Source organism: Flavobacterium sp. WV_118_3 (genome assembly GCF_039778605.1).
GTDB lineage: Bacteria > Bacteroidota > Bacteroidia > Flavobacteriales > Flavobacteriaceae > Flavobacterium.
The window spans coordinates 2635552-2693222 of sequence record NZ_CP156060.1 but is presented as its reverse complement, the minus strand read 5'-3'; the positions used below and the strand labels follow the sequence as shown (position 1 = coordinate 2693222).

The following is a 57671-nucleotide window of genomic DNA, read 5'->3' as shown; positions in this document are numbered from 1 at the left end:
CATACCGCCGTCAAGGATATAAATTACCGGATATTTGGCATTAGGATCGTCATTATATCCTTCCGGAAGCGTGATATTGATATTTCGGTTTTCATTTAAAATTTTAGAAAATAAAACGTCCGATTTTCCAATGATCAATGATTTGTCCTGGGTTTGTGCAACCATAGTAGTAGCGAGTAGAAGAAAGCAGGCTAGTAGCAGATTTTTTAAGGAGTGTATCATATAATGGTATTTATTTTTTAGTTTGAGTGATTTTTGACGGGTTTCCAAATATCAGGCTTTATTTTTTATTTCAATGCCCAGTAATCGGACAAAAATATCCGAAATAAAAAAGAAAAACATTTATAGCTGTTGAGGCCGGATTATGGTTTTGGCTTGATACGACTCAGCTGAGTGGGTGTAATGCCAAGAAAGGAAGCGATATGATGTTGTTTGAGCCGTGGCAACAGGGCAGCATAGGAATCCAGAAAGATGTTATAACGAATTGTAGCATCATCGGACTTGGTAGAAATTTCCAGCATCTCTTTTTCGATAATCCAGTTTTTTTCCAGATAATTGATGTAAAACAGTGCGATGTCGTGTCGTTCTGCTACTAATGCTTTAAAACGATCGGCCGGAATACTCAGTACAACACTGTCTTCTAAAGCTTCAATCGAAAAATGACCGGGCGTTTGTGTTAGCAATGCCGATGCTGATGCGATAAATGTATTTTCGGGAAAGAATTTTTTAATAACCTTTTCGCCGTTATCCGTCAGGAAATAATAAGCAAAAAGACCTTTTACTACATAGTAGTAGTGTTTGGGAATACTACCTGCGGTTAAAAGCGAACTATTTTTTGGAATGCTGCTTTCGTGGCAAAGTGCTTCCAGTAATGCAATACTTTCGGGTATTAGAATAGCGGTACTTTCAAGATTGGAGCGGAAGGAACTTACAGGCATACGATTTGGGATGTTTTCCATTTTGATAGCACTAAATTACAAAAACAGGAACCAGTATTTTTAAAAAAGTAATTGATTTTAGACCGCCAATTTTTATTTTTTGGTCTTTTTCAGACTATTTTTTGATACAACCGAATAGGGAATTGATGTTGTTAGGAATGCCTTTTCTAAATAGTGACGGACTTAAATAATTGAAAATTAGAAAGCTGCGGTTGGGTGCGGAGCCTTATTTTGTCGGGCCTTTTAAATGGTCGGCACACGGTCGGAAAACGACTATTGGCTATTTTAATTTTTTTTAGAAAAAAATTGCAGGGGAGTAAAATTATTAATTATATTTGCACTCACAAAAGCGGAAGTAGCTCAGTTGGTAGAGCTCCAGCCTTCCAAGCTGGTTGTCGCGAGTTCGAGCCTCGTCTTCCGCTCTGCTAAAAACCTGATGGGGTTTTAAAATCCATTGCATGCGGAAGTAGCTCAGTTGGTAGAGCTCCAGCCTTCCAAGCTGGTTGTCGCGAGTTCGAGCCTCGTCTTCCGCTCTGAAAAAACCTGATGGGGTTTTAAAATCCATTACATGCGGAAGTAGCTCAGTTGGTAGAGCTCCAGCCTTCCAAGCTGGTTGTCGCGAGTTCGAGCCTCGTCTTCCGCTCCATAAAAAAACCGAAACATTTGTTTCGGTTTTTTTGTTTTATACTGGTGCTATTTCAGATTACTTAAATCGCTTTCAGGGGCAATTTCTTCCGGTTCCTGATGCTGACGGAACAAACGCGCATGTAACGCTCCTTTAAGTATGATGGTATTTCCGCTTACTTCCAACCAGCTTCCTTCGCGTAATCCCAATACCGGCTGCGGATTAAAATGATGGAATTCGTTAATGCGGGTCTCTCGGGTTTCGCCCATATGGGTTGAATTAACATCCGGATCCAGATAATGCGGATTGATGTTAAATGATACAAATCCCAGTGTTTTAAAACTCGGTGGATATACAATTGGCATATCGTTCGTCGTTCCCATCGTTAAGCCACAAATATTACTTCCGGCTGAGGTGCCCAGATAAGGTGTTCCGTTTTTTACAGCGGCTTCCAGAGCGTCGATCACTTTGGTTTGATACAATTGTGTTACTAATAAAAATGTATTTCCGCCACCGGTAAAAATACCTTCCGCGGCAGCTATAGCCTCAATCGGATTTTCATATTCGTGAATTCCCTTTACCGCAATATTGATTTTAGAAAATGCCTCGCGTACTTTATCGGTATAAGTGTCATGCGAAATCCCTCCGGGACGGGCATACGGAATAAATAACAGGTTTTTTACATTTTCGAAATGTATAGCCAAAGTCGGTAAAAGATAGTCCAGGTAACTTCCGTTGTGAAGGGTGGAAGTACTGGCAATTATAAGTTTTTTCATGTTGTTGGGTTCGGTTTGGGTCAAAGATACATTTAATTACAAAAAGAAAGTCAAATGTGAAATTCTCGCTTTTAACAAATTTTTACAATGTTGTTGGCAATAAATTTGGAGAATAAGCAAATATTTTTACCCAATATATTCGAATTTATTACGAACTCACCTTTTTGCATGAAACAAAAACTACTATTTTTTTTATTGATGTGTACCACGCTGCTTACAGCGCAAAATGAAAAACCGCTAAAAGGGAAGCTAATAGCTGAAAACAACAGCGATATAGAAGGAATTTCAATTGTAAATCTAACTACGGAAAAGCAAGTGTTGTCTCGTAAAGACGGATCGTTTTTGATCAATGCTGCGGCCGGAGACGTCGTGCAATTTTCGTCTATTCAATATGAAGAAAAAAAGATAACCGTCAAAGAAATTGATTTTGAAGATGGAGAACTATTACTAAAAATGGTAGCCAAAGTGAACAAATTAAACGAAGTCTATATTGAAAAGAGTGGCATTACTTCCGAAAAACTGGGGATTGTACCGATGGGACAAAAACAATATACGGCAGCCGAACGGAAGTTAAAAACGGCGGGTGATTTTAAACCGATTCAGTTGCTGAATATATTAGGAGGCGGTGTGTCGGTAGATGCGATCGTTAATAAGATATCCGGAAAAACCGCGCAACTTAAAAAAGAGCTGGTGGTAGAGCGCCGCGAAATGTTAATGGATCGCTTAAAAGGCTGGTTTCAGGAACCTTTTGTGACGGATGAACTTAAAATTCCGCAGGAAAATACCGATGGGTTTTGGTTGTATGCGATGGAGGATGCCGGTTTTAAAAAAGCGGTTAATGAAAAGAATAAGACTTTGGCGACTTTTTTACTAACGGAGCTGGCTGTAAAATATAAAAAATTAATTTCCGAATAAATGTCCGGTAAAAAAGCATATTGCGAAAAGGCGCAGCAAATGAATAAGATTTTTCCTTTGATTTTATTGGTAATTTCTGTAACTTCATACGCACAGAATATAAAAGTCCTGAAAGGGAAAGTTATGGCGGCTACATCGGAGTTGGACGGGATTCACGTGATCAATAAACGAACGGAAAAAGCGGTAGTGACAGAAAAAGGCGGCTTTTTTTCAATAATGGCACAACCGAATGACACGCTTATTTTTTCGGCGGTTCAGTTTAAAGGACGGCAAATCCGACTGGAGGAAAAGGATTTTAACGAAGAGTTGTTCTATGTCAAATTAGACGTGATGGTACGCCAGTTAAAAGAGGTGGTGATCAATGAATATGGAAATATCAATTCGGAAAGTTTGGGATTGGTTCCGAGAGGACAGAAAAGATACACACCGGCCGAAAGAAAATTAAAAACAGCCACCGGAACCGACGCACAAATAGGTACGAATACGGTTGTAGGTCTTGATCCATTGTTAAACTGGTTTTCCGGTCGGACATCGATGCTGAAAAAAGAAGTTGAAATTGAGAAAAAAGAACTGTTCCGACAGAAGTTGGAAGGGATGTATGACGAAGAGTATTTTGTGAATACCTTAAAAATTCCACAGGAATATGTACAGGGATTTATCTTTTATGCTGTCGAAAACGAACGATTTACTGCAGCGATAAAAGCGAAAAATAAAACGCTGGCTACATTTTATCTGAATGAACTGGCCGTTCAATACCGAAAAATAATTACAGATGAAAAATAAACTGTTGCTTATCCTGTTGTTACTGACTTTTCAGGCGTTTTCACAAACCACTACCCGGGAACTGCTAAAAGGTCAGATACAAATCGATAGTCTTGATGCCGAAAATATTACGATTCTGAACACGGCAACCCGCATTAAAACGAATACCGGTAAAATGGGTGAATTCGAAATTTATGCCCGGGCAAAAGATACACTGGTTTTTTCGAGCCTATCGTTTAGTCCGCTGATGGTCGTATTGGAAAAAAGAGATTTCGACATGCAAATTCTTCGGATCCGACTTACCGTCGAGGTAAACCAGCTAAACGAAGTAATTGTAAAACGACTTTCCGGTGATTTGGAACGGGATACCCGAAAATTAAAAGATCGAAGCCAGCGGATAGCCGTATCGGAGAATACCTTATTTCAGACCGATTTTAAAACCGATTACCTGACCAGACCAACCACACCGCCGGTAATCCCTAATATGAGTCCGTTAATGGGCGTCGACTTTATTAAGGTGGGAGAAATGATGGGACGCCTCTTCAAATCCAAACGCAAAACCGATACCGGAACTGCAACTTTTGTAACCGATAAGATTTTTGCTGATGCGGTACGAGAAAGAGTTTCAACGCCGTTTTTTACCGATGTTTTAAAACTTAAAAAAGACAATATCGGTCCATTTTTAACCTATTGCGATCAGGGCGCACTTACTCGCGAATTATTGGAGCCGCAACACGAATTTGAACTGATCGATTATCTGATCAGTAAAAGTAAAACGTATCAACAGGCGAAAAAGAAATAATACTATCTTTGGAGGATGACAAAGTTGTTGCGATACGGTTTTTTATTCCTGTTATTGTTGAGTCTTAGTGCGGCGGGATTTCATAAATTCTATGTCTCTATTTATCAGGTCAACTATGTGACGGAAAAAAAAGCCCTGCAGATAACCGCGCGGATTTTTACGGACGATTTGGAAAAAGCCCTGGAACGAAAAGTAAAGAAAAAGATTTATCTGGCCACTACAAAAGAAGCACCGGAAGCAGAAGAACTTTTAAAAAAATACCTGACCGATAAACTGCATATCCGCATTAATAATACGGAAAAGGCGATCCGGTTTCTAGGGCGGGAAATCGAAGACGATGTTGTGATTTGTTATCTGACGGTACCGGTAACCGAAAAAATTACATCGGTAGAAGTATACAATACGGCATTGACGGAAATATATCCGGACCAGCAAAATATCATTCATACGAATATAAATAGTAACAAAAAGAGTCTTTTGCTGACCAATAGTAATCCAAAAGAAAAAATTGAATATTAGACTGTTATAATCATGAAAAAATCGGCATCTGTTTTTTCAATACTGGCTTTGGCAATTCCCTTGATGACCATGGGCCAGGATACAAAAAATTCGGGTAAAAGAGAACCCGGACATTACGACACGAACAAGTTTAGCCAGATGTATACCCAGATGGCAACTCCAAACATGTTCCGTACCGCATCCGGTGCACCCGGCCCGGCCTACTATCAGCAACAGGCAGATTATAAAATAAAAGTTGAACTCGACGATAAAAATACCCGTCTGAGCGGCGAAGAAACCATTACCTATTATAACAATTCACCTGATCCGTTGGATTATTTATGGGTGCAATTGGATCAGAACGAAAAGAAACCTGATTCCAAATCGCCATTGGTAGAAAACCAGCGAATGGATGGCGCGATGACGCCCGACGGATTCACGAAGAAATTCATGCAACAACCGTTTCAAGGTGGTTATAACATCGAATTTGTAAAAGACGCCAAAGGGAATCCGATGAAATATACGATCAATCAAACCATGATGCGTATTGATCTGGATAAAACCCTTAAAAAAGGTGAAAAAATCTCGTTTTCGATAAAATGGTGGTACAACATCAATAATTATAGAGTGGACGGAGGTCGTTCGGGATACGAACATTTTGATAAAGATGGAAACAACCTGTATGTAATTGCGCAGTTTTATCCGCGTATGGCCGTTTATAACGACGTAGAAGGATGGCAAAACATGCAGTTTTGGGGCGAAGGAGAATTTGCCTTGCCGTTTGGTAACTTTGAAGTAAGTATAACCGTTCCGGCCGATCACGTAATGGAAGCCACCGGTGAACTGCAAAATCGCAAAGAGGTTTTTACAACCGAACAGCTAAAACGCTATCAACAGGCCGAAAGCTCCTATGACAACCCGGTTGTCGTAGTGACGCAGGCCGAAGCCGAACAACGCTCCAAAACCGTTTCGGATCAGAAAAAGACATGGAAATTTAAAGCGACCAATGTACGGGACTTTGCTTTTTCGACGTCGCGAAAATTTATTTACGATGCGATGGCGGTAAAAATTGGCGGTAAAAATGTTATGGCCATTTCCTTATATCCACCGGAAGCGAATCCGCTATGGGAACAGTATTCTACTCGTGTAGTAGCGCATACGCTAAAAAGTTATTCCAGCTATACCTTTGATTATCCGTATCCGAAAGCCGTTTCCATTTCGGCCGAAGATCAGGGAATGGAATACCCGATGATCTGTTGGAATTATGGGCGTCCCGATGAAAAAGGCTTTGTGAGCGACCGATTAAAATACGGAATGATGGGCGTAATTATCCACGAAGTAGGACATAACTTTTTCCCGATGATCGTTAATTCCGACGAACGCCAGTGGACCTGGATGGACGAAGGTTTAAACACCTTTCTGGAATACCTTACCGAACAAAGTTGGGATAAAAACTTCCCGTCAAGCAGAGGGCCGGCAGCTAAAATCGTACCGTATATGAGTGGTGATCAACGATTTTTGGAGCCGATTATGTCCAATTCGGAAACCATCCATCAGTTTGGTGCCAATGCCTACGCGAAACCAGCTACCGGATTAAATATACTACGCGAAACCATTATGGGACATGAGTTGTTTGATCATGCATTTAGAACCTATGCCAACCGTTGGAAATTCAAGCATCCGACACCGGAAGATTTTTTCCGTACGATGGAAGACGCTTCGGCTGTTGATCTGGATTGGTTCTGGAAAGGGTGGTTTTACTCGACCGATTATGTCGATATTGGAATCAAAAATGTAAAACAATTCTATGTGTCGGAAGAGCCAACCAAAGAAATGAAAGATTTTGCGGCCAAAAGAGGACGTTTTCTAAAAGACAATGGACCATTTGTGTATTTGGTATCCGATAGTAGTGAAGATTTTAAACCGGGCATGAAAAAACCGTTTGTCATTCAGGATGTAAAACTACTGAATGACTATGTGGAAACCTTGTCACCGGAAGATCGAAAAAGTCTGAAAACACCGAAATATTTTTATGAAGTCGAATTCGAAAAACCAGGAGGAATGATGATGCCGATCCTTGTGGATTTGGAATTTGAAGACGGAACGATCGAAAATCACGTATTTCCGGTACAAATCTGGCGCAAAGGAAACGAAGTGGTAAAACGCGTTTTTGCGACCGAAAAACCGGTTAAAAAAATACAATTGGATCCGAAACTACAAACTGCCGATATCGATGTAACCAACAACGTATGGCCGAAAGAAGCACCAAAATCGAAGTTTGATCAGTTTGAAAAAAACTAATAGAAGCACTCGAAAGAGTGCTTTTGTGTTAATAAAAGTCAAAAACCCGGAAATAAAACCGGAACTTCGTAAATTTGCTACTTATAACTTTCAAACTTATAGACCATGTTTGGTATCGGAGGCGGAGAAATATTCCTTATTATATTAGTCGTTTTAATGTTATTTGGTTCGGATAAAGTGCCGGAAATCGCAAGAACCCTTGGGAAAGGGATGGCGCAGATTAAGCACGCAACCAACGACATTAAAAACGAAATTCAGAAAAGTGCCGAAGAAAATGGCCTGACCAAAGACTTGGATTTTACCAAAGACTTGGACATGGATCTGACCGGAGGTATTCGAAAAGAAATCGACAAAGCTAAAGAGGACATTGAAGATATTTCCGGACCGATAAAACGACAAATGTAATTTTGGAGCATTTAATTCAACTTGATAAACAACTACTGGTTTTTTTAAATAGTCTGGGTTCCGAACGTTTTGACGGACTCTGGCTGATCATTACCAAACAAGCCTATTGGACACCAATATTTCTGTATGTATTCTACCTGTTGTACAAAAAACTGGGTTGGAAACATATGCTATTGGTGATTTTTTCACTAGCTTTATTGATTGCATTTACCGATCAGATGACAAATCTGGTAAAAAACAGCGTACAGCGTTTGCGTCCGTGTAACGATCCGGAAACCAAAGACATTATCCGTCTGGTTAAACAAAGTTCGTCGTTTAGTTATTTTTCGGGACATGCAGCCAACTCACTGGCATCGACTACGTTTATCGTATTGATTCTACGGAAATACTATAAATATGCGTTTTTGTTTTTCCTCTTCCCGTTGATTTTTGCGTATAGCCGTATTTACCTTGGATTGCATTTCCCGGGTGACATTCTTTCCGGTTATATTTTCGGAATGGGAACCGGTTATTTGTTTTCAAAAATATATGAAGTCTATCGGAAAAAATACTTTCCGGATAGTATATAAAATCAGACCTGACAGGTTTTTTGCAAACCGCTGAGAAACCTGTCAGGTCTAGAGTATATAAAAAGAAAGGGATAACATTGAACTGCCCCCAAAAAGTTAGACACTATTTGGGGGCATTTTTTATGGAAAGAAAAGTCAAGTACAATTATGAATTTAAACTTCATTGTGTAGAAGAAGTATTAAATAAAAACCGCTCAAAGGGCTCAGTTGCTCAGGAGCAAGAAATTAGTAAAACTAATCTTGGAAGATGGATAAACTTCTATCTTAAGTATGGAAAAGAAGGTCTGTTATCCCGTAAGAATCAGAATTACAGTTCCGATTTTAAGCTAAAAGTTATACGTACCATTGATCAGAAGTGTTTATCTTTGAGTCAGGCCTGTTTATTTTTCAACATTCCCAATGATGGGATAATCTTGGCCTGGCAGCGTCAATTTAAAAACCATGGCGCACCAGGTTTAGTACAAAAACCAAAAGGAAAACCCATATCGATGACTTACAAAAGAGCTAAAAAGAAATCCGATAAACCTTTGACCAGAGAAGAAGAGCTTTTACTGGAAAATGAATCTTTACGTGCTCAAGTAGCCTATTTAAAAAAGTTACAAGCCTTAATTCAAGCAGAAGAAGCCGAGCAAAACAAAAGGCACAAACCATAGAGGAATTAAGGCATAACCATGATCTATCTCTTTTATTGGATCATGCAAATATGGCACGGATTAGTTATTATTATCATCAAAAGAGAAACGCTGTTATTGACAAATATACAGAGCTTAAAGAGTTGATTAAATCGATCTATCATTCTCATAAAGGTCGTCTGGGCTATCGCCGTATCACTCTTGAGATAAGGAATAAAGGTTTTGTAATTAATCACAAGACTGTATTGAAACTAATGAAAGTTTTAGGGCTTAAGAGTTTAATAAGAGTTAAGAAATATAAATCGTATAAAGGAGAACATGGCAAGATAGCACCTAATATATTACAACGGAATTTTAAAGCAGAACAACCCAATCAAAAATGGGCAACTGATATAACCGAATTCAATGTAAAGGGAAAGAAGCTATACTTGTCTCCTGTCATTGATCTATTTAATGGAGAAATAATAAGCTATGAATTATCAGAAAGGCCAAATTTTGAACAGGTCACTAATATGCTTAAAAAGTCATTTAGGAAAATAGCAGATAATACTGGGCTTATATTGCACTCTGATCAAGGATGGCAATACCAAATGAAACAATATCAAAGATTATTGAAGGACAAGGGAGTTACTCAAAGTATGTCAAGAAAAGGGAATTGCTTAGACAATGCTGTTATAGAAAACTTTTTTGGTATTATTAAATCAGAGTTGTTTTATCTTCAAAAGTTTAAATCAACAGAACATTTAAAACAAGAGCTTAAAAAGTACATAAGCTATTACAATAACAATAGAATTAAACTTAATTTAAATGGAATGAGCCCGGTGAAATACCGAGCTCATTATTGTCAAATTTAATTATAAATTTGTCTAACTTTTTGGGAGCACTCTACATTGTTATCCCTTTTATTTTTTAAAGAACTCGGCTCACGGTAAGTCCGTCGCGAATTGGTAATAAAACCGTTTCGACTCTTGGATCGTCTTTTAGCAGCTGGTTGTACTCCAGTAATATTTTGGTACTCTTATCATTGGCTTTTACCGTTTCCAGAATTTTACCGGACCACAATACATTGTCCGATAAAATCACCCCGCCTTTATTCATCAACGGAACGATCATCTGGAAATAGTTGATATAGTTTTCTTTATCGGCATCAATAAAAACCAGATCAAATTTTTTATTTAACGTCGGAATAATCTCCAAAGCATTCCCCAAATGTTGGTAAATCTGGTCTTTCCATTCCGATTGATCAAAATATTTGCGTTGGAAATCGAATAACTCCTCGTTGATATCGATAGTATCCAAAGTACCGTTTTCAACCAACCCTTCGGCCAGACATAACGCGGCATAACCGGTATAGGTTCCGATTTCCAGAATAGCCTTCGGGCGAATCAATTTGGAAAGTATACTCAAAACGCGCCCTTGAAAATGGCCGCTCAACATACGGGGTTGCAGGATTTTCTGATGGGTTTCCTTATTTAAGGCGGCCAGCAAAGCCGGTTCGTTTTCGGAATGTGCCGCTACATAATCTTCTAAAGTCTCGGAGATAAAATGCATAACGTAAATTTTTTACAAAATTACAAATTACCAAAAGCAGAAACGGCCAATTATACAAATAGTTACTAACTTTGTGCCATGCAAACGGAAAAGAAAGATATTAGAGCGTTAAGTAAAGAGCAGTTACGCGATTTTTTTGTAGCTCAGGGCGATAAAGCATTTCGCGGGAACCAGGTATACGAATGGCTATGGAATAAAGGCGCGCATAAATTTGACGATATGACCAATGTCGCCAAAGCAACGCGGCAGATGTTGGAGGATAATTTTGTGATCAATCATATTAAGGTTGATCAGATGCAACGTAGTGAAGACGGTACGGTAAAAAATGCGGTTCGTTTACACGATGGATTGATAGTGGAAAGTGTTCTGATTCCGACGGAAACGCGAACAACAGCTTGCGTATCCAGTCAGGTGGGATGTAGTCTGGATTGTAACTTCTGTGCTACAGCGCGTTTAAAACGAATGCGAAACCTGAATCCGGATGAGATTTACGATCAGGTTGTGGCAATCGACAACGAAAGCAAACTTTATTTCGACCGTCCGTTGTCGAATATTGTATTTATGGGAATGGGAGAACCCTTGATGAACTACAATAATGTAATGAAAGCGATCGACATGATCACTTCTCCGGAAGGTCTGGGAATGTCGCCAAAACGAATTACCGTTTCGACGTCTGGGATTCCGAAGATGATCAAAAAACTGGCGGATGATGAAGTAAAATTCAAACTGGCTGTTTCATTACACTCGGCCGTCGATGAAATCCGTTCGCAGATCATGCCTTTTTCTGAAAATTTCCCGTTAAAAGATCTACGCGAAAGTCTGGAATACTGGTATTCCAAAACCAAAAGTCGTGTAACCTACGAGTATGTGGTGTGGAAAGGGATCAATGACGATAAAAAATCGATCGATGCGTTGGTTAAATTTTGTAAATACGTACCGTGTAAAGTAAACCTGATTGAATACAACCCAATCGATGATGGTGAATTTCAACAGGCTCCGGCAGCGGCAATCGAAGCCTATATTAGCGCGTTGGAACGAAACGATATTGTAGCAAAAGTACGACGAAGCCGTGGAAAAGATATCGATGCGGCTTGCGGTCAGTTGGCCAACAAAGAAGCAGAAGCATAAAAAAAGCCCCTTTAAGGGGCTTTTTCAATGGTAATAACCATGTAATCTAAAGTGATAATCGAAGTTTCTTTTCCGGGATAAAGCTGTTACGCTCTATATATTGATCAACATAAAATCATTTCAACAACCGTATCAATCAGGTTGTTTTTCCTGTAAAAAAGAGGAAATGATTTATTGGTAATTATATAGTAACGTAAAAAAATAAAGTTTAGTATAAAAATTATCATTTTTTACTTTCCGCCCAAATTGGTATATTTGAAACCGATGAAAATTGTAGAGCAAATAAAACAACCGATTGGTACGGAAATGGAACTTTTTGAAAAGAAGTTTCATGAATCGATGTCTTCAAAGGTTGCTTTGCTTAACAGAATTACGTATTATATTGTAAACCGAAAAGGAAAACAAATGCGACCGATGTTTGTTTTCTTAACGGCAAAAATGGTTTCCGGCGGAACCGTTAACGAACGGACCTATCGCGGTGCGTCGGTTATCGAATTAATCCATACCGCCACTTTGGTTCATGACGATGTCGTTGACGACAGTAACCGTCGTCGTGGCTTTTTTTCGATCAATGCTTTGTGGAAAAACAAAATCGCCGTTTTGGTGGGCGATTACCTGTTGTCCAAAGGATTGTTGCTTTCGATCGACAACAATGACTTCGATTTGTTAAAAATCATATCTGTTGCGGTTCGTGAAATGAGTGAAGGCGAATTGCTTCAGATCGAAAAAGCAAGACGACTGGATATTACGGAAGCGGTTTATTACGAAATCATCCGACAAAAAACAGCGACGCTTATTGCGGCTTGTTGCGCCTTGGGAGCCTGTGCGGTAAAACCCGAAGATGCGGAAGTGGTGGAGCGGATGCGGAAATTCGGAGAATTGATCGGAATGGCATTCCAGATCAAAGATGATCTTTTCGATTATACCGATGATGCTATTGGTAAACCGACGGGAATCGATATCAAAGAACAAAAAATGACACTTCCGTTGATTTATGCACTTAACAATTGTACGACCAAAGAAAAAAACTGGTGCATTAATTCCATCAAGAACCATAATAAAGACAAAAAACGCGTTCGCGAAGTCATTGCTTTTGTAAAAGAACGGAACGGACTAATCTACGCCGAACAAAAAATGGTGCAATTCCAACAGGAAGCACTTTCATTACTGCAAAATTTCCCGGATTCACCTTATAAAAACGCACTAACGTTAATGGTGAACTACGTGATCGAAAGAAAAAAATAATTTTTTTTAAAATAATAGCACTGTAAAATATTGTTTTTCAGTGTTTTTCAAAAATTTTTAAACTTTTTTGTATATCCCATACAACCATTTACAGATTAAGCCCGTCTATAGTAATAGAAACATCTGATAATAATTTTGAAAGTAATCAACCTACATCAGGAAGAAAAGGAACTAATCGCGTTGGCAGTCGAAAACAATCGACATGCACAGCACAAGATTTATTCGCTTTTTGCTCCGAAGATGCTAAGTGTTTGCCGACAGTATTTAAAAGATGTTCATCTGGCGGAAGATGTGATGATCACTGCTTTTATGAAAGTGTTTACCAATTTAAAAGCATTCGAACATAAAGGCAGTTTTGAAGGATGGATCCGACGGATTATGGTTAACGAATGTATCTCACACATCCGGGTACAAAAACCGGTAAAATTTACCGAAGACGAAAGTTATTTTGAAGAGCGTTTTAACGATATCGAAAGCCAATTGTCGGTAGACGATATTCAATTTCTGATCGATAATTTGCCCGATGGTTACCGTATGGTTTTTAACCTTTATGCAATTGAAGGCTATAAACACCACGAAATCGGGAAAATGTTGGGAATTAGCGAAGGAACATCGAAATCTCAACTTTCGCACGCCCGTAAAATGTTGCAGGATCAAATTAACAAACTAAAAAATTATCAAAATGGAACCGAATAAATTAGAAGAGGATTTCAGAGATAAGTTGAATTCGAGAATGATTCAACCCTCCGAAATGGCATGGGACAGATTGGATGCGATGCTTTCGGTTTCCGAAAAGAAAAAGCCGAAACGCAACTATAAAAAATGGTTGTCTATGGCCGCTGTTTTTGTCGGAATGTTGCTTGTGGGAACCTTATTCATGGAACAACAAAAAGAAGACCTGAAAATAAAAGACACTATAAAGACAATTTCGACACAAGATTCGGACGTATCGGAAACGGAAAACACTACGGAAACAGAAATAGTTGAGGCGGTTACTCCAGAGTCAGTTCAAGCGGAACAAAAAGAAATGGCAGCAGTTGTAAAAACGAATGTAAAAGCAGCTGTGAAAGTACAATCCGGCGCCGATATCGGACAACAAACAGCAACCGCTCCGGAAACACAAATTGTTGAAGTAGCACCGTCAAAAGAAATCAAAAAGATAACTACTACAGTAGATGTGGAAAGTTTACTGGCATCGGTGGATAAAAATGCTCCAACAAAAAGTACGATTAAAAAAGGGAATGTTAAAGTCGACGCCAATTCCCTGTTAAGTACTGTTGAAGGAGAAATCACTACCGACTACCGCGAAGGTGTATTTCAAACGATCAATCGGAATTTTAAAACCGTAAAATCGGCTGTAGCGAATCGCAATACTGAATAAATCAATCAATCGAATAGTTAAAATTTAGAATTATGCAGAAAATTATTTTTTATGTAGTGGCTTTCGTATGCCTGGTGGTGACGAAAATCCACGCTCAGGAAAACTTTGAAAACCGTGCTAAAGTAATTGCAGCCAATATCGAAAGAATCACCAAAGAGGAAAAAGCAATCCTAAAAAACAAGGTAGACAGTATTAACGCACGTTGGGAGCAAAATCAGATTACCCGTGAAGAAGCCGATACGCAAAAATTAGAAGCGGCCAATTACCATGCCAAACGAATCGAAGAACGTGTAGCCGTAGAGGAAGCGAACTTAAATCTTTTGGTAAAAGAACAGGTAGATGGTAAAATTAAAGAGCGTGACACAACGAAAACCGATGAAGAAGGTTATTTCGTGTTAAAGTATAAAAAAGGGAAAAATAAATTTAAGTCCGGCGAAAAAAGAACAACAACACAGTTGGTTGTTGCCGGTGGAGTTAATAACGTAGTAACCGACGGCGCTTTGGCAAATTCAAAATTCAGATATTGGGGTTCCCATTTTTATGAAGTCGGATTAACGTTGAATACGCGTTTGGCAAAAAATGATAACCTGTTACATTTAAAATACGGATTTTCGGCGGTGTATAACAATCTGAGACCTTTTGATAATCAGTACTTTGTAAAAAACTACGATCAAACGGATCTTGCGCCTTCATCAGTATGGTTAAAAGAATCCAGATTGCGCAACGTACAACTAATCTTTCCGGTGCATTTGGAATTTGATTTTACACCGGTTAAGACCAACGACAAAGGCGAAAAAGTTTTTAGGACACATCAAAATTTTCGTGCCGGAATTGGAGGATATATCGGTGCCAATCTGAATACCAAACAGTTTTTGGAATACGAACGCGAAGGTTATGATATTGAAGAAACCCAGAATAGCGGTTTTAATACCAATGGTTTTATATATGGTTTGAGTACTTATGTAGGCTATCGTTCGATGTCGTTATACCTAAAATACGATCTGAATCCGTTGTTTAAAGATAATGTTACCAATCAAAACAACATTTCATTGGGATTGCGTTTTGACTTCAATTAAAGTTTAGGTTAGTTATACTTTTTTATCAGGTGCTCATAACGGGCACCTTTTGTTTTTTAACCGATACAAATTTGTAAAAAATAACTCCCGTATCGTATCTTTGTCGGACTATGATTGCACAGAATACTATAGATACCGTTTTCGAAACAGCCCGGGTTGAGGAAGTAATTGGCGATTTTGTCCAGTTAAAACGAGCGGGAAGTAACCTCAAAGGGTTGAGCCCGTTTGTAGACGAAAAATCTCCGTCTTTTATGGTCTCACCGGTTAAGCAGATCTGGAAAGATTTTAGTTCTGGAAAAGGCGGGAATGTAGTGACGTTTCTAATGGAGCACGAACATTTTTCCTATCCGGAAGCCATTCGTTACCTCGCAAGAAAATACAATATTGAGATCGAAGAAACGGAGCAATCCAATGAAGAAAAGGAAGAAGCCAATGAAAAAGAAAGTATGTATCTGGTTTCCGAATTTGCGCAACAATATTTTCACAATATACTGACGCTTTCAGAAGAAGGAAAAGCCATTGGTTATTCATATTTTAAAGAAAGAGGATTTACGGACGAAACAATCAAAAAATTTGGATTGGGATATTCGCCCGAAACCTGGGACGCGTTTACCAAAGAAGCACTTGGCAAAGGATATCGTCTGGAATACCTGGACAAAACCGGACTTACAATCGTAAAAGACGACAAACAATTCGACCGTTTTAAAGGTCGGGTGATGTTTCCGATACAGAGCATGTCCGGACGCGTATTGGGATTTGGTGGTCGTATATTGACCAATGATAAAAAAGCGGCCAAATACCTCAACTCACCCGAAAGTGATATCTATCATAAAAGTAAAGTACTATACGGAATCTTCCATGCCAAACAGGCCATTGCCAAACAGGATAACTGTTATTTGGTGGAAGGGTATACCGATGTGATTCAGTTTAACCAGGCCGGAATTGAAAACGTAGTGGCTTCGTCCGGTACGGCTTTAACACCCGATCAGATTCGACTGGTCAACCGTCTGACCAAAAATATTACAGTCCTTTTTGATGGTGACGCGGCCGGTTTACGTGCCTCTGTTCGCGGGGTAGATCTTATTCTGGAAGCCGGAATGAACGTAAAAGTATGTTCGTTTCCCGATGGAGAAGACCCGGATAGTTTTGCTAAAAAAACGCCATATGACGAATTAGTGCGTTATCTGGACGAAAACGCGAAGGATTTTATCCAGTTTAAGGCTTCCCTTTTAATGCGGGAAGCCAATAACGATCCGATTAAAAAAGCCGAGCTGATTCGCGACATGGTTACGAGTATTTCCAAAATTCCGGATCGTATCAAACGCGAAGTATATATACAGGAGTGTTCCCGAATTATGGATATTTCCGAACAGGTTTTGGTTGATACGCTGGCGCAAATGGTGCAAAAAGATGTGGCCGATGCCGGAAAAAAACTAAAACAGGAGCAAAAAGAAAAAGTTTTCGAAGTAGTTAAAAATCAGGAGGGAATAGCGGCGTCCAAAGTGGATGTGCAGTACGAACTGGAGCGAAAACTGATTGAAATTCTCTTGCTATATGGAAATGCTGTAGAAGAATTCGAAGACGTCATGTTGAAAACGAATGAAGAAGGTGAGATGACGGAAGTAAGTGAAATGAATAATTATAAAGTGTACCACCGAATTTATCTGAGTTTACAGGAAGATGAGGTTGAATTGGCTAACGAATCGTTCCGGGCGATTTATAATCACCTGATCAATTATTACCATCAGAATGAAACCTTCGAAATAGAGCAATATTTGATGCGACTGGAGCCGGAACTGGCACGTGAAGTGACCAATATTTTAATGGAAGAAGAGCGGGAATCCTTACACAATTGGGAAGTACAGCAGATCATTGTAAAACAGAAAAACCAAACGATAAGTCAATACGTTTCAGAAACTATACTGACTTTACGTTGGTTTTTAGTAGACAGGATCATTAACGACCTTAAAAATTCCCTTAATAGGGAAGTCACGGCAGATAATTCGGAAATCCTGATGATGGCAGTAGACTACCAAAAATTAATCAATACTTTTTCGAAAAAACTGGGACGCGTCATGTCGCGTTACAGTTAGACGATTTCTAATGTTTTGGCCTTATTGACCAGATCAACCAGATTCGTTACATGTAATTTAGTCAGTAAACGAAGCTTGTAGGTACTAATTGTTTTCTCGTTTAAATTCAACAGTTTGGCAATCTCCTTGTTTTTCTTTCCATCGCTTAAATAGCGTAATACTTCGATTTCCCGGGATGATAATTTGCGGTAAAGTCTGTCAGTTTTACGTCCTTTGTTTAGAAGTGCAAGGTTTTTACGAACGGCCTCACTAAAGATAATGTTCCCGACAAAGACGCTTTTTATGGCAAACTCTAATTCTTCCAATTTCGAGTTTTTATGCATATAGGCCGAAACGCCGGCTTTTAATGCATTGGGTGCGTAAATTTGTTCAGCTAAATTTGTAAAAATAACAATCTTAGTGTTCGGGTACTCTTTGGTTAAGGTTTTTACGGTGCTAATGCTGGTTAAACCGTCCAATTCCAAATCTAAAACAACGACATCTACGTTTTTTTTCCGTAGTAATTCCTCAAGGCCATATAAATTACTAACAACTCCGACAAAATTGATCTCCGAATTATCCTTGAAAAAGGATTTCACCCCATACTGAACGACGGGATGATTATCTGCTAAACAAACTTTTATCATCTTCAATAGGTTTTAATAGTAATTATCTGTAAAGTTACTAAAAAAAATATAAACGATTGATAATCAGTGAAAGAAAATTATTTCAAATCTTCGGGGATGTTACAAACCGGTATTGGGTTCATTTTGTGTTGATTAGCAGTGTTAAGTCTACGGTAAATTCTCATAACTTCGTGTTCTCTTCCTACAAAATCGTTTTCAGTCTTATCATTTTTGTATGCTAGCATAGCAAATTCCAATTCATCGTAGCTCGCGCCCAACTGATCTTCGTCACTTCGATCGTCTCCAAACAATCCGTCTGTAGGTTTTGCCTGAATAATGCTCTCGGGTACATTTAGGTATTGTGCCAGTAAACGAACTTCCGATTTCATCAGGTCGGCAATCGGACTTAAATCGACACCGCCATCTCCGTATTTGGTAAAAAAGCCTACACCGAAATCTTCGATCTTATTTCCGGTTCCGGCAACCAAAGCACTGTGCAATCCGGCAAAATAGTACAGCGTGGTCATGCGCAATCGGGCGCGTGTATTGGCCAGGGTAAGGTTTAAAATGGCTTCGCTATCCGAAGAGGGTACCTGTTGTTTGAAATTTTCGAAAACCGGAGTCAGATCAGAAATCACACTGGAAACATTCTCAAAGCGTTTTTTAAGCTGATCAATATGTTCCTGACCTCTTGAAACCTGACTGGCGGCCTGGTGGATTGGCATTTCCACACATAAGGTCGGTAAACCGGTCTGTGCACATAGTGTAGAGGTCACGGCCGAATCGATCCCACCGGATATGCCCACAACAAAACCTTTAACGCGGGCTTTAGTGGCATAATCTTTTAACCAGTTTACAATATGCAGGTTGATTTTTTCAGCTTGGAAGGAGTTTGTTGGAACCATAGAAATATTATGAAGATTTTATAAAACGGTAATGTTATATTTGCAAAAAAATAATTGCGATAAAAATAACAAAAAATTAGCCGTGATTATCCGAGTGATGCAATCAAATAGGAATAGGGCTAAAACGTAAATATAAATTCACAGAGACATGAAAAAATATTTGACAGGGGTTTTTATGGTTTTGGTGCTGATCGCCTGTAAAAAGGAAGATAAAGTGGCAAAGGAAGTGGATAAGATCCCGGTGAAGGTTGAAATCGAACGATTCGATAAGGTTTTTTACGAATCTCCGGTTTCCGATTTCCCAAAAATCAAGCGGGAATTCTATTATTTTTTTCCGGCAGGAAACCCCGATTCGGTTTGGACCAATAAAATGCAAAACCCGTTATACCGCGAATTATATGCCGAGGTAAAGAAAAAATATCCAAACAACAATGCCTTTGAAGGTGACCTGGTGGATTTGTTTAAGCACATTCAGTACTACTTCCCGCAATATAAAACGCCAAAAGTAGTCACATTGGTATCGGAAATGGATTATGAGAACAAAGCTATTTTTGCAGATAGTTTAGTGATCATCTCATTGGATATGTATTTGGGGAAAGACAACCGTTTGTATGAATTTCCACAGTATTATAAACAAAACTTCGAACCGTCGCAAATGATGCCGGATATCGTGGCAAGCTTGGCAACTAAAGAAATAAAGACAACAGACGATCGTTCCTTATTGGCGCAAATGATCTATTTTGGAAAAGAGTTGTACATGAAAGATCTGCTGCTGCCGGATATGTCGGATGCGGATAAAATTGCCTATACCGAAGAACAGCTAAAATGGTGTCAGGAAAACGAATCGGAAATGTGGAAATACCTGGTAAACGAAAAATTGTTGTACGATACCAATCCAAAACTAACACAACGTTTTATATCGACGGCGCCTTTTTCCAAATTCTATCTGGAAATCGATGCTGAATCGCCGGGAAGAGTAGGAACCTGGTTGGGATGGCAAATTGTGCGCTCGTATATGAAAAACAATCCGGACGTAAGCCTACAGCAATTACTGGTAAAAGAGGCAAAAGAAATATTTGATAACTCAAAATACAAACCTAAAAAATAATGGCAAAGAATATTAAATCCGAAATAAAAATACAAATCGAACTGGACGAAAACCGCGTTCCGGAAAAACTAAAATGGAAAGCAGCAGACGGTGGTGTAGAATCGGCCGAAGCCAAAGCAATGTTGTTGGCCATGTGGGATAGTAAAGTACAGGAGACTTTACAGATTAACTTGTGGACAAAAGACATGCCGGTAGATGAAATGAAAGTATTTTTCCATCAGACTTTAGTGGCTATGGCGGATACCTATCACCGTGCTACCGACGATGAGAAAATGACGGATACCATGCGGGACTTCTGCGATTATTTTGCAGAAAAACTCGAATTGGGTAAAAAATAAAAAAAAGCGGTTGAAAAACCGCTTTTTTTATAGATCATTATTTTTAAAAATACCATCGTTCACGCCATCGATAAAATCCAATAGCGGTTCGCGGCCAACAACGTCCAGTGAGGACGTGATAAAATGTTGTGGCATTTCTTCCCAGTTGTTTGCTAATAACGCTTTGCGGTATGCGGCAACATTTTGTTCCACTTTTCCTTTACTGATTTTGTCGGATTTGGTAAAAATGATACAAAACGGAACTTCAATTTCACCAAGATAGTTGATAAATTCCAAATCGATTTTCTGGGCTTCCAGTCGGATGTCAATTAAAACAAAAGCACAAACCAATTGTTCTCTTTTCTCGAAATAATCGGTGATAAATTGCTGGAACGTTTCTTTTGCTTTTTTTGAAACACGTGCATAGCCATAACCCGGTAAATCGACCAAAAACCAGTTATTATTGATTTTAAAATGGTTGATCAATTGTGTTTTTCCGGGTCTTCCCGAAGTTTTCGCCAGATTCTTATGGTTGGTTATCATATTGATCAACGAAGATTTTCCCACGTTGGATCGTCCGATAAAAGCGTATTCCGGTAAAGGTTCTTTCGGGCATTTGCTTACTTCGGAATTACTGATCACAAATTCGGCAGTATTAATTTTCATGGTTTCCGGATTTCAGATTTGTATTAAAAAAGCATTCGGTACTTTTTTGGAGTACCGAATGAAAGTATATTATAAGTTGGCTTTTTTGAGCCACTCCAGCATTAGTCGGTTAAATTCGTCCGGATGTTCCATCATCGCGGCATGTCCGCATTTATCAATCCAGTATAAATCGGAATTTGGTAAAAGTCGGTTAAACTCTTCGGCTACATCCGGCGGCGTTACTTTATCGTTTCGTCCCCAGATAATTCCGGTTGGTGTATCCATTTTTGGAAGATCTTTAGCCATATTGTGGCGAATCGCACTTTTGGCAATCGCCAGTGTTTTTAAAAGCTTCATTCGGTCGTTAACGGTCGCATACACGTCGTCAACAATTTCTTTAGTAGCAACTTTCGGATCGTAAAAAACATCCTCGGCTTTTTTTCGGATATACTCATAATCGCCGCGTTTCGGATAGCTTTCGCCCATAGCGCTTTCATAAAGTCCGGAACTTCCGGTAATCACCAGTCCGGCCATTTTTTCCGGATACATTTTAGTATGATATAAGGCGATATGACCGCCAAGAGAATTCCCTAGAAGGATTACTTTTTCATAACCTTTATACGTAATAAAGTCTTTTACAAACTTAGAAAAAGCCTTTACATTGGTTTTTAAAATACTATTGGTGTAAAGTGGTAACTCGGGAATAACAACTTTGTAACCTTGTTTTGGAAAAAAATCAGCGACTCCGTCAAAGTTACTCAATCCACCCATTAGTCCGTGTAAAATAATGATGGGCGTGCCTTCTCCTGCTTCAAAATAACGGTATTTGCCCTCTTTTTTTAACGTATGCTCCATGTATTTATGATACGGTTTCAAATTCTCACAAATATAGGACTTTCTAAAGAAATAAGAAGTTTTGAAAGGTAAAATCGAAAATACTTTGCCTTTAAGAAATTGTAACGCTTTTTTCTAACAGTAAAGTGCTAATTATCAGCTGCTTTTTGTGGGTAAAAATCAGAAAAGGGCGATTTATTTCGGGTTTTGGACGATTATTAAAAATGTGTATAAAAATCGTTCTTTTTTTAAGGATAATGATAGGATTGGAGAAAAACAATGCAATATTCTTAATGATTAGAAATGAGAACATTAGTGAAATTTCCTATATTTTAGGTTTTAAGTGTAAAAACTTATCAACAAAGTGGGAATATGTGGTAAAAAGTGGTAAAAAAAACTGTACTTTTGCTATAAATCAAATCAAAAAGAGCGAATCTTGACCAACATAATCGGGACATATGAGTGTAAAATTGATTCAAAAGGAAGGCTAATGGTGCCGGCTCCTTTGAAGAAACAATTGCCTGCTCCAACCGATGGTTTTGTGTTAAAACGCTCCATTTTTGATCAGTGTGTGGAGTTGTGGCCTAAAGCGGAGTGGGATATCATGATGTTGAAAATCAACAAACTGAACCGCTTTGTGAAAAAGAATAACGACTTTATTCGAAAGTTTATGGCTGGTGTGAAAATGGTGGAGATCGACGATGCCGGACGACTATTGATAACAAAAGATCTGATTGAATATGCGGGAATTTCCAAGGATTTGGTTTTGACCTCAAAGGTAAATATCATCGAGATCTGGGACAAGGATTTGTATGAAAAATCAATATCGGGAGATGATATGGATTTTGCAGACCTGGCCGAAGAAGTAATGGGTAATTTAAATGACGACGAAAATGGAATATCATAATCCGGTATTATTAAAAGAAACGGTTGGTGGGTTGAATATAAAACCGGATGGTATTTATGTGGATGTAACCTTCGGTGGAGGTGGTCATTCACGAGAAATCATGCGTCATCTTGGGCCAAACGGAAAATTGTTTGCCTTTGATCAGGATGCCGATGCTTTGGCAAATGTGATCGATGACGAACGATTTACACTGATCAATGAAAACTTTCGCTATATCAAACGGTTTTTGCGTTTTCACGGCGTAAAACAAGTCGACGGGATTTTAGGTGATTTAGGGGTTTCGTCCCATCAGTTTGATGTTCCGGAAAGAGGATTTTCAACCCGATTTGATGCCGAACTGGATATGCGAATGAATCAAAAAGGGGAATTGAGTGCTTTCCATGTCGTAAACGAATACGATGAATCGGATTTAAAACGGATGTTCTTTGATTATGGAGAATTGAAAAATGCCGGAGCACTTGCCAATACTATTGTAATAGCACGTAAAGAAAATCCGATCCGCAATACCGAACAATTAAAAAAAGTGTTAGGCCGTTTTTTACCGGCACACAAAAGCAATAAAATTCTGGCACAAATCTATCAGGCGATACGTATAGAAGTAAACCAGGAAATGGATGTGCTAAAAGAGTTTTTGGAGCAGTCGCTGGAACTATTAAAACCGGAAGGGCGTTTGAGTGTGATATCGTATCATTCGCTGGAAGACCGACTGGTAAAACGTTTTATGCGAAACGGAATGTTTGAAGGAGAACCGGAACGCGATTTCTTTGGAAGATTTGAAGTTCCGTTCCAGTTAATAGGAAAACTGATCGTGCCTTCGGAAGAAGAAATTGCAGTAAACAACCGGGCGCGGAGTGCTAAATTAAGGATCGCTGAAAAACGCTGAAACAAACGAAAATACGAAGAGTCATGATGAAAGAAGGCGTTTATAGTTTGTTAAAAGCAAAGTTCCTGATTAGCGATGATGCGTTGAAAAATTGGCGCTTTATCGTTTTTCTGATTTTATTGGCTATGATAATGATTGCCAATTCGCACCGATACGAACAGAAAACATTCCGAATTACGGAACTGACAAACGAGGTAAAAGAATTGCGATCGGAGTTTGTAGATCGCAGATCGGAATTGATGGAGCTCAAAATGGAATCCACCATATCAGCCGAAATGGAAGAGAAAGGAATTCAGCCGTCATCGGTTCCGCCAAAAAAGATAAAAGTTAAAGAAGAAGAAAAGAATATTCTAAAAAAAATATGGCAGTAGAAGATAAAAATATCTCTTATCGAATCTATCTGGTGGCCTTCGCGATTTTCGCGATGGCTATTTTCGTTGCTATAAAGCTAACGAATATCCAGTGGGTGGAAGGAGAATATTATCGGAAACTGGCCAAAGAGCGCACGGTAAAAAACTTTGTTATTCCTGCGAATAAAGGAAATGTATATTCAGCTGACGGAAGTTTACTGGCGACATCGATTCCGAATTATACCATCCGTTTTGATGCGGTAGCGCCGAAAAAAGAAGATTTTGACAAAAATGTAAAACCGCTGGCGGATTCGCTTTCCGGATTATTAGGAAAACCGTCGAGCTATTTTCAAACCGAACTGCGCAGAGCCCGTGCCAACAAAAACCGCTACTATCTGTTAGCGCGTAAGCTAAGCTATACGCAATATATGAAAATGAAAAGCTTCCCGCTTTTTAACCTGGGAGCGTATAAAGGTGGAATGATCACCGAACAAAAAACGGTACGGGAACATCCGATCGGAAAAATTGCCGAGCGAACCATTGGTTATGAGCGTCAGGATGAAGGAGGGAAAGAAACACGAGTGGGGATTGAAGGTGCTTTTGGAGCCTATTTAAACGGAAAAGACGGTCAGCGTTTGATGCAGAAAATTGCCAAAAATCAATGGAAACCGATCAGTGATAATAACGAAATAGAACCACGCGACGGTTACGATATCATTTCAACGATCGACGTGTATATTCAGGATATTGCGCACCATGCCTTATTAAAACAACTGGAATTATACGAAGCCGATCACGGTTGTGTGGTGGTGATGGAAACCAATACCGGTGAGATCAAGGCGATTTCCAATTTAGGAAGAACCAGTGATGGTAGTTATTACGAAACGATCAACTATGCGGTAGCCGAATCGCACGAACCGGGATCAACCTTTAAACTGGTTGACCTGATTGCATTACTGGATGATCGAAAAGTAGATACCAGCAAAGTATACGATTCCAAAGGTGGCGATATTACGTATTACAACCGTCACGTTCGCGATTCCAAAAGAGGCGGATATGGGAAAGTTACCCTGGCCAAAGGATTTGAAGTATCGTCGAATACGGTAATGGTTCAGGCCGTTTACGACAATTATAAAGACAATCCGCGCCAGTTTGTAAACCGTATCAACAACCTTGGATTGGATCGTCCGTTAGGATTGCCTTTTAAAGGAGAAGGAAGGCCATTTATTCCGCAACCGGGCGAAAAAGGATGGTCGGGAGTAGCCTTGCCCTGGATGGCTTTCGGTTATGGTGTTTCGATTACGCCCTTGCAAACGTTAACCTTATACAATGCCGTAGCAAATAACGGTGAAATGGTAAAACCGCAATTTGTAAAAGAAATCAAAGAATGGAATAAAACCATCAAAAAATACGATAAACAGGTGTTGAATCCAAAAATCTGTTCGGATGAGACCCTTAAAAAAGTACATGCCATTCTGGAAAATGTGGTAAAACGCGGAACGGGTTCCAAATTGTATTCAAAGGATTTTTCGATGGCCGGAAAAACAGGTACCGCTCAGGTAGATTACCACAAAGGCGACGGACAAATGTATTATGCATCATCGTTTGCCGGATATTTCCCAGCCGATAAGCCGAAGTATTCCTGTATTGTAGTGGTGCACAAACCGAATACGTCAAAAGGATTGTATTATGGAGCCGATGTCGCCGGACCGGTTTTTAAGCGTATCGCGCAAAAAATATTTACCGATGTGCCATCGACAAACGAAGTGAAAAAATTAAACCGCAAAATCCTGAATCAGGAACAAAGCTATGCGGCTTATTATGATAAAGTACAGAAAAAAGACAACATCGTGCCGAATGTAAAAGGAATGACCGGAATGGATGCGGTGGCGTTGTTGGAAAATTTCGGACTTAAAGTGAAAATAAAAGGAATAGGAAAAGTAAAGCAACAGTCCATTTTACCGGGACAAGTCTTTACGAAGAACCAAGTAATAACATTAGAATTATCGTGACAGCCCTAAAAGACATATTATATAAAGTAGCGATCGAAGCGGTAAAAGGCACGACCGATGTATCGGTTGGCAAAATTGAATTCGATTCCCGAAAAATAGAATCGGACGATGTATTTGTTGCGATCAGAGGAACCGTCTCCGACGGGCATGATTTTATTGAAAAAGCAATCAGCCTGGGTGCGATAGCGGTAGTTTGCGAATTAGTGCCGGAAACAACCCACGACGGGATTACCTATGTTCAGGTAGCAGACACGAGTTTGGCATTGGCCTATATGAGTGCAAACTACTATGGCGATCCGTCGGCCAAATTAAAACTGGTTGGGGTTACCGGAACGAATGGGAAAACAACCATCGCGTCCCTGTTATATCAGATGTTTAAAAAGGCCGGTTATAAAGTAGGATTACTGTCAACCGTAAAAATTTTAGTCGATAACAAAGAATATAAAGCCACACATACCACACCGGATTCCTTAACCATCAATCATTATATGAATGAAATGGTCGAAGAAGGTTGTGATTATTGCTTTATGGAAGTGAGCTCGCATGGGATTCACCAGAAACGTACCGAAGGTTTGCATTTTACCGGAGGCGTTTTTACCAACCTGTCGCACGACCATTTGGATTACCATCCGACATTTGCGGAATACCGCGATGTGAAAAAATCATTTTTTGACAACCTGCCGAAAACCGCTTTTGCGATCACCAATATCGATGACAAAAACGGCCCGGTGATGTTGCAAAATACCAAAGCTAAAAAACGGACTTACGCTTTAAAAACCTATGCGGATTACCGTGCGCAGATTTTGGAAAACCAGCTTTCCGGTTTATTGTTAAAAATAAACGAACAGGAAGTATGGGTTCGCCTGATCGGTTCGTTTAACGCCTATAACCTTTTGGCTATTTATGGCGTGGCAATCGAATTGGGAATCGAAAGTCAGGAAGCATTGCGACTGTTAAGTGAGCTGGAAAGTGTTTCCGGACGTTTCCAGTATATTGTATCCGCGGGCAATATCACCGCTATTGTCGATTATGCGCATACGCCTGATGCCTTAGAAAACGTATTAAAAACGATAGAAGATATCCGCACCAAAAACGAACAACTCATCACGGTTGTAGGATGTGGCGGCGATCGCGATACCACCAAAAGACCAATCATGGCCAATATTGCGGCAACGATGAGCGATAAAGCCATTTTTACGTCTGATAATCCGCGAAGTGAAAAACCGGAAGCCATTATCGAAGACATGGAAAAAGGCGTGGAACCGCAAAACTATAAAAAAACGGTATCGATTGTGGATCGCAAACAGGCCATCAAAACCGCCTGTCAGCTCGCACAACCCAATGATATCATCCTGATCGCCGGGAAAGGGCATGAAACCTACCAGGAAATTCAGGGTGTACGTCACGATTTTGACGACATGAAAACGGTAAAAGAACTATTAGAACAACTTAATAAATAACCAGATGCTGTACTATTTCTTTCAATATTTAGATAAAACCTTAGATATTCCGGGGACAGGAGTTTTCCAGTATATCACGTTTCGATCCGGTCTGGCTATTATTTTGTCGTTAATGATCTCAACGATTTTCGGAAAACGGATCATCAATTTTCTGCGAAAACAACAAATCGGAGAAACCGTTCGTGAATTAGGGCTGGAAGGTCAGAAAGAAAAAGCGGGAACGCCAACGATGGGAGGATTGATCATTATCTTTTCTACGTTGATTCCGGTATTTTTATTAGCAAAACTGGATAATGTTTATGTGATGTTGCTAATCGTAACCACCCTTTGGATGGGAACCATTGGCTTTATCGACGATTATATCAAGATCTTTAAAAAAGACAAAGAAGGACTAAAAGGGAAATTTAAAGTTGTTGGACAGGTTGGACTGGGAATCATCGTAGGTTCGGTATTGTATTTCCACCCGGGTGTTACGGTACGAACCGACACGGCTACCAGTAATATTTTTCAGACGCCGGGAACTACAACCATTGCTCCGGCGCCAACAGAAGAAAAATCAACAGCGACTACGATTCCGTTCTTTAAAAATAACGAATTCGATTATGCCGAATTATTAGCCTGGACGGGCGATGGCTACGAAAAATATGCCTGGTTAATTTTTATTCCGGTTGTTATTTTTATCATCACGGCGGTTTCCAACGGTGCCAATCTTACCGATGGAATCGACGGGCTGGCAGCGGGAACATCGGCCATATCGGTGCTTACGCTCGGGATCTTTGCCTTCGTTTCCGGTAACATCATCTTTTCGAATTACCTGAATATTATGTATATCCCGAATTCCGGGGAAATGACGGTCTACATCGCGGCCTTTGTAGGTTCGCTCATCGGTTTCCTCTGGTACAACACCTATCCGGCAAGCGTATTTATGGGTGATACCGGAAGTTTAACCATCGGAGGGATTATAGCGGTCTTGGCTATCGCGGTACGTAAAGAATTATTGATCCCGGTATTGTGTGGAATTTTCCTGGCCGAAAATTTATCCGTAGTAGTACAGGTGGCCTATTTTAAATATACAAAAAAGAAATACGGCGAAGGAAGGCGAATCTTCCTGATGTCGCCTTTACACCACCATTATCAGAAAAAGGGCTATCACGAAAGTAAGATCGTAACCCGTTTTTGGATTGTGGCGATTTTGTTAGCAATTTTCTCATTGGTTTCATTAAAATTAAGATAGTATGAGACTAGTAGTATTAGGAGGCGGAGAAAGCGGTGTTGGCACTGCGATCTTAGGAAAGAAAAAAGGATATGAAGTGTTTCTGTCTGATTTCGGAAAAATTAAAAACAACTATAAAGAAGTGTTGATTCTGAACCAGATTCCCTGGGAAGATGAAAAACATACAGAGGATTTGATTCTGAATGCCGATGTGGTGATGAAAAGCCCCGGTATTCCCGACAAGTCACCGATTGTAAAAAAACTAAAGGAAAAAAATATTCCGATTATCTCGGAAATCGAGTTTGCCAACAAATTTACAAATGTCGTAACAGTTGGAATTACCGGGAGTAACGGAAAAACGACCACGACCATGCTCACGCATCACCTGTTAAAACAGGGCGGATTAAATGTAGGTTTGGCCGGAAACATCGGAAAAAGTTACGCCTGGCAAATCGCCGAAAACAAATTTGAAGCCTATGTTTTGGAATTAAGTAGTTTTCAGCTCGACGGGGTTATCGACTACAAACCGCATATTGCTGTAATCACAAACATCAGCCCGGATCATTTGGATCGCTATAATTACGACTACGGTCAGTATATCGAAGCCAAATTCAGAATTACCAAAAACCAGACGGAAGACGATTACCTGATTTATGATGCCGATGATGAAGCGATAACCGACTGGCTGAGCAAAAACAAAATACGAGCAAAAAAAGTTCCTTTTTCACTCACAAAAACACTGGAAGAAGGCGCTTATATTAAAGACGATACGATTTATACCAACATCAACAACGAGACATTTATCATGCCAATAAACGAACTATCATTAGAAGGAAAACATAACGTAAAAAATGCAATGGCAGCAACTACAGTAGCGCAATTGATGCGTATCCGAAAAGCAACAATCCGCGAAAGCCTGTCCGACTTCCAGGGAGTGGAACATCGTTTGGAAAAAGTACTGAAAATACAAAATGTACAGTATGTAAACGACTCGAAGGCGACCAATGTTAATGCGACGTTTTTCGCTTTGGATAGTATGACCACGCCAACGGTTTGGATCGTTGGAGGTGTGGATAAAGGAAATGATTATGCCGAATTAATGCCGTTGGTACGCGAAAAAGTAAAAGCAATTGTTTGTTTGGGTGTGGATAATTCCAAAATCATCGAAGCTTTTGGTAATGTAGTAGATGTAATGGTGGAAACCACCAGCATGACCGAAGCGGTAAAAATTGCCCAGAAAATGGCCGAAAAAGGTGATACGGTTTTATTATCACCGGCTTGTGCCAGTTTCGATTTATTTGAAAGTTACGAAGACCGTGGAAAGCAGTTTAAAAACGCCGTACAAAGTCTTTAAAAAATAAAAGAGAATTACAATGAAAGCATTATTAACCAATTTAAAAGGAGATAAAGGGATCTGGGCATTTGTGTCCCTGTTGGCTCTGTTTTCTTTTATGCCGGTTTTTAGTGCCAGTACGAATTTGGTTTATGTCGTCGGAAAAGGGTCAACCATCGGATATCTGATGAAGCACCTCGTGCATATTTTTATCGGTTTCTGCCTGATCTATTTCGTGCATAAAACACCCTACCATTACTTTAAGGCCATTTCAAAAGTAGCCTTACCGATAGTGGTATTATTACTGGCCTATACGATGGTTCAGGGAACGACCATTGGCGGTGCAAATGCCAGTCGTTGGATTCAGGTGCCGTTTATCGGAGTCAGTTTTCAGACCTCGGCATTGGCGCTCATTGTGCTTATGGTATATGTGGCCCGTTACCTGTCGAAAATCGAAGGAAAAGAATATACATTTCAGTCGTCACTTTTTGAACTTTGGTTGCCGGTTTTTTCAGTAATAATATTAATTTTGCCGGCCAATTTTTCCACAGCGGCCTTGATCTTTTCAATGGTGTGTATGTTGGTTTTCGTAGGGAAATACCCCATGAAATACCTCGGAATTATTATCGGTGCGGGATTAGTGGGATTGATCATGTTCGTTCTGGTCGCCAAAGCCTTTCCGGATGCCATGCCCAACCGTGTGGATACCTGGATGAGCCGTATCGAACGATTCAGTTCGGATGAGCCGAATGAGGATGATTATCAGATTGAAAAAGCAAAAATTGCAATCGCTTCCGGGAAAATTTACGGATTGGGACCGGGGAAAAGTGTACAGAAAAACTTTTTACCGCAATCGTCGTCCGACTTTATTTTTGCGATTATCGTGGAGGAATACGGATTGTTGGGCGGACTGGCGATTTTGTTTATGTATCTGATGCTGTTCTTTCGTTTTTTGATTACCTCACATAAAGCACCGACCATGTTCGGAAAATTACTAATCGTTGGCCTCGGTTTTCCGATTATTTTTCAAGCGTTGGTCAATATGGGCGTAGCGGTAGAATTACTACCTACAACCGGTCAGACCTTACCGTTGATCAGTAGTGGGGGAAGTTCGATCTGGATGACCTGTATTGCAATTGGGATCATTTTAAGTGTGACGAAAAAAGAAGAGGAAATCGCACAGGAAGAAGAAGAGAAACGACAACGGGAAGAAATTTTGCAACGCCTTATCGATAAGGAAATGGAAAAAGAAGAAGTAGTTGCAGAAGATTATTCCATCGAGACAGTGGGCGATAACCCGATGAATGCCGTTTTAAATAAAGAATAATAGTTGTAAGCAACACCAAAATAAAATGAAAGAGAACCCTAAATTCATAATTAGCGGAGGCGGGACCGGAGGACATATCTATCCGGCTATTGCTATTGCCAACGAATTGAAAGTTCGCTTTCCGAAAGCAGAAATCCTGTTTGTGGGCGCGAAAGATAAAATGGAGATGCAAAAAGTACCACAGGCCGGTTATCCGATTAAAGGATTGTGGATTGCGGGAATTCAGCGAAAACTGACATTGCAAAACCTGATGTTTCCGTTAAAACTGATGTCCAGTTTAACCAAATCACGCGGGATTTTAAAACAATTTAAACCTGATGTGGTTATTGGAACCGGAGGTTTTGCCAGCGGAGCCGTATTAAAAGTAGCGGCCGGAATGAATATCCCAACCGTGATTCAGGAACAGAATTCCTTTCCGGGAATCACGAACAAATTGTTAGGAAAAAAAGCCAACGCAATATGTGTGGCTTACGAAAATTTGGAGCAATTTTTTCCAAAAGATAAAATCCGGTTAACCGGAAATCCGGTTCGTCAGGATCTGATTTCGGTTGCGGAAAAAAAAGGCGAAGCCATTGCGCATTTCAAACTCGATCCGTCCAAAAAAACACTATTGGTGTTGGGGGGAAGTTTAGGTGCCAGACGAATCAATCATCTTATCGCGAAAGAGATCGATTGGTTGCTGGAACAAGGAGTTCAGATCATCTGGCAATGCGGAAAACTTTATTTTGAAGAATATAAACATTTTGCTGAAAAGGAAAATGTACAGGTTTTGGCTTTTATTGACCGTATGGATTTGGTATATGCCGCGGCCGATATGGTGATTTCCCGTTCGGGAGCGTCATCGGTTTCGGAGCTTTGCATCGTTGGGAAGCCGGTAATTTTTATTCCGTCGCCTAATGTAGCCGAAGACCATCAGACAAAAAATGCCAAAGCGATTGTCGATAAAAAAGGGGCATTATTGCTCAAAGAATCGGAATTGGATAGCCATTTTGAAAACACGTTTGCAGCATTACTGCACAACGAAGAACAACAAAAACAATTAAGTGACACGATTAAACAATTGGCTTTACCCAATGCAACAAAGCAAATTGTGGATGAGATTGTCCGATTGATACGATAACAAAAGAAATTGATCGCAGGAGCATGAATTTACCGCAAATACATAACGTATATTTTATCGGAATTGGAGGCATCGGAATGAGTGCTTTGGCCCGTTATTTTAAAAACATCGGGAAAAATGTAGCCGGATATGATAAGACGCCGACGCACCTTACGGCCGAATTGGAAGAAAGTGGTATTGTGATCCATTTTGAAGATAATGTGTCTTTGATTGACGAAGCTTTCCGAAATAAAGAAAATACGCTGGTGGTGATTACGCCGGCAGTTCCAAAACAGCATGCGGAATGGAATTATTTTCTGGATAACGGATTTGTAGTCAAAAAAAGAGCGGAAGTATTGGGAATCATCACCAAAGATACGTTTTGCTTCGCGGTAGCCGGTACACATGGAAAAACCACCACGTCCAGTATTTTAGGACATGTTTTGTATGAAAGCGGTGTCGATATGACGGCCTTTTTAGGTGGAATTGTAGAAAACTATAATTCCAACCTGATTGGAAATGGAAAAACAGTAACCGTAGTAGAAGCTGATGAATTTGATCGTTCGTTTTTGCATTTACATCCGGATATCGCTTGTGTGACGTCGATGGATGCCGATCATTTGGATATCTATGGTGATAAAGCCTCGATTGAAGCTTCTTTTATAGAATTTGCGAATAAAGTGGCCGATAAAAAACAACTGTTCGTAACCAATGGCCTGCCGATCGAAGCCGTGACGGTGGGAATCAATGACGACGCGCAGTTTACGGCAAAAAATATACGAATTGTAGACGGCTGGTATGTGTTTGATGTTGCCACACCTACCGGAGAATTAAAAGACATTAGATTCGGATTGCCCGGCAGACATAATCTGACGAATGCTTTACTGGCGTTGGCGATGGCCAAAACCTACGGGGTTTCGGATAGCGATATTGCAAAAGCGCTATTGAGTTTTAAAGGCGTACGAAGACGTTTTTCATTCCAGATTCGGAAACCGGAGTTTGTGTATATCGACGATTATGCGCACCATCCAACCGAAATCAACGCGGTACACCAGGCGGTTCGCGAATTGTATCCGGGAAAAAAAGTACTGGCGGTATTTCAGCCGCACTTGTACAGTAGAACCCGCGATTTTGCTGATGATTTTGCAAAAAGTCTGTCGCAATTTGACGAAATTCTGTTGTTGGATATTTATCCGGCGCGGGAATTGCCGATGGAAGGAATCACGTCCGAATGGTTATTGGGGAAAATCGAAAACAGTAACAAAAAACTGATTTCAAAAGAAGCCCTGATTCCGGCACTGGAAAACAGCGATGCACCAGTGATAGTAACAATAGGAGCAGGCGATGTGGGGGAAATGGTACCCGATATTCGAAAAGCATTAGAAGTAGTAAAAAAATAACAAAACGATGAAAAAAATAAAATGGACAGATGTAAGATTGGTACTCATGATTGGAGTAGTGATTTTCCTGTACTCATTTTCATCGAAGCGAAATGAAACCCGTTATCTGCAAAAGACAGAGGTTCGGTTTAAAGGTGAAAACAACCTTTTTATCACGCCTGAAACGGTTGATAACTTGTTAATACAAAATTTTAACAAAGTTACGAGCATAAGGAAAGATAAGCTAGATTTGAATAGATTGGAGCATATTCTCGACAGTAATGAAATGATAGCCAAAGCAGAGGTTTTTGCCACTATTGACGGGACTTTAGAGGCAGTCGTGACACAGAAAACACCGGTAGCGCGGGTCGATGATGGAGAGCGTTCTTATTATATTGACTATGAGGGAAATCAGATGCCGTTGTCGGATAATTTTGCAGCGCGGGTTCCGTTAGTTTCGGGTGAAATAAATACCGAAAACAAAGGCAAACTGACTGAAGTACTCCGGAAAATTTATGACGATGATTTTTTGAAAAAAAACATCACCGGGATACAAATTTTGCCCACAGGAAGTCTGATAATGACCAACCGGAATTATAATTATCAGATCCTTTTCGGAAGAACGATAAATGTTGATAAGAAGTTTGACAACTATAAGGCCTTTTTTCAACATGCGATAAAAGACACCCTTATCGGGAATTATAAAACAATTAATCTGAAGTTTACACAACAAGTAGTGTGCACCAAATATTAGAGTATGGAAAAAGAAAGTATTGCAGTAGGTTTGGATATTGGGACAACCAAAATTGTCGCCATGATCGGCAAGAAAAATGAGTACGGCAAATTAGAAATTTTAGGGGTTGGAAAATCCAAAAGCCTTGGTGTGGCGCGCGGAGTTGTAAACAATATTACGCAGACAATTCAATCCATTCAGCAGGCCGTTTTGGATGCCGAGACGGATTCGGGATATAAAATCAATGATGTGGTGGTAGGCATAGCCGGTCAGCACATTCGCAGTATTCAGCACAGCGACTATATCAGTCGTCACAATCCGGAAGAAGTGATTGGTGATGCTGATATTGACTTATTGATTAATCAGGTGCACAAACTGGCCATGTTGCCGGGAGAGGAAATCATCCACGTGTTACCACAGGAATTTAAAATCGACGGACAATCGGAAATCAAAGAGCCTATCGGGATGTATGGTGGCCGACTGGAAGCGAGTTTCCACGTGGTAGTAGGGCAGGCATCTTCGATCCGTAATGTGGGACGTTGTATTAAAAGCTCCGGTTTGGATTTGTCCGGTTTAACATTGGAGCCATTGGCGTCGGCTGATGCGGTGTTAAGTCAGGAGGAAAAAGAAGCCGGTGTAGCATTGATCGATATCGGAGGAGGGACAACCGATCTGGCCATTTTTAAAGACGGTATCATTCGCCATACGGCAGTAATCCCATTTGGAGGAAATGTGATCACCGACGATATTAAAGAAGGTTGTTCGATTATTGAAAAACAAGCCGAGTTATTAAAAGTAAAATTCGGATCGGCCTGGCCGGGCGAAAACAAAGACAACGAGATTGTTTCGATACCGGGATTACGAGGACGCGAGCCGAAAGAGATATCGTTAAAAAACCTTTCGAAAATCATCCACGCCAGAGTGGTGGAAATTGTAGAACAGGTTTTTGCGGAGATCAAAGCCTACGGACATGAAGATCCGAGAAAAAAACTGATCGCCGGAATTGTATTAACAGGAGGTGGCGCTCAGTTAAAGCACATCAAACAATTGGTGGAATACATCACCGGAATGGACACCCGGATCGGTTATCCGAACGAACATCTGGCCGGAAATTCCGACGAAGAAATCTCCAGTCCATTATATGCCACGGCAGTAGGATTGGTGATGAACAGTATCCGAAATAATACGAAAAGTGCAACGCCACTGGCCGAGATTAAAAAGGAACAACCAAAAGTGGAAAGCAAACCACAACCAGTGCGAATCGAACCGGAACCGGAAGAGATAGAAGACGAAATAATAGCAGAAGCAGCGCCGATAAAGCCAATTAATGTAAGAAATGATATAGATTCTGAATCTACCAAAGAAAAGATTAAAAGAGGCTTTTTCGACAAGTATATAGATAAGATTAAGGAATTTTTAGATAACGCAGAATAAAACCGATACGATATGAACAGCAACTCAGAATTTGGAAGTATTGCATTTGATTTGCCAAAAAACCAATCAAATGTGATTAAAGTTATTGGTGTAGGTGGCGGTGGTAGTAATGCCATTAACCACATGTTTAAACAAGGGATTAAAGGAGTAGATTTCGTGGTTTGTAATACCGATTCACAGGCATTGCAAAGCAGTTCGGTTCCGAATAAAATACAACTTGGCGTTAACTTAACAGAAGGGCTTGGAGCCGGAGCGAATCCAGAAGTCGGACAACAGTCGGCTTTGGAGAGTATCGAGGAAATTGAAAAAATGTTGGACGTAAATACCAAAATGGTATTTATTACGGCCGGTATGGGTGGTGGAACCGGAACAGGAGCCGCACCGGTAATAGCGCAATTGTCCAAAGAAAGAGATATCCTGACTGTAGGGATTGTAACGATTCCATTCCAGTTTGAAGGGAAAGTACGTCAGGAGCAAGCCTTATTAGGAGTGGAAAGACTTCGCAAACAGGTGGATTCGTTAATCGTTATCAACAACAATAAATTAAGAGAAGTATACGGTAACTTAGGATTCAAGGCCGGATTCTCCAAAGCGGATGAAGTATTGGCAACCGCTTCACGAGGAATCGCCGAAGTAATTACGCACCACTATACACAGAATATCGATTTAAAAGATGCGAAAACCGTATTGTCCAATAGTGGAACTGCTATCATGGGATCGGCTGTGGCAAATGGCGAGAACAGAGCGAAAGATGCGATTGTAGATGCATTGGATTCACCGTTGTTAAACGACAACAAAATTACCGGTGCTAAAAACGTATTGTTATTGATCGTTTCCGGAACCAACGAAATCACGATTGACGAGATCGGAGAAATCAACGACCATATCCAGGAAGAAGCGGGGCACAATGCCAACATCATCATGGGAGTTGGTGAAGACGAATCGTTAGGGGATGCTATCGCAGTAACCATCATTGCTACGGGATTTAACGTAGAGCAACAAGCAGAAATCGTAAATACAGAGCCAAAAAAAATTATTCACACCTTAGAGGGTGAGCAAAAATTGGTTCAGGATTTATCGGCAACCGGATTTGTACCGTCATTTGATTTTTCGACTCCGGTTGAAAAAGCGGCGGCTCAAGCGATGATTAACGATATTATTGCTGAACAACCGGAAGAAAAAATCGTTTTCGCTTTAGAAGAAGTGGAAGAAGAAGTATACGAAAAAAAACAACCGGCAGCAGTAATTGAAGAAGAAATAGAATTGCCAACGGCTGATTTTATCAATAACCTGGATGTATTTTTCGAAATCGTTTCACCGGTAAAAGAGGAAGCTCCGGCTCCGGTTATGCGAGACGTTCGCGAAATCGAGGTAATCGAACCGCAGTTTGTACTGCCAAAAGTAGAAGAGCAAATCGCCTTTTCATTCGACTTACCGGTAACAGCAGCTCAGGACAGAGTTGTTTTCGACCTTAGTAATGAAACCAAAGATATTAAAGTAAACCAGCCAGTTCAGGTAGTTCCGGTAACGGAAGTAAACCAGTCGGGAGTGGTAAAATACTCTTTGGAGGATTATATGGAGAAAGAAAACGAATTATTGGCTTCCAAAGCGGTTGAACCGGTAAAAGAAGAACCGGTTGCGGAAGAGTTAAACTTTACGATGCGAAAAGTAGAGCCGGCTCAGGTACAATCCAGCTTTGACGAGATTTCTCCGGTTGAAATGACCATTGAGGAAACCTTACGAATGAGAGCCGAAGAGCGTAAAAGAAAAATGAAAGAGTTCAATTACAAATTCAATAACAGTGCATCACGCGTTAATGAATTGGAAAAAGAACCGGCATATAAAAGAATGGGAGTTGATTTAAACGCCACTTCTGTCGATAATAGTAAATCGCGTATGTCATTGGGAATGGATAGTAACGACGACTTACAGTTGCGTTCGAACAACTCTTTTCTACATGACAACGTAGACTAACTAACCTATATTTGAGAAACCTTTAACCCGAAATCGAACCCGATTTCGGGTTATTTTTTATATCTTCGCACAGCATACCGGAACAAAGAATGTCGTACAAATGGCATTCGGGGAATCACTTTTTCGGATCATAAACTAAAATTAAACCAATAAATATGAGCTTACAGACTAAGATCATGGACGAAATGAAAACGGCCATGAAAGCCAAAGATACCGTAGCGCTAGAAGCCTTACGTGCCATAAAATCAGAAATCTTATTAGCACAGACTTCCGGAGCGGGTCAGGAATTAAAAGAAGAAGACGAAATAAAAATATTACAAAAACTGGTAAAACAACGAAAAGACAGTGCGGCTATTTTTAGCGAGCAGGGACGTGCAGATTTAGCGGATCCGGAATTGGCTCAGGTTGCCGTGATTGAAACGTTTTTACCGGCGCAATTGTCTGAAGCAGAAGTAGAAACAATTATAACAAAAATTATTGCCGACGGTGGTTTTTCCGGAATGGGAAGCATGGGACAGGTAATGGGAGCTGCTTCTAAAGAATTGGCGGGTAAAGCCGATGGGAAAACAATTTCAACAATTGTAAAAAAGCTGCTGACATAATTTGCAAAAATCAAATCAGATTGTTTTCTTTGCAATCGGATTAAAAATGGCCGCGTAGTTCAACTGGATAGAATATCAGATTTCGGCTCTGAGGGTTGGGGGTTCGAACCCCTCCGTGGTCACCTAGTCTCCAAAAGAGTTTTCTTTTTTGGAGACTTTTTTTTGTTTTTAAATTATTGATTTGTAGTGATTTAAGTTTTTTTTGCTTTGATAGTGTATTATTTGTCGTTTTTTTAGCGGTAATTAAATCAAAAACAGACACTTTATTACTAAAAAGTGCCCAAGCCTTGTAATTACTGGCTTCTATAGACTTAATCTACACTTTTTTCGCAATAGCTGTGATGTCTTACTTTATGATAAGATAACGGGATTCGAACCGTATTTAAATGATTGATTTATAGTGTTTTGTTTTTTTAATCCGTACTTTGAAAAGAGGAATTTAAGCCATATTTCATAGGAAATAATTCTACAAGTCTTTTTTATAGTAAAGTTCGAACCGCATGCAAGCATTAGATAGACTTGTTTGGAATCTCCACTACGCTTTTATATTACTTTAAGTGTAATCATGATAATCATGACAATACTAAAAAATGACTTTATTAACGCAAAAAAAATAAACACATGATAGAGTTTCATGACATGATTTTAATAACGGAGATTCAACTCCAATCCAAAATTGCACAAAGAGCTGCAGAACGTTTACTGGCTACGCATGACAAATTTGATAATGTAGAAACTTGGTGCTCAATTCAGTCTATTCTTGTGGCAGCTGGGAACATATCGAAAATTCTATGGCCTAATAAGAAATATGAAATGCGTGGCGAAAGATTAAGGCAATGGCTCAAAGTTGAAAATGACAATCCTCTTTCTAACCGTAAATTTCGTAATCATTTCGAACATTACGATGAGCGTGTTGAAGAATGGTTTAATAATAAATCAGGTGGTGTATATATCGATTTGGCTATGAACCCCGCTCTTAGGAGTCAATTTTTCAATGATCCTCCTTTAAATACCCATAGAGGATATAACTCATTTAATAATTCAGTTGTATTCCGTGGTGAAACACTTTATTTAGACGAATTATTAACAGCAATTTCTGACATACTTAATAATAGCGGGATGGATGGATTAAGAGGTTTCTTTTGAGGAAAGCTTAAATGACAATAATTTATTCTCGTTGCTATTAGTTGTTCAGTGTCAAATTTGTGACAATAGCAGCCTAATGATGACAGTATTACGTTACCAAATCGTTACCATTTTTATTTGAAAATCTGGAAAGCCTATAAACAAGGCGATAGAAGAAGAAGGGTGCGTACCCTTCCTCTCTGCAATTATTTGAAATCCGTGATAATTTTTTTTCAGGTTTTTTTATTATACGTATTTACGCTATTCTTCCCAAGTAAACAAAGCTATTCTCTTCTTTTTTATTACAAATTCTAATTCAACACTTTAAAATTTATTTGTCTATAAATTAGGTAAAAACACGTATTGCTTTCTCATGTATAAATTGCTTTCTTGCGTATTTGTGGATACGGGGTTACTTTTTAACGAAATAAACTCGTAAAAATTTAGTGAAAACACTGTTAGCAGTTATACATAATCACCTCTGGAAAAAATGTGCCTATTGAATGCATGAATGTGCAAACAAAAAGTAGAATAAAAGTTAAGCTACATTTTTATACATAGTTGTTTTTTACGCCATTCTTTCATCGGCTATATTTAAGATTTTGTTCGTATCACTAACTCCAGGCTAAGTTAGCATATCCAGTCAGACTATGATAACCCTGTAATTGAAATATAATTAACGACAATATAATTTAAATGAAAGTATTTATTAGTTGGTCTGGAAACAAGAGCCATAAAGTTGCATTAGTTTTCAGAGATTGGTTTCCTTCAGTAATTCAAACAATTGAACCGTATGTTTCATCAGAAGACATTGATAAAGGTGCAAGATGGAGTACAGACATAGCAAAGGAATTAGAGAATTCAACATTTGGAATTTTATGTGTAACCAAAGAAAATATGAATGCACCTTGGCTTTCTTTTGAAGCTGGCGCATTATCAAAAACAATGGAGAAATCTTTTGTAAGTCCTTTTCTCTTTGACATTAAACGTTCAGAAGTGAATGGTCCAATTTTACAATTTCAATCTACAATTTTTCAAAAAGAAGATATTAAAAAACTTTTAAGCACACTAAACAAAGCTTGTGGAGATACTTGTATTACAGATGCAAGACTTGAAAAAGCTTTTGAAGTTTGGTATCCGACTTTGGAAGAAGAATTAAATAAATTGAAAAATGTTCAAGACGACCCAGAAGAACATAAAGAAAAAGAAGATAGTAAAATTCAAACCTCAGAAATACTCGAAGAGATTTTAGACCTTTCTAGAAATAATCAAAAGTTGCTACGAAATCCTGAACCAAAACTTTCTGATAATATTGAAGAAATCAAAAGATTAGTTCAAGACCATTATAGTAGATATGAAAGAAACGAAATAGAATTAAGACATATGTCCAAAAGATTTCACCCAATGATGATGGAGGAAATATTGCATATGCCATTAAAAAATGGAGGAAATCATTTTGGATTTTTAATCTCGTTAAGTTTCTTCAAAAATGACTTTCCTTGGATATATGATTTAGGAAAAGAGCTGGTAGAGGTTCTAAAATCAAAATCTGACAAGAAAACCAAAGTGGTAGCTGTAGAAGAATTTAAAGAAGTATTAGAAATCACGTTAGGGCATCCAATGATAAGAGAAATGAATGGAATGAGGAAAGAAAATCTAATGTACATTAAAGAGCTACCTTATCTACTAAACAAATATTTAGAAAATCTAATTTATTAAACAAAAAGCCGGAACCGCTAAGATCAGTTTGGCAAATATGGCGGGTGAAGTCCTTCTGTGAAACATTTGTTCAAGGTTCAAGTAAGTAATTAAATTGAACTTTAGTATTAAAAATTCGCCATATAGGCAAGCCGAATAATGTTATAGGTAATGGTTTCCAAACTACACTTTTAATTAAATAACCAATGAAAATTAAAATATGAGTAAAAGCTACAATTATTCTGCATTTTATGTAAGTGAACCATTCAATGAATCATCTTTAGGAGCACATGCAGCTAAAGATTTTTGTTATTACAACATGCTTAAAGCATGGAAAGGAGCTGATAATTCATTCCCATTTAATAATGCACATGATACAACTTATAATGTTAGAGATAGTAGTGATTGGGAAAATACTCTTAAACCAAGACTTAGACAAAGATTAAGAAATTCTCAAAACATTATTTTATTTTTAAGCGAAAACACGTTAAATTCAAAGGCTTTAAGAGAGGAGATTGATTACGGTATAAATACACTAAATCTTCCGATAATTGTAATATATCCTGATTTAAAAACTAGAGATGAAATTCTAACAAATGATAAAAAAAAATTAAATAATACTGTAATAAACTTATGGAACAAGTTACCCGTTTTTAGGGATTCAATGCAAAATGTATCAGTTCTTCACGTTCCAATGAACAAAGAAACTATTAAAAAAGCTTTAGAGGATTCAGATTTTAGAGATGGATCTAATATAGAATCTGGAAATTATTTTTATTAATCTTATCCAAAGATGAAAGTTAATTTTTTAGACAAAGGAGTTAGGAGTAAATTTTGGATTTTCTTCTCTGTTATTTCAGGTATATTATCATTTGTCTTACTTTTTAATGTTGTACCTGATGGATACAAAGATTATTTAAAGTTATTTGGATATATCACATTCAGTATATTAATTCTAATTTATTTAGCAATTTGGTGGTGGGCAAATCGGCTAACAAATATAGAAGTAGATGTAGATGGCAGTAAAGTAAATATTAAATGTGGTGACTTATTTTCTGAACAAGGATTAAAGGTGATACCATTTAATGAATATTTTGATACTATAGTTGATGATAAAATTATTTCAAATAGTTCGCTGAATGGTATTTATATAAATAAATTCTTTAATAACAACATTGCAGAACTTGATAGTTTTATAATAGATAATTCAGATCAGCTAAATATAATAAATAATCAAGCTGACAGAAGATATGGTGGTAAATCAGTCAAATTCAAATTAAGTACAATCTTTGTATATGACGATTTCATTCTAACAGCATTTTCTAAGTTTGATGAACATAATAAAGCAACCCTTACAATGCCTGAGTATATAGAGTTTTTAATAAATTTTTGGGATAGAGTAAATCGTGTTTATGCTCAGAGAACAGTATCTGTTCCAGTTTTTGGCTCTGGAATTACGAGAATTAAAGAGCATAAGAACATAAATGATGAAGAGTTGTTAAAAATAATGCTTTGGACATTTAAATTAAGTGAAATGAAATTTAAATACCCAGCTAAACTTACTATAGTAATTCATGAGGGTAAAATTGGACAAATAAATCTTTTTGATATTAAATCAATAGAATTGGGTTTATAAAATTAAATTACCAATAGGGTATTTTAACACACGATTGCTATATCGGTTATTTCAATAAAGTATATGTCAAATTTTATCAATGTCAACTGAGATACTGAAATTGGAAAAAATCAAATTCGCTAATAATTTAGTTAATTTTTCAGCCTAGCATTTTCAGTATATTTGTTTGTCGTGATTTAAAACAATATAAGAGTGTCATGTAATAAAACACATCTAATGTCGCCTAATAGGCTTCCTCAGGCTTCTTTGTTTAATCTGTAATATATAGATCCTATAATACGCCTAATTTATTGTTGACAATTCGTAAATAAAAGATTTAAATGTAATTGATGATGTTCAACAAGATCATATTGAAAAAAAACTCCAAATTCGACAGTTGTATGCGTATCGAAATAGCATTATCGATTAAAAGTTCTTACAGTTTTATCTTCGTCAATATAAAATTAGCGACCTTATAGATATTATGTTTTGTATATGCCGAGATAATATTGACTACGCAGCTAAGAGATCGCTTAGAAGCTTTAAATCTTCGAACAATTGGTTCGAGATTTGTACCTTCGAGTTCACTTAAGGAGACAACTATTGTTTAGTTGTCTCCTTTTTTTATAGTATAAATGGCTGAAATATAAATTCTCGAAATATTTCTATTTTTATTGATACATCAATTATATTTGCATCAAATGAATAAGTATGAAATTTACAACTCCTACACAAACGATTTTCTACTCCATAGAACGAGCCATTAAAGAATACCGGAAATTCGGCCAGAAAAATATTCATAAACTGGCTGATGATATCACCTTGGATCAAGCGATGGTATTGTTCCTGCTTGCGCGAGAGCCGGAATTATCACAAAAGGAGATGGCGGCGCTTGTTTTTAAAGACGTGGCTTCATTAACACGGATGATTGAGCTGATGGTGAAGAATGGTTACCTGGAACGAACGTTCAAAAAAACGGATCGAAGACAGTTTCAGCTTAGCCTGACGACTAAGGGTAAGGAAATAATTCACGAACTCGAACCCGTCATCACAACTAGTCGGCAGACTGCTTTGGAAGGCTTAACTGACGGAGAGATCGAACAACTAAACACCCTGCTCCAAAAGATTATTTCCAATTGTAACAGAAATTAGCTACAGAAATAGCACCAAAAAACAGAACCGATGAAACAACTTATTTTTTTGTTCAGTATACTGCTTGCCTTACCGGGCTATAGTCAATCCGATATACCTTCTAGGCTGGCGGCCTATCTTCAGGCGCAGACAGATGTCAACGGCTTCTCAGGTGCTGTATTGGTAGCTAACAAAGATACCATCCTGTTACAACAAGCCTATGGGTTGGCCAATTACGATTGGAAGATCCGGAATACCCCGGACACAAAATTCGGACTGGCTTCCGTAAGTAAGCAGTTTACTGCAGTCGCGATCCTACAGTTGGTTGAAAGCGGGAAACTGTCACTCGATTCCAGACTGAATACCTTTTTCTCCGGTTTCCCGAAAGGTGACACTGTGACTATTCATATGCTATTGGCGCATACTTCGGGGTTGGATGCGGATTTCGATGAATTGTACCTAAAATCGACCCAGCTTTCCAATGACTCGGTATTGGCAGCGATTGAAAAAAAACCGTATCTCTTCTCCCCAGGAACGGCATGTAGCTATAGCAATATTGGATATTTCTTACTGGCCCGGATCATAGAGCAGGTTTCTGGTGAAAAATATGCCGATTATTTGCAAAAGCATCTGTTTTCTGTAGCAGACATGCGCAACTCGGGCGTAACTACAAATGACGCGATCATTCCCCAAAAAGCAAGCTTTTATTGCCGTACTGCACAAGGCTATGTCAACAATCCGTATATCAACTGGGAAGTTAATATCGGGCATGACGGGATCTATTCCACGGTTGAAGATCTGTATCGTTGGAACAAGGCTCTATTCCAGGGAAGGAAGCTCATTTCGGAAGCGAGCAAAACGAAAATGTTTACGCCCTATAACGACCAGCATTTTGGTTATGGGCTGATCATCAATCCTCCCTATAACCAGGGACATCAGCTGATTGCCCACGATGGTGGGTTTTTCGGGGTCATGACCTCCTTCAATTGGTTTAGCCAGGACAATTTGTTTATCGTGGTCTTATCCAATAATCAATCGCCCTCTTATTTAATCGCTCCAGCTCTTGCGGGGATCGTATTCGGGAAACCTGTGACGCTGCCCTATCATCATGTACAAGTTCCGACAAATACCCAACTCTACGACGATTATGTTGGAAAGTATGAGAACATAAACATCCTGAAAATAAACGGAAAACTCTGTTATAATGATGAAGAAATACAGCTTTTACCTGAATCGGATAAAAAATTCTTTCGGGCAGATAACCCGGATAGAACCATTGAATTTATCGCTGATAAGAAAGGAAGAGTTCATTCGCTTTTAATAACGAATGCCGGTGTGCAGGTGGTTAAACGAAAAGAAAAATAGTACCCCAAACACAAGCCTATATTTTCCAGTATTTCATTATTAGAGGCGTTGCCTTTTTGTGCGGTAAAAGCAACGGTAAATTCGCAGATCAATCACGATACTGCCCGGATTTAGGAAGTGGATTCACCCGGTAATTCATTGGTCGATAGTTTTTTCAGAACAGAAAAAAGTGTAGCTTTGGGAAAACATAAAGCCTTATGAAGTTTTCGTTAGCCGCTCTTTTTTGCTTGCTACTTTCAGTCCCTGTAGTGGCACAAATCTCAAAAACAAGACACACTAATGATCCATTTTTACAAATCGATTCCGTACTGACAAGCGTTTTAAACGACCAGCATATTGCCGGTTTTGCAGTAGCGGTTGTAAAAGGTGATCAAGTGATTTACAGCAAAGGATTTGGCTATCGCGATGTCGAAAACAAAAAACCGGTTACAACCAATACCCTTTTTGCAATAGGTTCAAGCTCCAAGGCTTTTACGGCTTCCTTATTGGGATTGCTGAAAAAAGAAGGTAAACTGACCTTTGAAGATAAAGCCGTTGACTTGTTACCACAGTTGCGATTTTATAATGATGCAATGAACAGTCAGATTATACTGAGAGATCTGATGGCGCATCGATCGGGGTTGTCCCGATACGATTCGTCGTGGTTTCTATTTAATTCCAAAGACAGAGATAGTATTATTGCCCGTGTAAAGTATATGAAGCCTACAGCAGCCGTACGCGAGAAATGGTTCTATAATAATTTTATGTACCTCGCACAAGGGATGATTGTAGAGCGATTTAGTGGTAAAACCTGGGAAGATAATATAAAGGAAAAGTTTTTTATTCCTTTGGAAATGACGCGTTCGAACACCGATATTATCACGTTTCAGAACGATAGTGATGCCGCTTTGCCTTATACGGTATCGAAAGAAAATGCGATTAAAAAGGTTGACTATTACAACATTAACGGGATGGGACCTGCGGGAAGTATCAACAGTAGTGTAAACGACATGGCCAACTGGTTAAAGGTTTGGATTAACGACGGGTCTTTTAAAGGAAAAGAAATCTTACCCAAAAACTACATCACCGAAGCGATGAGTTCTCAAATGGTTATGAGTGCTGATCTGCCGGATAAGCATAGCGATATTTTTTTAGCCAATTATGGTTTGGGTTGGATGATCGGTTCCTATAGAGGACACTACCTAGTAGAACATGGCGGAAATATTAACGGGTTTTCGGCGAATGTTGCCTTTTTTCCTTCGGATAAGTTAGGGATCGTTGTCCTGACAAATCAAAATGTATCGAAAGTTCCGATGATAGTTTGTAATTCTATTGCCGATAGAATGCTCAATTTAAAACCGGAAGACTGGAATGGCGAAGTAAAAGCTGCTGCGGCAGAAAAAGCGTTTCAGGTAAAAAAGGAAACTAAAAAGATGCCCGTCCCAAATACAAAACCATCCCATCCTTTAAAAGAGTATGTTGGCTCTTATGCAAACCCGGCCTATGGAACCATCAAAATAACCATTGAAAATAAGGGTTTATATACAAAATTACAAGAGGGTAAAATAATACTGAAACATTTTCATTATGATGTTTTTGATCCAAGAGCTGTCGATAAAAAAGGAAAAGTGGATACCGGGCAAAGTAATTTGATGTTTAATTTTACGTCCGATGTAGACGGTAAAATTCATGGAATAGAACTGCTTCTGGATGGTAACGAAAAACCGGTACTATTTGAGCGGGTTGCCGATAAAAAGTAAGTATTTCCAGTATAAAAAGAGCAAACCATTTAGAGTGCCCCCAAAAAGTTAGTCAGATTTATAATTAAATTTGACAATAATGAGCCCGGTATTTAACCGGGCTCATTCCATTTAAATTAAGTTTAATCCTATCGTTATTATAATAATTGATATACTTTCTAATCTCTTGTTTCAATTGGCTTGTCCTTTTTTATATTTTATATGTGCTGTAGTTGCGAATAATCGGCTGCTTGTTTTCTGTCAGCTTGAACGAACTTTTAGTTCAAAATAACTTAACAACAGTTTATTCAGTATTGATTCCATTTTTTATTAGGTAATATTGGTTTATGGCCTAATTGATAGTGGATTATGAAAGCAGTTTTAAAAGTATGGATTGTTGTCATTCTGATAATATTTATAGGTTACGAGCTGAAAGAGAAAGTTGTGAGCCGTACAAAAAAAATAAAAGTAAAGGAAGCGATTCCGGGAGAATGGTTTGAAGAAAAGAAATTTTCAACGGCTTCTAAGGAAAGGTATACCGGAGAGAACTTGTCAAAAATGCTCCGAAAAGATAGTGCTTACATGTCATGCTGTTTCAAAAGCAGTGCTTCAATTGAATTATTTACTGATGCACATTCAAACCATTGTGTAAAGCGTGTAATTCCGGATCAGAAACGGCTAAATAAAGAGTTGCATTGTAAGAAACTTAATGACTTGTTTAAGAGTGTTAAATTTAAAAAAGCTATCCGATATTTGAAAATGCCTCAAGTACTGGATGGTGTAAAGGAACAAGGTTTTAATTTGTCTGTAAATGAAAAGAAAAGTCTTGTCGTATCGGAAGTGCCCGAAAAAAATACAGGAAGTAATCATGTCAACTATTCGAAATGTCCCTTATTATTTGGAGGGATACATTGTCATCTGAAAAGCTATTATGCAATGTTTTCGGCTACCGATCTCTTTATGTTGGATAAATTCTATTCCGGACATAATTTTATCAGAAACAAAGGGAACCGCGATCCATCACTGCCCGTTCATTTACTCGTTTCGACTATTGGCGTATATGCAATATCGGCCGATAATCTTCAGACATTAGAAAAACTAAGAGAAATTTATTCGAATAATGGTAAGAGAAAAAACTTTAGACAAAGTTTAGAAAAGAAGTATAAAAAAATAGAAAATAAGAGTTTTCCTGTAAGAAATTACCAAAATGCATTTTTAGAGTTCTTACACGAAAATGAGCTGGAAATTTCGTTGTATAAAGCCAATAATGATCTTACAAGTTGGCATAAATTAGTACTTAAAGTAGCTTCAGGGTCAAACGCAATAGCAAAAAGCACTTATCTAAAACAATCTTGTGATTGCTTGTAAATGGAACTATTGTAAAGGTGGAAACTACTACAAAGCAACCGTCTTTTTAAATCGGACACAAAATCAAAATCAATTTTCGGGAAAACAGGGAATACAAAGAGAAACAATAACGTTTGATAGAAACAAATAAAAATCATTTCTTTGTAAGAATCAGTAAAAACGCCTTTTTAAATTTCTTGATCCCATTGCTATGAAAGCGCTTTATTTTTTGGTTGCGGCCTCCGCGGAGGAAGATGATTTGATAGTGATGTGGAGTGCCATGGCGATTGTACTGATGATCTTGTTGGCGTATGGTATCCGATTGGCCGAACTGTTTTATGCGTATTTTTTTAAAAAGCCATTTTACGTCCATTTTTATCTTTTTCCACAGCAATTAACCGATGCACAATTGTATGTTTTGCAAACGCAATTTCCGTTTTATCAGCAATTGTCACCCAAATATCAGGCTTACTTTGAACATCGGGTAAAATGTTTTATCTCAAAATACCAATTTATCGGTCAACAAGGGCAACCAATCACCGATGAAGTGAAAATATTGATAGCGGCGACGTCGGTGATGCTCACTTTTGGCATGCGCAACTACCTGTATACTGTTTTTACGAAGATTGTCGTCTTTCCGTCAAAATACTATTCGGCAGCCACTCAGGCGTATCATATTGGAGAATTTAACCCGGCATTAAAAACAATCGCTTTTTCCTGGGAAGATTTTGTCGCCGGTTATCAGGATGCGCACGACAACCGTAATCTGGGATTGCATGAATTTACCCATGCGCTGCATTTTCAGTGTGCTAAAAGCAATCATGTGAGTGCCATACTTTTTGAAAAAATGTTTGCAAAAATCTTACAGGAATTAAAAAATCCGGAGTATAGTGAGCAACTCCGGGAATCGGGGTATTTTAGGGAATACGCATTTGAAAACCGGTATGAATTTCTGGCCGTATTGCTGGAACATTTTTTTGAAACCCCGGAAACATTCCGAAACCATTTCCCGGTTTTATATGATCATATTCAAAAGATGATTAATTTTAGAGATCGTTAAGCGTGAGTTGAAAAAACAACAAAAAGATGCGGAAATGTTTTGATTACATTATCAGATATTTAAAATTCTAAAAATAGTGTTAAATTAAATTTAATGTAGTGACGAATACAGCATTTAAAAATTAGCTTTGTTGTTGATACAAATAAAGCAATACAAAAAAACTACATTACGATACTATGAAAGGTAAACATATTGTATATCTCGTTCTGATTATAGTGTTGGGCGGAATGATATTCTATCGCGTTTCGGCTAATAAAGAAAAAGGGGATGGCGGTAAAAAAGGCGAAGGTAAAAACGCTACAAAAGTCTCCGGAATTGTGTTGAAACCACAGGTGTTTTCCGATAATTTATCCCTGTCGGGTTCCATTGAGGCGAACGAACAGGTGGAAATCAGGAGTGAAGTTTCCGGAATTGTAGAAAGTATCAATTTTAACGAAGGAACTCCGGTAACACAGGGACAGGTGTTGTTTAAAATTAACGATAGCGAACTTCGGGCACAACTGGCGCAGGCCAGAACCCAACAGGCATTGGCTGCCGAAAACGAAAGAAGAGCCCGCTTGTTATTGCAAAAAGAAGCCATCAGTCAGGAAGAATACGATACGGCCAACGCCACACTGCGTTCTACTCAGGCACAAACCCAGCTGATACAGGCGCAATTGGCCAAAACCAGTGTAAAAGCTCCTTTCTCCGGAAAAATAGGACTACGGGCGATTTCAAAAGGAACGTATGTAACGCCAACAACCGTAGTGGCAAACCTGGTCAACATGAATCAGGTGAAAATTACCTTTTCCATACCGGAAAAATACGCTACCCAAATGAAAAAGGACGCGACCATTTCGTTTACGATAGCCGGATCAAAAGATGTCTTTAAAGCCAAAATATATGCCATTGAGCCGGGTGTGGATGTTGCGACCCGAACGCTTCAGATGCGCGCACTGGCACAAAATCCGGATGGGAAATTACTGCCGGGAACCTATGCTGATGTTGCACTTCCGCTGGAAAGCATTAATGATGCCTTGTTGGTGCCAACCGAAGCGCTGATCCCAATTCAGAACGGTAAAAAAATATTTATAGCCGAAAAAGGTAAAGCCAAAGAAGTTGTTGTAGAAACCGGACCGCGTACGGCCAAAGATATCCTGATCACTTCAGGCTTAAAAACGGGCGACACGGTATTGACCAGTGGTGTGATGACACTTAAAAATGATATGCCGGTTAAAGTCGCGATCAAAAACTAATGCGAAGCCTCACCTATTAAAGCACTGAAACATGAGTTTATCTACGACAAGTATCAAAAGACCGGTTTTAACGATCGTAATCAACCTGATGTTGATTTTGTTCGGAATCATCGGATATACCTATCTGGGCGTACGGGAATTCCCATCGATCGACCCGGCGCAGATATCCGTTCGAACGAGTTATACCGGAGCTAATGCCGATATTATCGAGTCGCAAATTACCGAACCACTCGAAAAAGCGATCAACTCGATCGACGGTATTCGGAATATCACCTCCTCTAGTAATCAGGGAAGTAGTAATATCACGATTGAGTTCAACCTTGATAAAAATCTTGAAGAAGCCGCAAACGACGTACGGGACAAAGTGTCGCAGGCGGTACGAAGCTTGCCACAGGACATCGATGCGCCGCCGGTGGTTTCGAAAGCCGATGCCGATTCGGATCCGATTATTACCATGACGGTTCAGAGTGATAATAAAAACGTACTGGAACTAAGTGATTATGCCGACAACGTGATTGCACAGCGTTTGCAAACCATTCCAGGCGTGAGTAGCGTACAGATTTGGGGACAACGAAAATATGCGATGCGTTTGTGGATCGATCCGGTAAAACTGGCATCCTATGGTTGTACGGTTTCCGATGTGCGCGAGGCCTTAAACAAGCAAAACGTGGAATTACCTTCGGGGAAACTAACCGGAGACAATACCGAACTGACGGTAAAAACGATTGGAAATTTATCAACCGAAGAAGAATTTAATAAAATTATCATTCGTGCCAATGGTGATAACATCGTTCGTTTGAGCGACGTTGGAAAAGCCTCTCTGGAAGCCGAAAACCTGGAAACAAAACTGAGCGATTCCGGTCAGCCGATGGTTGGTTTGGCGATTATTCCACAGCCGGGAACGAATTATCTGGACATTGCCGAAAAATTTTATGTGCAATACGACCAGCTCAAAAAAGACTTACCGAAAGATTTTAAACTGAATATCGCCATCGATAATACCGTTTTTGTAAAAAAAGCGATTTTGGAAGTAGCCGAAACCCTGTTGTTATCGGTTATCCTTGTAGTATTGATCATCTATGTGTTTTTCCGGGATTGGGCGATTGCTTTCCGACCGTTGATTGATATTCCGGTATCGCTGGTCGCGACCTTCTTTATCATGTATATTTTCGGATTCTCGGTTAACGTATTAACCCTGTTAGCGATCGTTCTGGCAACCGGATTGGTAGTTGATGACGGTATCGTAGTAACCGAAAATATCTTTAAAAAAGTAGAAGAAGGAATGTCGCCGATTGAAGCGGCTGTAAAAGGTTCCAACGAAATCTTTTTTGCCGTGATCTCGATTTCGATTACGTTGGCCGCGGTATTCTTACCGGTAATTTTCCTTGAAGGATTCGTAGGACGTTTGTTCCGGGAATTTGGAGTGGTTATCGGTGCGGCGGTATTGATATCGGCCTTTGTATCGTTAACGTTAACCCCAATGTTAAATGCCTACCTGATGAAAGGAGGCGAACAGAAAAAAACAAAATTCTATAACCTGACAGAGCCGTACTTTGAAAAAATGAACAAAGGTTACGCTGCGTCACTGGTAAGCTTTCTAAAACGCAAATGGTTGAGTTTTCCAATTTTGATCGGATGTATCGGATTGATTGTGCTATTCTTTAAAACCTTACAAAAAGAAACGGCACCGTATGACGATCGTAGTTATATCACCATGCGGGTAACCGCACCGGAAGGAGCGACCTACGATTATATGGATCGCTTTATGAGTGAGCTAACGAACTTAATAAACGACTCTGTACCGGAGAAAAAAGTTAGTTTGATCATCACATCGCCCGGATTTGGATCGGCTTCTGTAAATAGTGGTGTAGCGCGTTTGTCATTAGTAGAACCGGATCAGCGAAAACGATCGCAAAAAGAAATCGCCGACGATTTATCAAAATGGACCAAACAGTATTCCGAAGCCAAAGTAGCGGTTTCCGAATCGCCTACAATTGCCGTAAACCGTAGAGGAGGACTTCCGATACAATATATTATTCAGGCACCGAACTTTAAAAAACTGGAAGAAAAAATTCCGGAATTTATGGACGAAGTGGCCAAAGATCCGACGTTCTCAATTACGGATGTAAACCTGAAATTCAACAAACCGGAGATTTATGTCACCATCGATCGTGAAAAAGCGGAGAGTATGGGGATTTCGGTTATCGATGTAGCACAGACGTTACAGCTTTCATTAAGTGGTCAGCGTTTTGGGTATTTTATGATGAACGGAAAACAATACCAGGTAATGGGGCAATTCGATAAAAAAGACCGTAGCGCGCCAATGGATCTGACTTCGATGTTTGTACGTAACAAAGACGGAAAGCTGATTCAGTTGGATAACGTAGTGAAAATAGAAGAACAAAGTAGTCCGCCGCAGCTTTACCATAACAACCGCTATATGTCGGCTACCGTTTCGGCGGGATTAGCACCGGGTAAAAGTCTTGGCGATGGTATCGAAGCGATGGAAAGAGTTAAGGCCAAAGTGCTGGACGATACTTTTACAACCGATTTGGGTGGAGAATCCCGTGACTTTGTGGAAAGTAGTTCGAATACATCATTCGCTTTCGGACTGGCTTTATTACTGATTTTCCTGATTCTTGCCGCGCAGTTCGAAAGTTTTATCGATCCGTTTATCATTATTCTAACCGTTCCGATGGCGGTTGCAGGAGCTTTATTCTCCTTATGGCTATTCGGTCAGACGTGGAATATATTTAGTCAGATAGGTACGATTATGTTAATTGGACTGGTGACGAAAAACGGTATCCTGATTGTCGAATTTGCGAACCAACTCCGGGAGCAGGGTAAGAGTAAATACGATGCGATTGTGGAAGCGGCCGAATCCCGTTTACGCCCGATTTTAATGACCAGTTTGGCCATTGCATTAGGTGCGTTGCCAATTGCGTTATCGTTGGGAGCTGCTTCGCAGAGCCGTATGGGAATGGGAGTGGTTATTGTGGGAGGGACCATCTTCTCGTTAATATTGACATTATTTGTGATTCCGGCGATTTACCTGATGTGGTCGAGAGCGCGTAAACACCGCCCGGAATTTGATACTATTAAAGACTAATTATGAAACAGTATCTGTTAGTTATATTTGCAATTGCAACGACAAATCTGGTAAAGGCACAGGAAATTCTGACTGCCAAAGAAGCCGTTGAAATTGCGTTAAAAAATAATTACGACATTCTGATCGCGACAAATCAGGCGAAGATCAGTGAGAAAAATGTAGGAGTTGCCAATGCCGGAATGTTGCCAAGGTTGGATGCGACGTTGACCAAAAATAACAACCTGCAAAATTCAACGCAAACACAGGCCGATGGTACGCAAAGAGAACTGAATAATGCCAAAAACAACAGCTTGAACTATGGCGTTACTTTAGGTTGGACCCTATTCGATGGTTTACGCATGTTTGCGCGCTATGATCAATTAAAAGAACTCGAAAAACAAGGAGAAACACAATTAAAATCGGCTATTGTAACCAAAGTGGCCGATGTGTTGTCAACCTACTATGATTTGGTGCAACAACAACAAATGCTGGCTACGTTGGATACTGCCGTTGTGATTTCGAAACAACGATTGCAAACGGCAGATAATCGTTATAAAATTGGAAAAGCATCCAAATTGGAAGTTTTAAATGCTCAGGTCGATCTCAATACCGACGTAACGAATCTGGTTAAGCAAAAGCAATTGTATGCCAATACGATAACCCTGTTAAACGAATTACTCGTTCGCGACCGAACCACAACGTACCGGGTTGAGGAAACGGTTCACATTGATAGTAAACTGGAATTAAAAAACCTGATGCGTTTGGCGGAAAATCAAAATCCGGATATTCAGTTGGCTATTATTAATAAAAGAGTCGCCGAACTGGATTTGAAACAGGTAAAGGCTAACAGGTATCCTGTAATCAGATTAAATTCGGGTTATAATTTTGCCGAAACGGAGTCCAGTCTTGGTTTCGTTACCCAATCTTCTTCCAGAGGATTTAACTATGGATTAAGTGCGACTCTGAACATCTTTAACGGGTTTCTGCAACACCGAAACGAAAAAATTGCTAACCTTCAGGTTGAAAACACACAATTTCTATTGGACAAACAAAAACAAAGCCTGAATACACAATTAACGACCGTATTTCAATCCTATCTGACCAATTTGGAGTTAAAGGAACTGGAGGCAAAAAATGAAGACATAGCGCGACAAAATCTGGATATTACCTTGGAAAAATTCAGAATAGGAACGATCACTACAATAGAATTCCGAAACGCCCAGTTAAACTACATTACTGCCCGAACCCGTCATAATGCGGCGCGTTATCAGGCAAAAATTTCAGAAGTGGCTTTAAAAGAACTAACCGGATCAGTAACATTTTAATGAACATATAAAAGATTGCAGAATATGATTTTTGTCAATGTTTTTGTAAATTTATAAGGCTAAATTAGCTCATAATCAAAAATATATAGTTATGAAACATCGTGTTCCTGTATCGTCTATTATGACTAAAAATGTGGTTAAACTCAATCTTACTGATGATTTGACCAAAGCCGAAATGCTCTTTAAAAAAAATAACATCAGACATATCCCGGTGGTGAATGGAAATAACATCATTGGAATGCTGAGTTATACCGACTTGTTGCGTATTTCGTTTGCCGACGCTGTAGACGATGACGAAGAAATTATTGATACTACGGTGTATAATATGTTTACAATCGAACAGGTAATGGCTAAAAGACTGGTTACCATTGCTCCCGAAACGACCATTAAAGAAGCGGCCGAAATATTGGCAACAAAAGAGTTTCATGCTTTGCCGGTTGTTGAAGGGGATTTGTTGGTTGGAATTGTGACAACTACTGATTTGATTAAATATTTGATACAACAGTATTAATTTTAATAAAATATGAAATAATATTCAAAATAATTGTTAATTTTAATTGATCAAACAATTAATTGGATATTATGAAAAAAACTACTCAAAAGAATTTTTTGGCCGTGTTAACACTGGCTTTAATGGGACTGACTGCTTCTGCGCAGGGGTTTTATACAAATGGAGGGCTTACTACGGGAACGACTACTGCTAACGGTTCGACCACTTCACCGGCAGGATATACCTGGAGTGAATTGCAATCGGTAGGAGGTTCTACAAATACTAATTTAGGGTTCGGGGCTATTTTTAATACTGCCGCTACTACGAATTTACGTATTGCAGATAATTTTACAGTAACGTCTACCATGAATCTGACAACAGTGGATTTGTTCTGTTATCAGACAGGTTCTACAGGAACAACACCTCCGATTGATCAGATGCGTGTTCAAATCTGGAACGGAGACCCGTCTTCAGGAACGGCTACCGTAGTAGCGGGTAATATGACTGCTAATATCTACAATGCTGCCGGTAGTGGTGAGGCCAATATGTACCGTATCGGGAACAATACACCGGGTACTACCCGTAAAATATGGCGCATTAGCGGAAACCTTACTGCGACATTGGCTCCGGGAACTTACTGGGTCGATTTCCAGGTGCATGCGACAAATGATGGCTCTATCTTTTTCCCGGCTGTAACCATTCCAGGTGCGCTTACAGTTGCAGGCTCGAATGCAAAACAGTATAGTGGTACGGCTTGGGCTGGAATTGTAGATGCCGGATCGACTCAGGCGATGGATATGCCTTTTATTCTGAACTATCAGGCTTTCTTAGGAACTGAAAGCTTTATAACGAATAATAAAATGCTGTTATATCCGAACCCGGCTACAAATGTGTTAAATCTTAAAGTTAATTATAATGCGACTCAGGCAGTTCCGGGACGTGTTGAAATTTATGATTTAAAAGGCGCTAAAGTACTGGATCAGAAATTGGTTCTGGCGGATGCAGATAATTACCCTGTAAATGTTGAGTCATTAAACAGAGGAGTGTATCTTGTGAAGACTTTTGATGTCGATAATAACGAAATCGTAAAAACAAAACTGGTAAAAGAGTAATTGTTATAATATGATCAAATAAAAAAAGCAGCTCGAAAAGGCTGCTTTTGTTTTTTATAAAGAGGTGATCTTTTTTAAATCGGCTATAGTTGCAATGGGATCGGAAGCTTTAAAAACGTAGCTACCGGCTACCAGTACATCGGCTCCGGCTTCGATAAGCTGGCGGGCGTTTTGATTGGTTACACCGCCATCGATTTCGATTAAGGTTGAAGCATTGTTGCGAGTAATGATTTCTCTTAGTTGTTTTATCTTTTTATAGGTATTCTCAATAAACGACTGACCGCCAAATCCGGGATTAACACTCATCAGACATACCATATCGATGTCGTTGATCACATCTTCCAGTAAAGCGACATTTGTATGAGGATTCAAAGCAACACCGGCTTTCATGCCTTCAGCTTTTATGGCTTGTAACGTACGGTGTAAATGGGTACAGGCTTCGTAATGAACCGTAAGAATATCCGAGCCAAGATCTTTAAAGGTTTTAATATAACGGTCCGGATCGACAATCATCAGGTGAACGTCAATTGTTTTACGGGCATGTT

The 57671-nt window shown here is 39.2% G+C and carries 54 protein-coding genes, 4 tRNA genes and 1 pseudogene (2 of these 59 only partly in view); 49 read left to right on the top strand and 10 right to left on the bottom strand.

The window, feature by feature from the left end; translation table 11 throughout:
• Positions 1 to 222 carry the 5' portion of an alpha/beta hydrolase-fold protein gene (locus ABFU83_RS12605; RefSeq protein WP_347066392.1) on the bottom strand. The gene continues 627 nt to the left of window position 1, outside the view, so the window shows 222 of its 849 coding nt (coding positions 1–222); its start codon is at positions 220 to 222; the stop codon falls past the left edge of the window.
• 140 nt (positions 223 to 362) lie between these two features.
• Entirely contained in the window at positions 363 to 959 is a 597-nt protein-coding gene (locus ABFU83_RS12600) for a Crp/Fnr family transcriptional regulator (RefSeq protein WP_347066390.1), read from the bottom strand.
• Between the two features lie 328 nt (positions 960 to 1287).
• Between ABFU83_RS12600 and ABFU83_RS12595 the strand changes: the two genes are divergently transcribed.
• From ABFU83_RS12595 to ABFU83_RS12585, 3 genes are all read left to right on the top strand, one after another.
• Positions 1288 to 1360: transfer RNA gene (locus ABFU83_RS12595), tRNA-Gly, on the top strand.
• Positions 1361 to 1398: 38 nt separating this feature from the next.
• Positions 1399 to 1471 (top strand) — tRNA-Gly (locus tag ABFU83_RS12590).
• Positions 1472 to 1508: 37 nt separating this feature from the next.
• Positions 1509 to 1584: transfer RNA gene (locus ABFU83_RS12585), tRNA-Gly, on the top strand.
• 47 nt (positions 1585 to 1631) lie between these two features.
• Here ABFU83_RS12585 and pepE read toward each other — a convergent pair.
• The gene (gene pepE / locus ABFU83_RS12580) at positions 1632 to 2339 is read right to left on the bottom strand and encodes a dipeptidase PepE (protein WP_347066388.1); all 708 of its coding nucleotides are present in this window, start codon (positions 2337 to 2339) and stop codon (positions 1632 to 1634) included.
• Between the two features lie 168 nt (positions 2340 to 2507).
• Here pepE and ABFU83_RS12575 point away from each other — a divergent pair, with 168 nt between their 5' ends.
• The 9 genes from ABFU83_RS12575 to ABFU83_RS12535 all read left to right on the top strand — a co-directional run bounded on the left by ABFU83_RS12575 (position 2508) and on the right by ABFU83_RS12535 (position 10077).
• The gene (locus ABFU83_RS12575; RefSeq protein ID WP_347066387.1) at positions 2508 to 3254 is read left to right on the top strand and encodes a hypothetical protein; all 747 of its coding nucleotides are present in this window, start codon (positions 2508 to 2510) and stop codon (positions 3252 to 3254) included.
• A gap of 39 nt (positions 3255 to 3293) precedes the next feature.
• Positions 3294 to 4037: a hypothetical protein gene (locus ABFU83_RS12570; protein ID WP_347066385.1), complete on the top strand. Its 744-nt coding sequence runs from the start codon at positions 3294 to 3296 to the stop codon at positions 4035 to 4037.
• Complete coding sequence (locus ABFU83_RS12565) at positions 4027 to 4818, top strand: hypothetical protein (protein ID WP_347066383.1); 792 nt, start codon at positions 4027 to 4029, stop codon at positions 4816 to 4818. The genes ABFU83_RS12570 and ABFU83_RS12565 overlap by 11 nt, the downstream gene beginning before the upstream one ends.
• Positions 4819 to 4833: 15 nt before the next feature.
• Positions 4834 to 5337, top strand: coding sequence for a DUF6702 family protein (locus ABFU83_RS12560; protein WP_347066381.1), 504 nt, complete (start codon positions 4834 to 4836; stop codon positions 5335 to 5337).
• 12 nt (positions 5338 to 5349) lie between these two features.
• Positions 5350 to 7617 carry a M1 family metallopeptidase gene (locus ABFU83_RS12555; protein ID WP_347066380.1) on the top strand — a complete coding sequence of 756 codons (2268 nt, stop codon included), beginning with the start codon at positions 5350 to 5352 and terminating at the stop codon, positions 7615 to 7617.
• 105 nt (positions 7618 to 7722) lie between these two features.
• Positions 7723 to 8022 (top strand): twin-arginine translocase TatA/TatE family subunit, encoded by a 300-nt coding sequence (locus ABFU83_RS12550; protein WP_347066378.1) that lies wholly within the window; start codon positions 7723 to 7725, stop codon positions 8020 to 8022.
• Positions 8022 to 8591 carry a phosphatase PAP2 family protein gene (locus ABFU83_RS12545; protein WP_347070217.1) on the top strand — a complete coding sequence of 190 codons (570 nt, stop codon included), beginning with the start codon at positions 8022 to 8024 and terminating at the stop codon, positions 8589 to 8591. Before ABFU83_RS12550 ends, ABFU83_RS12545 begins: the two co-directional genes overlap by 1 nt.
• A 122-nt stretch (positions 8592 to 8713) precedes the next feature.
• Positions 8714 to 9244: a transposase gene (locus ABFU83_RS12540; protein ID WP_347066376.1), complete on the top strand. Its 531-nt coding sequence runs from the start codon at positions 8714 to 8716 to the stop codon at positions 9242 to 9244.
• Positions 9154 to 10077 (top strand): IS3 family transposase, encoded by a 924-nt coding sequence (locus ABFU83_RS12535; RefSeq protein ID WP_347070199.1) that lies wholly within the window; start codon positions 9154 to 9156, stop codon positions 10075 to 10077. The genes ABFU83_RS12540 and ABFU83_RS12535 overlap by 91 nt, the downstream gene beginning before the upstream one ends.
• 55 nt (positions 10078 to 10132) lie before the next feature.
• Here ABFU83_RS12535 and ABFU83_RS12530 read toward each other — a convergent pair whose 3' ends face one another.
• A complete protein-coding gene (locus ABFU83_RS12530; RefSeq protein WP_347066374.1) occupies positions 10133 to 10774 on the bottom strand; it encodes an O-methyltransferase in 642 nt (213 codons plus the stop codon).
• Positions 10775 to 10852: 78 nt separating this feature from the next.
• Here ABFU83_RS12530 and rlmN point away from each other — a divergent pair, with 78 nt between their 5' ends.
• The 6 genes from rlmN to dnaG all read left to right on the top strand — a co-directional run bounded on the left by rlmN (position 10853) and on the right by dnaG (position 17697).
• Positions 10853 to 11902, top strand: coding sequence for a 23S rRNA (adenine(2503)-C(2))-methyltransferase RlmN (rlmN, locus tag ABFU83_RS12525; protein ID WP_347066372.1), 1050 nt, complete (start codon positions 10853 to 10855; stop codon positions 11900 to 11902).
• Between the two features lie 264 nt (positions 11903 to 12166).
• On the top strand, positions 12167 to 13147 hold the full coding sequence (locus tag ABFU83_RS12520; RefSeq protein ID WP_347066370.1) for a polyprenyl synthetase family protein: 981 nt from the start codon (positions 12167 to 12169) through the stop codon (positions 13145 to 13147).
• Between the two features lie 135 nt (positions 13148 to 13282).
• A complete protein-coding gene (locus ABFU83_RS12515) occupies positions 13283 to 13843 on the top strand; it encodes an RNA polymerase sigma factor (protein WP_347066368.1) in 561 nt (186 codons plus the stop codon).
• Positions 13830 to 14528 carry a hypothetical protein gene (locus ABFU83_RS12510; RefSeq protein WP_347066366.1) on the top strand — a complete coding sequence of 233 codons (699 nt, stop codon included), beginning with the start codon at positions 13830 to 13832 and terminating at the stop codon, positions 14526 to 14528. The genes ABFU83_RS12515 and ABFU83_RS12510 overlap by 14 nt, the downstream gene beginning before the upstream one ends.
• Positions 14529 to 14560: 32 nt before the next feature.
• Positions 14561 to 15604 carry a hypothetical protein gene (locus tag ABFU83_RS12505; RefSeq protein ID WP_347066365.1) on the top strand — a complete coding sequence of 348 codons (1044 nt, stop codon included), beginning with the start codon at positions 14561 to 14563 and terminating at the stop codon, positions 15602 to 15604.
• A 110-nt stretch (positions 15605 to 15714) separates the two neighbouring features.
• A complete protein-coding gene (gene dnaG / locus ABFU83_RS12500; protein WP_347066363.1) occupies positions 15715 to 17697 on the top strand; it encodes a DNA primase in 1983 nt (660 codons plus the stop codon).
• On the opposite strand, the gene ABFU83_RS12495 is transcribed toward dnaG, so the two are convergent.
• Together ABFU83_RS12495 and nadE are read right to left on the bottom strand one after the other, a co-directional pair.
• Entirely contained in the window at positions 17694 to 18323 is a 630-nt protein-coding gene (locus ABFU83_RS12495; protein ID WP_136402182.1) for a response regulator transcription factor, read from the bottom strand. The genes dnaG and ABFU83_RS12495 overlap by 4 nt on opposite strands.
• A 77-nt stretch (positions 18324 to 18400) precedes the next feature.
• On the bottom strand, positions 18401 to 19207 hold the full coding sequence (gene nadE, locus ABFU83_RS12490; protein ID WP_347066361.1) for an NAD(+) synthase: 807 nt from the start codon (positions 19205 to 19207) through the stop codon (positions 18401 to 18403).
• 148 nt (positions 19208 to 19355) lie between these two features.
• On the opposite strand from nadE, the gene gldB reads away from it, so the two are divergent.
• Both gldB and gldC read left to right on the top strand, forming a co-directional pair.
• Positions 19356 to 20315 (top strand): gliding motility lipoprotein GldB, encoded by a 960-nt coding sequence (gldB, locus tag ABFU83_RS12485; RefSeq protein ID WP_347066359.1) that lies wholly within the window; start codon positions 19356 to 19358, stop codon positions 20313 to 20315.
• A complete protein-coding gene (gene gldC, locus ABFU83_RS12480; protein ID WP_136402185.1) occupies positions 20315 to 20653 on the top strand; it encodes a gliding motility protein GldC in 339 nt (112 codons plus the stop codon). The genes gldB and gldC overlap by 1 nt, the downstream gene beginning before the upstream one ends.
• 27 nt (positions 20654 to 20680) lie before the next feature.
• On the opposite strand, the gene yihA is transcribed toward gldC, so the two are convergent.
• Both yihA and ABFU83_RS12470 read right to left on the bottom strand, forming a co-directional pair.
• Positions 20681 to 21298: a ribosome biogenesis GTP-binding protein YihA/YsxC gene (gene yihA, locus ABFU83_RS12475; RefSeq protein WP_347066356.1), complete on the bottom strand. Its 618-nt coding sequence runs from the start codon at positions 21296 to 21298 to the stop codon at positions 20681 to 20683.
• A gap of 69 nt (positions 21299 to 21367) precedes the next feature.
• Complete coding sequence (locus ABFU83_RS12470) at positions 21368 to 22132, bottom strand: alpha/beta fold hydrolase (RefSeq protein ID WP_136402187.1); 765 nt, start codon at positions 22130 to 22132, stop codon at positions 21368 to 21370.
• A gap of 415 nt (positions 22133 to 22547) precedes the next feature.
• Here ABFU83_RS12470 and mraZ point away from each other — a divergent pair, with 415 nt between their 5' ends.
• The 22 genes from mraZ (at position 22548) to ABFU83_RS12360 (ending at position 47490) form a co-directional block, all read left to right on the top strand.
• Positions 22548 to 23018 carry a division/cell wall cluster transcriptional repressor MraZ gene (gene mraZ, locus ABFU83_RS12465; RefSeq protein ID WP_347066354.1) on the top strand — a complete coding sequence of 157 codons (471 nt, stop codon included), beginning with the start codon at positions 22548 to 22550 and terminating at the stop codon, positions 23016 to 23018.
• Complete coding sequence (rsmH, locus tag ABFU83_RS12460; protein WP_347066352.1) at positions 22993 to 23901, top strand: 16S rRNA (cytosine(1402)-N(4))-methyltransferase RsmH; 909 nt, start codon at positions 22993 to 22995, stop codon at positions 23899 to 23901. Before mraZ ends, rsmH begins: the two co-directional genes overlap by 26 nt.
• Before the next feature lie 26 nt (positions 23902 to 23927).
• Complete coding sequence (locus ABFU83_RS12455; RefSeq protein WP_347070216.1) at positions 23928 to 24272, top strand: FtsL-like putative cell division protein; 345 nt, start codon at positions 23928 to 23930, stop codon at positions 24270 to 24272.
• Positions 24263 to 26263, top strand: coding sequence for a penicillin-binding protein (locus tag ABFU83_RS12450; RefSeq protein ID WP_347066350.1), 2001 nt, complete (start codon positions 24263 to 24265; stop codon positions 26261 to 26263). The genes ABFU83_RS12455 and ABFU83_RS12450 overlap by 10 nt, the downstream gene beginning before the upstream one ends.
• Entirely contained in the window at positions 26260 to 27723 is a 1464-nt protein-coding gene (locus ABFU83_RS12445) for a UDP-N-acetylmuramoyl-L-alanyl-D-glutamate--2,6-diaminopimelate ligase (RefSeq protein WP_347066348.1), read from the top strand. Before ABFU83_RS12450 ends, ABFU83_RS12445 begins: the two co-directional genes overlap by 4 nt.
• A 4-nt stretch (positions 27724 to 27727) precedes the next feature.
• Entirely contained in the window at positions 27728 to 28957 is a 1230-nt protein-coding gene (gene mraY, locus ABFU83_RS12440) for a phospho-N-acetylmuramoyl-pentapeptide-transferase (RefSeq protein ID WP_300486109.1), read from the top strand.
• A 1-nt stretch (position 28958) separates the two neighbouring features.
• Positions 28959 to 30290, top strand: coding sequence for a UDP-N-acetylmuramoyl-L-alanine--D-glutamate ligase (murD, locus tag ABFU83_RS12435; RefSeq protein WP_347066346.1), 1332 nt, complete (start codon positions 28959 to 28961; stop codon positions 30288 to 30290).
• A 19-nt stretch (positions 30291 to 30309) separates the two neighbouring features.
• A complete protein-coding gene (locus ABFU83_RS12430; RefSeq protein WP_347066344.1) occupies positions 30310 to 31596 on the top strand; it encodes an FtsW/RodA/SpoVE family cell cycle protein in 1287 nt (428 codons plus the stop codon).
• 25 nt (positions 31597 to 31621) lie between these two features.
• A complete protein-coding gene (gene murG, locus ABFU83_RS12425; protein ID WP_347066342.1) occupies positions 31622 to 32716 on the top strand; it encodes an undecaprenyldiphospho-muramoylpentapeptide beta-N-acetylglucosaminyltransferase in 1095 nt (364 codons plus the stop codon).
• A 23-nt stretch (positions 32717 to 32739) separates the two neighbouring features.
• A complete protein-coding gene (murC, locus tag ABFU83_RS12420; protein WP_347066340.1) occupies positions 32740 to 34095 on the top strand; it encodes a UDP-N-acetylmuramate--L-alanine ligase in 1356 nt (451 codons plus the stop codon).
• Between the two features lie 7 nt (positions 34096 to 34102).
• A complete protein-coding gene (locus ABFU83_RS12415) occupies positions 34103 to 34828 on the top strand; it encodes a cell division protein FtsQ/DivIB (protein ID WP_136402197.1) in 726 nt (241 codons plus the stop codon).
• A gap of 3 nt (positions 34829 to 34831) precedes the next feature.
• On the top strand, positions 34832 to 36241 hold the full coding sequence (gene ftsA, locus ABFU83_RS12410) for a cell division protein FtsA (protein WP_347066338.1): 1410 nt from the start codon (positions 34832 to 34834) through the stop codon (positions 36239 to 36241).
• Between the two features lie 12 nt (positions 36242 to 36253).
• Positions 36254 to 38215, top strand: coding sequence for a cell division protein FtsZ (ftsZ, locus tag ABFU83_RS12405; protein WP_347066336.1), 1962 nt, complete (start codon positions 36254 to 36256; stop codon positions 38213 to 38215).
• 155 nt (positions 38216 to 38370) lie between these two features.
• Positions 38371 to 38817: a GatB/YqeY domain-containing protein gene (locus tag ABFU83_RS12400; protein WP_347066334.1), complete on the top strand. Its 447-nt coding sequence runs from the start codon at positions 38371 to 38373 to the stop codon at positions 38815 to 38817.
• Positions 38818 to 38865: 48 nt separating this feature from the next.
• Positions 38866 to 38939: transfer RNA gene (locus ABFU83_RS12395), tRNA-Arg, on the top strand.
• A 499-nt stretch (positions 38940 to 39438) separates the two neighbouring features.
• A complete protein-coding gene (locus ABFU83_RS12390; RefSeq protein ID WP_347066332.1) occupies positions 39439 to 39963 on the top strand; it encodes a hypothetical protein in 525 nt (174 codons plus the stop codon).
• Between the two features lie 675 nt (positions 39964 to 40638).
• Positions 40639 to 41661, top strand: coding sequence for a hypothetical protein (locus ABFU83_RS12385; protein ID WP_347066331.1), 1023 nt, complete (start codon positions 40639 to 40641; stop codon positions 41659 to 41661).
• 199 nt (positions 41662 to 41860) lie between these two features.
• Entirely contained in the window at positions 41861 to 42421 is a 561-nt protein-coding gene (locus ABFU83_RS12380; RefSeq protein ID WP_347066329.1) for a TIR domain-containing protein, read from the top strand.
• Positions 42422 to 42433: 12 nt separating this feature from the next.
• Positions 42434 to 43276 carry a macro domain-containing protein gene (locus ABFU83_RS12375; RefSeq protein ID WP_347066327.1) on the top strand — a complete coding sequence of 281 codons (843 nt, stop codon included), beginning with the start codon at positions 42434 to 42436 and terminating at the stop codon, positions 43274 to 43276.
• Between the two features lie 690 nt (positions 43277 to 43966).
• A complete protein-coding gene (locus ABFU83_RS12370) occupies positions 43967 to 44407 on the top strand; it encodes a MarR family transcriptional regulator (RefSeq protein WP_347066325.1) in 441 nt (146 codons plus the stop codon).
• A gap of 30 nt (positions 44408 to 44437) precedes the next feature.
• Entirely contained in the window at positions 44438 to 45751 is a 1314-nt protein-coding gene (locus ABFU83_RS12365) for a serine hydrolase (RefSeq protein ID WP_347066323.1), read from the top strand.
• 197 nt (positions 45752 to 45948) lie between these two features.
• Positions 45949 to 47490 carry a serine hydrolase gene (locus ABFU83_RS12360; RefSeq protein WP_347066321.1) on the top strand — a complete coding sequence of 514 codons (1542 nt, stop codon included), beginning with the start codon at positions 45949 to 45951 and terminating at the stop codon, positions 47488 to 47490.
• 64 nt (positions 47491 to 47554) lie between these two features.
• On the opposite strand, the pseudogene ABFU83_RS12355 reads toward ABFU83_RS12360, so the two are convergent.
• Positions 47555 to 47668 (bottom strand): annotated as a pseudogene (locus tag ABFU83_RS12355) (IS3 family transposase); the annotation flags it as partial.
• A gap of 170 nt (positions 47669 to 47838) precedes the next feature.
• On the opposite strand from ABFU83_RS12355, the gene ABFU83_RS12350 reads away from it, so the two are divergent.
• From ABFU83_RS12350 to ABFU83_RS12320, 7 genes are all read left to right on the top strand, one after another.
• A complete protein-coding gene (locus tag ABFU83_RS12350) occupies positions 47839 to 48837 on the top strand; it encodes a hypothetical protein (RefSeq protein WP_347066319.1) in 999 nt (332 codons plus the stop codon).
• Positions 48838 to 49027: 190 nt separating this feature from the next.
• Positions 49028 to 49876, top strand: coding sequence for a zinc-dependent peptidase (locus tag ABFU83_RS12345; protein WP_347066317.1), 849 nt, complete (start codon positions 49028 to 49030; stop codon positions 49874 to 49876).
• 176 nt (positions 49877 to 50052) lie between these two features.
• Entirely contained in the window at positions 50053 to 51111 is a 1059-nt protein-coding gene (locus ABFU83_RS12340) for an efflux RND transporter periplasmic adaptor subunit (protein WP_347066315.1), read from the top strand.
• A gap of 31 nt (positions 51112 to 51142) precedes the next feature.
• Complete coding sequence (locus ABFU83_RS12335) at positions 51143 to 54220, top strand: efflux RND transporter permease subunit (RefSeq protein WP_347066314.1); 3078 nt, start codon at positions 51143 to 51145, stop codon at positions 54218 to 54220.
• Positions 54221 to 54222: 2 nt separating this feature from the next.
• Positions 54223 to 55524, top strand: a complete 1302-nt coding sequence (locus ABFU83_RS12330) for a TolC family protein (protein ID WP_347066312.1) — start codon at positions 54223 to 54225, stop codon at positions 55522 to 55524.
• Positions 55525 to 55615: 91 nt separating this feature from the next.
• Positions 55616 to 56035: a CBS domain-containing protein gene (locus ABFU83_RS12325; protein WP_347066310.1), complete on the top strand. Its 420-nt coding sequence runs from the start codon at positions 55616 to 55618 to the stop codon at positions 56033 to 56035.
• A 71-nt stretch (positions 56036 to 56106) separates the two neighbouring features.
• Positions 56107 to 57126 (top strand): T9SS type A sorting domain-containing protein, encoded by a 1020-nt coding sequence (locus ABFU83_RS12320; protein WP_347066309.1) that lies wholly within the window; start codon positions 56107 to 56109, stop codon positions 57124 to 57126.
• Between the two features lie 54 nt (positions 57127 to 57180).
• Here the strand turns inward: ABFU83_RS12320 and rpe are convergent, their stop codons facing one another.
• A protein-coding gene (gene rpe, locus ABFU83_RS12315) for a ribulose-phosphate 3-epimerase (protein ID WP_347066307.1) crosses the window boundary here: on the bottom strand, positions 57181 to 57671 show its 3' portion. The gene runs 172 nt beyond the window's last position; the window shows 491 of its 663 coding nt (coding positions 173–663); its start codon lies beyond the right edge, outside the window — the gene reads right to left on this strand; its stop codon occupies positions 57181 to 57183.

Bases quoted from the DNA above. Each gene is read 5' to 3' on its own strand.
- ABFU83_RS12575 (WP_347066387.1), top strand. From the start codon at position 2,508: ATGAAACAAAAACTACTATTTTTTTTATTGATGTGTACCACGCTGCTT.
- yihA (WP_347066356.1), bottom strand. From the start codon at position 21,298: ATGAAAATTAATACTGCCGAATTTGTGATCAGTAATTCCGAAGTAAGC.
- rlmN (WP_347066372.1), top strand. From the start codon at position 10,853: ATGCAAACGGAAAAGAAAGATATTAGAGCGTTAAGTAAAGAGCAGTTA.
- ABFU83_RS12430 (WP_347066344.1), top strand. From the start codon at position 30,310: ATGAAAGCATTATTAACCAATTTAAAAGGAGATAAAGGGATCTGGGCA.
- ABFU83_RS12360 (WP_347066321.1), top strand. From the start codon at position 45,949: ATGAAGTTTTCGTTAGCCGCTCTTTTTTGCTTGCTACTTTCAGTCCCT.
- ABFU83_RS12550 (WP_347066378.1), top strand. From the start codon at position 7,723: ATGTTTGGTATCGGAGGCGGAGAAATATTCCTTATTATATTAGTCGTT.
- ABFU83_RS12495 (WP_136402182.1), bottom strand. From the start codon at position 18,323: ATGATAAAAGTTTGTTTAGCAGATAATCATCCCGTCGTTCAGTATGGG.
- ABFU83_RS12505 (WP_347066365.1), top strand. From the start codon at position 14,561: ATGCAGAAAATTATTTTTTATGTAGTGGCTTTCGTATGCCTGGTGGTG.
- rsmH (WP_347066352.1), top strand. From the start codon at position 22,993: ATGACGACGAAAATGGAATATCATAATCCGGTATTATTAAAAGAAACG.
- ABFU83_RS12375 (WP_347066327.1), top strand. From the start codon at position 42,434: ATGAAAGTTAATTTTTTAGACAAAGGAGTTAGGAGTAAATTTTGGATT.
- ABFU83_RS12555 (WP_347066380.1), top strand. From the start codon at position 5,350: ATGAAAAAATCGGCATCTGTTTTTTCAATACTGGCTTTGGCAATTCCC.
- ABFU83_RS12330 (WP_347066312.1), top strand. From the start codon at position 54,223: ATGAAACAGTATCTGTTAGTTATATTTGCAATTGCAACGACAAATCTG.
- ABFU83_RS12415 (WP_136402197.1), top strand. From the start codon at position 34,103: ATGAAAAAAATAAAATGGACAGATGTAAGATTGGTACTCATGATTGGA.
- ftsZ (WP_347066336.1), top strand. From the start codon at position 36,254: ATGAACAGCAACTCAGAATTTGGAAGTATTGCATTTGATTTGCCAAAA.
- ABFU83_RS12350 (WP_347066319.1), top strand. From the start codon at position 47,839: ATGAAAGCAGTTTTAAAAGTATGGATTGTTGTCATTCTGATAATATTT.
- gldB (WP_347066359.1), top strand. From the start codon at position 19,356: ATGAAAAAATATTTGACAGGGGTTTTTATGGTTTTGGTGCTGATCGCC.
- ABFU83_RS12365 (WP_347066323.1), top strand. From the start codon at position 44,438: ATGAAACAACTTATTTTTTTGTTCAGTATACTGCTTGCCTTACCGGGC.
- ABFU83_RS12455 (WP_347070216.1), top strand. From the start codon at position 23,928: ATGAAAGAAGGCGTTTATAGTTTGTTAAAAGCAAAGTTCCTGATTAGC.
- ABFU83_RS12345 (WP_347066317.1), top strand. From the start codon at position 49,028: ATGAAAGCGCTTTATTTTTTGGTTGCGGCCTCCGCGGAGGAAGATGAT.
- ABFU83_RS12370 (WP_347066325.1), top strand. From the start codon at position 43,967: ATGAAATTTACAACTCCTACACAAACGATTTTCTACTCCATAGAACGA.
- gldC (WP_136402185.1), top strand. From the start codon at position 20,315: ATGGCAAAGAATATTAAATCCGAAATAAAAATACAAATCGAACTGGAC.
- ABFU83_RS12325 (WP_347066310.1), top strand. From the start codon at position 55,616: ATGAAACATCGTGTTCCTGTATCGTCTATTATGACTAAAAATGTGGTT.
- murD (WP_347066346.1), top strand. From the start codon at position 28,959: ATGAGACTAGTAGTATTAGGAGGCGGAGAAAGCGGTGTTGGCACTGCG.
- murC (WP_347066340.1), top strand. From the start codon at position 32,740: ATGAATTTACCGCAAATACATAACGTATATTTTATCGGAATTGGAGGC.
- pepE (WP_347066388.1), bottom strand. From the start codon at position 2,339: ATGAAAAAACTTATAATTGCCAGTACTTCCACCCTTCACAACGGAAGT.
- ftsA (WP_347066338.1), top strand. From the start codon at position 34,832: ATGGAAAAAGAAAGTATTGCAGTAGGTTTGGATATTGGGACAACCAAA.
- ABFU83_RS12380 (WP_347066329.1), top strand. From the start codon at position 41,861: ATGAGTAAAAGCTACAATTATTCTGCATTTTATGTAAGTGAACCATTC.
- ABFU83_RS12530 (WP_347066374.1), bottom strand. From the start codon at position 10,774: ATGCATTTTATCTCCGAGACTTTAGAAGATTATGTAGCGGCACATTCC.
- ABFU83_RS12450 (WP_347066350.1), top strand. From the start codon at position 24,263: ATGGCAGTAGAAGATAAAAATATCTCTTATCGAATCTATCTGGTGGCC.
- ABFU83_RS12570 (WP_347066385.1), top strand. From the start codon at position 3,294: ATGAATAAGATTTTTCCTTTGATTTTATTGGTAATTTCTGTAACTTCA.
- dnaG (WP_347066363.1), top strand. From the start codon at position 15,715: ATGATTGCACAGAATACTATAGATACCGTTTTCGAAACAGCCCGGGTT.
- ABFU83_RS12385 (WP_347066331.1), top strand. From the start codon at position 40,639: ATGAAAGTATTTATTAGTTGGTCTGGAAACAAGAGCCATAAAGTTGCA.
- ABFU83_RS12540 (WP_347066376.1), top strand. From the start codon at position 8,714: ATGGAAAGAAAAGTCAAGTACAATTATGAATTTAAACTTCATTGTGTA.
- ABFU83_RS12390 (WP_347066332.1), top strand. From the start codon at position 39,439: ATGATAGAGTTTCATGACATGATTTTAATAACGGAGATTCAACTCCAA.
- ABFU83_RS12400 (WP_347066334.1), top strand. From the start codon at position 38,371: ATGAGCTTACAGACTAAGATCATGGACGAAATGAAAACGGCCATGAAA.
- mraY (WP_300486109.1), top strand. From the start codon at position 27,728: ATGCTGTACTATTTCTTTCAATATTTAGATAAAACCTTAGATATTCCG.
- ABFU83_RS12565 (WP_347066383.1), top strand. From the start codon at position 4,027: ATGAAAAATAAACTGTTGCTTATCCTGTTGTTACTGACTTTTCAGGCG.
- ABFU83_RS12510 (WP_347066366.1), top strand. From the start codon at position 13,830: ATGGAACCGAATAAATTAGAAGAGGATTTCAGAGATAAGTTGAATTCG.
- ABFU83_RS12470 (WP_136402187.1), bottom strand. From the start codon at position 22,132: ATGGAGCATACGTTAAAAAAAGAGGGCAAATACCGTTATTTTGAAGCA.
- ABFU83_RS12560 (WP_347066381.1), top strand. From the start codon at position 4,834: ATGACAAAGTTGTTGCGATACGGTTTTTTATTCCTGTTATTGTTGAGT.
- ABFU83_RS12340 (WP_347066315.1), top strand. From the start codon at position 50,053: ATGAAAGGTAAACATATTGTATATCTCGTTCTGATTATAGTGTTGGGC.
- nadE (WP_347066361.1), bottom strand. From the start codon at position 19,207: ATGGTTCCAACAAACTCCTTCCAAGCTGAAAAAATCAACCTGCATATT.
- murG (WP_347066342.1), top strand. From the start codon at position 31,622: ATGAAAGAGAACCCTAAATTCATAATTAGCGGAGGCGGGACCGGAGGA.
- ABFU83_RS12335 (WP_347066314.1), top strand. From the start codon at position 51,143: ATGAGTTTATCTACGACAAGTATCAAAAGACCGGTTTTAACGATCGTA.
- ABFU83_RS12600 (WP_347066390.1), bottom strand. From the start codon at position 959: ATGGAAAACATCCCAAATCGTATGCCTGTAAGTTCCTTCCGCTCCAAT.
- ABFU83_RS12320 (WP_347066309.1), top strand. From the start codon at position 56,107: ATGAAAAAAACTACTCAAAAGAATTTTTTGGCCGTGTTAACACTGGCT.
- ABFU83_RS12520 (WP_347066370.1), top strand. From the start codon at position 12,167: ATGAAAATTGTAGAGCAAATAAAACAACCGATTGGTACGGAAATGGAA.